The following is a 57,158-nucleotide window of genomic DNA, read 5'->3' as shown; positions in this document are numbered from 1 at the left end:
GGCCCGGCCCGACGCGTCGCTGTCGGGGAGCGGGTCGAGGGTGGCGGCGGCGAGCGGGACGCCGGGGTCGCCGGCGGGGTCGTCGGCCGCGTCACCGCCGCGCAGGGCGACCGCGCCGGCGCCGATGGCGAGCCCGGCCACCAGCGCGGCGGCCGCGGCCAGCAGCACCCGCGAGCGGCGGGGCCGCAGCGGCACGACGGGCGCGGGCGGGCGGGCGGAGACGGCGGGCGGCGCCACCGGGGCGGGTGCGGCCACCGGCACCAGGGGGCTGTCGGGCACCCCGGCGGGCGGGGCGGAGGCCGCGACGACGTGGGGCCGCGGGGCGACGGTGACCCCGGTGGCCGCGGCGATGCCCGCCCACAAGGTCGGCGGCGGTGCGACGGGCGGGCCGGGGTCGGCGAGCTCGGGGACGGCGAGCGCGGCGACGCTGCGGCGCAGCACGGCGACCTCGTCGCGGCACCGGGCGCAGCCGGCCAGGTGTGCGGCGTCGTCGGAGGCGAGGGGCTCACCCAGGGCCGCCAGGCCCAGGTCCTCAGGCGTGCAGTGCCGCACCGTCCACCTCCAACCGGTCGCGCAGGCGCTCCAGGGTGCGCCGGATGTGGCTCTTGACCGTCCCCAGCGGCAGCCCGGTGCGCTCGGCGATCTGGCTGTGGGTGAGGTCGGCGAAGAAGGCCAGCTCGATGATGCCGCGCTGGGGCTGGCCGAGGCGGTCCAGCTCGCCGAGCAGCAGCACGCGGTCGGCGACGGCGGCGTCGACCGGCGCCGGCCCGGTGGCCGGGGCGCGCCGGGCCTCGGCCGCGGCGGCCTCCGCGGCGCGGCGCTGGCGGTCCCGCCGCGCCCACGTGTCGGCGATCTTGTGCCGGGCGACGCCGGCCAGCCAGGCCGGCAGCGGGCCCTGCTCGGGGCGGAAGCCGCTGCGTCCCGTCCAGGCGGAGACGAAGGTCTGCTGCGTGACGTCCTCGGCGTCGGGGCCGGGGCCGAAGGCGCGCACCGCCATCCCGTGCACCCGGGCGGCCCAGCGCTCGTAGGCCCACGCCAGCGCCTGCTCGTCCCCCGCGGCGAAGCGCCGGCCGACCTCCTCGTCGTCCGGACCGGCGGCGTCCGGCGCGGCCGGCGTCGCCTCGGTGGTCACCCGGCCGACGATAGAGCCACTCCAGCCGGTGCGGGGCCCGGTCCCCCGGCCTTGCTGCAGGGTCCCGCCCCGAGCTCGCGAGGGGTGGGGGGCAGCGAGGTCCTGTCTCACGGGGCCGGCTCGGCGACGACGACCACGTTGTCGCGGTAGCCGCCGACGTCGGGGAGGAACGGTCCGCCGCAGGTGACCAGGGTCAGCCGCGGTGGCCCGTCCCGCCGGAACAGGGCGTCCACCGGCAGCGCCCGCTTGTCGAGCAGCTCCCGGCCGACCACGACCCAGCGGGTCACCGCTCCGGCGGCGTCGGTCACCCGCACCTCGTCGCCCGGCTCGGCCTCCCGCAGCGGCGCGAGCGCGCCGAGGCCCTGCTCGACGTCGTCCACGTGCCCGGCGACCACCGCCGAGCCGGGCGCCCCGGGGACCGGGCCGAACCGGTACCAGCCGGCCCGGTCGACGTCGCCGGGCAGCGCCATCTGGCCGTCGCCGGTGACCCCCGTGGCGTCGACCGGGGCGTCCACGCCGCGGGCGGGGACCTCCAGCCGCACCGGCGCCACGACCTCGGCCGGTGGCGCCGGTGCGGCGTCGCGGACGCCCACCTGCGGGGTCACCGGCGCCGGCGGGCCGGCCGGCGCGGGCGTGCCGAGGACCTCCTCGACGGGTGCGCCCGCCGCCGCGGCGGGCCGGGTCAGCTCCCACGCGGTGGGCACGCCCACGGCGAGGGCCAGGCCCACGGCCACGCCGGCGGCGGCGGGTCGCACCGTCGTCCTCCCGTCAGGCGCGGGTCGTGGCCAGCCGGCGGGCGGCCAGGCCGGCGCCGAGCAGGCCGAGGGCGGACAGGCCGACCAGCGGCAGCGGCAGGTCGTCGCCGGCAGCGCCGTCGACGAGGCCGGCGGTGCCGCCGGGGACGCCGGAGGGCGCCGAGCCCGGGCCGCCGATCGTCTGGACGGCGAGCTGGAAGCCGGCGGCCTGCGAGCCCCACGCGTAGACGACGGTGGTGGCGCCCTCGGTCACGGTCAGGTCGGCCGGGCCGAGCGCGACGGTGTCGGTGCCGGCGAGGACGACGTCCGCGCTCACCGTGCCGGCCGGGACGGTGAGGGCCGCCTCGTTCGGGTTGGTCAGGTCCGGGGCGACCACCTGGCCGCCGGCGCGGACGTCGACCGCCGGCGCGGCCGCGGTGTGCCGCACGACGACCCGGCCCTGGCCCGCGGGCACCGCCGACGTGTCGTTGACGAACGGCGTCAGCGCGGGCCGGCCCTCCGCGGTCAGGTGGGCGACCACGGTGGCGTTCGCACCGGCGGGCACCGCGACGCCGTCCGCGGACAGCAGCGGCGTGCCCGAGCCGTCGGCGGCGTCGGCGGGGAAGAGGGCCAGGTCGTAGTCGCCGGCCGGGAGCTGCAGCGGGTCGGTGAGCGTGCCGGGCTGGAAGTCGTCGATCAGCCGCTCGCCGTTGGCGTAGACGTCGACCGGGGTGTCCGGTACGGCGTGCAGCACGGAGACGGTGGCGGTGTCGGCCGCGGCGGCGGGTGCCACGCCGAGGGCGAGCAGCGCGCCGGCGCCGGCGACGGCGGGAAGGCCGAGGGTGCGGGTCCTGGTCACGGGGTCCTCCGGGTCTGGGGGGTGGCTGACACCTCCTCTTCCGCGGCACCCCCGCGGCCGGATGCAGGACCCGTCAGCCCGGACGGGACAGGGACACGCCGAAGTCGCCGTCGGGGTCGGTCCACCAGTGCGTCAGCCGCAGGCCGGCGTCGGCGAGCTCGGCCTCGACCCGCTCGCGGCGGAACTTCGCCGACACCTCCGTGCGCAGCTCCTCGCCCGCGGCGAAGGGGACCTCGAGGTCGAGCGCCGGCACCCGCACCACCTGGTCGGTGCGCGAGCGCAGCCGCATCTCGATCCACTCGTTCGCCGGGTCCCAGAGCGCGACGTGGTCGAAGGCGTCGGGGTCGACGTCGGCCCCCAGCTCGCGCCGGAGCACCCGCAGCACGTTGCGGTTGAACTCCGCGGTGACCCCGGCCGCGTCGTCGTAGGCCCGCACCAGCCGGCCGGGGTCCTTGACCAGGTCGGTGCCGAGCAGGAACGAGTCGCCGGGCCGCAGGCCGGCGGCCAGGTCGCGGAGGAACGCCGCCCGAGGCTCCGGCTCGAGGTTGCCGATCGTCGAGCCGAGGAACGCCACCAGCCGCCGTCCGGAACGGGGCAGCAGGCCCAGGTGCCGGGTGAAGTCGCCGACGACGGCGTCGACAGCGACCCCCGGGTACGCGGCGGTGATCGCCGCGCCGGCCGCCTCGAGCACCGACGGGTCGACGTCGACGGGCACGAACCGGCGCAGCGTGCCCGCGGCGCGCAGCGCGTCGAGCAGCAGCCGGGTCTTCTCCGAGGTGCCGCTGCCGAGCTCCACCAGCACGTCGGCGCCCGACGCCGCGGCCATCTCCCCGACGTGCGCCTCGAGCACCGCCCGCTCGGCGCGGGTGGGGTAGTACTCGGGCAGCCGGGTGATCCGGTCGAACAGCTCGCTGCCGCGGGCGTCGTAGAACCAGCGGGGCGGCAGCGACCTCGGCGTCGCGGTCAGCCCGGCGAGCACGTCGGCGCGCAGGTCGGCCGCGGCGTCGCCGGGGGCGAGGTGGCGGGTGAGCGAGTCGGTCACGGGGCTCCTCTGCCGGGAGTCGGGGTGCTCGGGGTCGGGGTGCTCGGGGTCGGGGCGAGTGCGGTGACGGTCAGCCCGTCGGGGGTCACCTCGACCAGGCAGCGGTCGGGGACGTCGGTCCAGGCGGGGTCGTCGTCCCAGGGCTCGCTGGCCAGCGCCGTGCCCTCGTCGGTGACCAGCGCCGAGAGCGTGTCGCCCCAGGTGGTGGCCAGCAGCCGGGCGCCGTCGGCGGCCAGCAGGTTGAGCCGGGCGGCGGGGTCGGCGGTGCCCACCTCGCGGACGACGTCGCCGAGCGCGTCGGGACCGCGGTCGAAGACCAGCGCCGCGAGCAGCGCGCTGTCGACGGTCGACTCGGCGTCGCGCACGGGGGGCAGCACCGCGCGGTCGACCCGGCCGTTGTGCGACAGCAGCCAACGGCCGTCGGTGAACGGGGCGACGGCGCTCTCCTCCAGCGGCATGCCCACGGTGGCCGAGCGGACGGCGGCGACCACGCAGCCCGAGGACAGCACCGACGCCACCGAGGCGAACGACGGGTCGCCCCACAGCGGCCGCGCCGACCGCCACCGGGCCGGCTGCGGGCGTCCGGGCGCGTAGAAGCCCACGCCCCAGCCGTCGGCGTTGACCGTGCCGTACCGCTGCCGCCGCGGTGCCCACGACTGCACCAGCAGCGACGACGGCGGCTCGAGGACCAGCTGCGCCAGCGTGCGCGGCCGGCCGAGCCAGGCGAGGTGGCGGCACATGCCTACGCGTCCCAGGCCAGCCGGAAGCCGCTGAACACCTGCCGGCGGACCGGGTGGTCCCAGTTGCGGAAGCTCGGCCGCAGGATCGACGACGCCACCGACCACGCGCCGCCGCGCAGCACCCGGTAGTCGCCGCCGAAGAAGGGCGCGGAGTAGTCGGCGTAGAGCATCGGCGTGAAGCCCGGCCACGGCGTGAAGCCCGACGACGTCCACTCCCAGACGTCGCCGACCAGCTGCTCGGCGCCGTACGCGGACGCGCCGGCCGGGTAGGCGCCCACGGGGGCCGGCCGCAGTGCGGAGCCGTCGAGGTTGGCCAGCGCCGGCGTCGGCTCGGGATCGCCCCACGGCCAGCGCCGTCGCCGTCCGGCAGCCGGGTCCCAGGCGGCGGCCTTCTCCCACTCGGCCTCGGTGGGCAGCCGGGCCCCGGCCCAGGCGGCGTAGGCCTCGGCCTCGAAGAACGTCACGTGCTGCACCGGCTCGTCGCCCGGGATCTCCTCGAGGACGCCGAAGCGGGTGCGCACCGTGCCGTCGGGGCTCCAGTACTGCGGCCGCTGCAGGCCGGCCTCCTGCCGGTGCGCCCAGCCCCGCCCGGACCACCAGCGCGGGGTGTCGTAGCCGCCGTCGGCGACGAAGGCGGCGTACTCGGCGTTGGTCACCGGGACCCGGCCGATGCGGAAGGCGGGCAGGTCGACGACGTGGGCCGGCCGCTCGTTGTCCAGGGAGAACGGCTCGTCGGCGGCGTCGACGCCGAGCACGAACGGCCCGCCGGGCACCGGCACCGACGTTCCGGCCACCCCCGGCCGGCCGGGCGGCAGCGGCGTGCCCGCGCCCAGCAGCGGCGGGCCGGTGCGGACGGCCAGCGCCTGCAGCATCGTCTCGTCGTGCTGCTGCTCGTGGCTGACGACCATCGCGACGTCGAACGGGTCGCCGTCGTCGTCGCGCCCGAGCCGCTCCAGCCGCTCGAGCACCCGCGCGCGGACCTCGCGGCCGTAGGCGCGCGCCTCCACCGGCGGCAGCAGCGGCAGCCGGGCCCGCACCGCCCGGGGCTGGGCGAAGGCGTCGTAGAGCGCCTCGACCGCCGGGGGCAGCAGCCCGGGACGGCGGGCGTCCCCGCGGCGCAGCAGCCAGAGGTCCTCCTGCTGCGCGACGTGCGCGAGGTCCCACACCAGCGGGCTGAGCAGCGGGGTGTGCTGGCGCAGCAGCTCGGGCTCGTCGTGGTCGGTGAGCAGCAGCGTGCGCGCCCGGGCGGCCTCGAGGTCGCGGGCGAGCTGCTCGGTCGCCGTCACGGGTGCACCTCCGTGGTCCCGGCCTCGGTGCCGGCCAGGAGGGCGGCGGCCGGGCCGCCGGTGCGCGCCGCGTCGAGCAGCGCGTCCCCCGGGCAGCGGCCGGCCGCGGCGAGGTCGGCGAGGGCCTGTGCCGCCGGCCGCAGGGATGGCGGGACGGCGGGCAGCGCGGCGGCCAGGGAGCGCACCGCCGCCGTCCGCAGCGCGGGGTCGGCCAGCCCGTCGCGGGCGGCGCGGTCCCAGGCGCCGGCCACCGGCGCGGTCGCCTCGGCCGCGGCGTCGGCGGCGGCGGGGTCGTCGAGCAGGGCGGCGGTGACCGCGGCCAGCGCCGGCCACCAGGGCTCGGGCGCGGCGTCGAGGTAGCGGATCTCCAGGTAGCCGCGCGGGCGCACCGGCGGGAACAGCGTGGACAGGTGGTAGTCGAGGTCGGCCGTCGTCGGCCGGCGCCCGCCCAGCGGGGCGGCGCCGGTGACCCAGTCGGCGAAGCGGGTGCGTCCCGGCACCGGCTCGGCGTCGCCGGTGGCGGGGTCGCGCACCAGCATCACCGGGGCGGCCAGGGCGTAGGCGGCCCACTCGCCAGCCGGGTCGGCCCCGCCGAGCAGCGGACCGCAGCGCGCCTGGTCCAGCGCGCCCCACACCTGCTGCCGGGACGACCGCCAGCCCGTGGCCCGCCCGCCCAGCAGCGGGGAGCACGCCGAGACGGCCACCAGCACCGGGCCGAGCTGGTGGGCCAGCGCCACCCGGCGGCTCCACCCCGCGGGCGGGCCGGCGTCCAGGTTGACCTGCAGCGACGCGGTGGCGGTCATCATCGCCGTCCCGGGGGTGCCGCAGCCGACGGCGGTGAAGTGCCGCTCCATGGCGCGGTAGCGGGGCGCCGGGCACACCCGGGCCGGCCGCCGCAGCGGGTCGGTGCCCACCGGCGCCAGGGCCAGCCGGCGGGCGGCCAGCACCCCGGCCAGCACGGTGCGGTCGGCCCGCAGCGCGGCCACCGCCGTCCCCGCGTCGGGCGCCGGCGGGCCGGAGAGCTCGACCTGCCCGCCCGGCTCGACGGTGACCCGGCTGCCGCCGGGCAGCGCCGGGACGGCGGCCAGCGCGGCGGTCACCCGGCCCCACGGCACGCGCGCGGCCGGGCGGTCGAGGTCGACGAGGTGCGCCTCGAGCTCCAGGCCCACGGCGCCGACCGGTCCCGGCCGCAGCGCGGCACCGGTGACGTGGGCGACGGCGGCGTCCAGGTCGAGCGCCGTGCGCTCCTCCACCGCAGGCGTCACGGGTCCACCCCCCTCCAGGTCCGGACCGGTCGGCGAGCGACCGCGGGTCGGTGCGGGGGCGGCCTCTCGCGGCCGTCCTCGACTCCCATCCAGGCACGCCACGGCGCCGGTGACAACCCCTCCGGGCGGCCGGTCCCCTGCCGTGTGACGGCGTTCGCGGGACGATGCCCGGGTGGATGTCCCCCGCGACCGGGACGCGGAGGGGCGGGCCCGCAACGCCCGTCCGCGCGACGCCCTGGGCCGCCCGCTGCCCCGCGGCGCGGCGGGGGAGGAGCGGGCGCCCGAGGGGGTGCCGCGGACGCCGGACGAGGCGCTGACCGAGGCGCAGCGGCTGCTCGACGCCGACCGCCCCTTCCACGCCCACGAGGTGCTCGAGGACGCCTGGAAGGCCGCGCCCGAGGTCGAGCGGCAGCTGTGGCGGGGCCTGGCGCAGCTGGCCGTGGGGCTCACCCACGCCGCCCGCGGCAACGCCCGCGGGGCCACGCGGCTGCTGGAGCGCGGCGCGGGCAACGTGGCCGCCTACGCCGGCGCGCCGCCCCACGGGGTCGACGTCGCCGGGCTGCTCGCCTGGGCCGCGGACCCGGCGCGGGCCGGGGTGGGCCGGCCGCCGCAGCTGCGGGGGCCTGGTCCGGGTCGCCGGGCCGGGGGAGACTGCGCCCACGGGCAGACGGGAGGGGAACGATGAGGAGCTACGAGGCGGTCACCCGCATCGACGCGGGCCCGGAGGAGGTCTGGCGGCACCTGGTCGACGTCGGCAGCTGGCGGGACTGGGACTCCGGCGTCGACCGCGTCGAGGGCCGGGTCGCCCTCGGCGAGCGGCTGACGCTGTACGCGACCATGATCCGCAGCCGCCCCTTCTCCGTCACCGTCACCGAGCTCCGGCCGCGGGAGGCCATGCGCTGGCGCGGCGGGCTGCCCCTCGGGCTGGCGGTCATCGAGCGCACCTACGGCCTGGACGCGCAGGACGACGGCTCCACGGTGCTCACCGTCCGCGAGGACCAGACCGGGCCGCTGGCCTGGGTCACCGAGCGCGCGACGCCGGACCTCAACCCCTCGTTCCGCCAGTTCTGCGCCGGCATCAAGGCCCGCGCCGAGGCGGCCACCCGCGCCTCGGGCTGACCGGCCCGGCCGGGGCGACCGGTCCGCCGTCAGGTGACCGTCGTGACCACTGTGACCGAAACCACCTCCCGCGGCCTCCGGGTGTCACGATGGGCAGCGCCATGAGCACCGACACCGCGAGCGCCCAGCCCGCCTCCACGCCCAGCGCCGACGACACCTCCCCCGGTGACCCCGCCGCCGTGCCCCGCGGGCCGGTGACCTCGGCGTCCTACTCGATCACCGTGCGCCTCACCGCCGACGGCGACCCGGCCAGCATCGGCCGCATCGCCACCGCGGTGGGCCAGGCCGGCGGCGCGGTGACCGCCATCGACGTCGTCGAGTCCCGGTCCGACGGGCTGACCGTGGACGTCACCTGCTCGGCGGCCGACGCCGCGCACTCGGAGGAGATGGTCGCCGCGCTGCGCGCCGTCCCCGGCGTCACCGTGCGCAAGGTGAGCGACCGCACCTTCCTCCTGCACCTGGGCGGCAAGCTCGAGATCGCCTCGCGGGTGCCGCTCAAGACCCGCGACGACCTCTCGATGGCCTACACGCCCGGGGTGGCGCGGGTGTGCCTGGCGCTCGCCGAGCACCCCGAGGACGTGCGCCGGCTGACCATCAAGGGCAACACGGTCGCCGTCGTCACCGACGGGTCGGCGGTGCTCGGGCTCGGCGACCTCGGCCCGGGCGCGGCGCTGCCGGTGATGGAGGGCAAGGCCGCGCTGTTCAAGCGGTTCGCCGACATCGACGCGTGGCCCATCTGCCTGGACACCCAGGACGTCGACGAGATCGTGCGCGCCGTCGAGCTCATCGCGCCCGGCTTCGGCGGCATCAACCTCGAGGACATCGCCGCCCCGCGGTGCTTCGAGATCGAGGCCCGGCTGCGCGCGAAGCTCGACATCCCGGTGTTCCACGACGACCAGCACGGGACGGCGATCGTCGCGCTGGCCGCGCTGCGCAACGCCCTGCGCGTGGTGGACAAGCGGCTGCCCGACGTCCGGATCGTCGTCGCCGGGGCCGGGGCCGCAGGGTCGGCGATCGTGCACCTGCTGCTGGAGGCCGGTGCCGGCCAGGTGCTGGTGTGGGACCGCGAGGGCATCCTCTCGCCCGACGACGACCGGCTCTCCCCGTCCAAGCGGGCGCTGGCCGAGCAGACCAACCCCGCGTGCACCCGTGGCGAGCTGCCCGACGCGCTGGTCGGCGCCGACGTCTTCATCGGCGTGAGCGCGGCCAACGTGCTGCCGGTCGAGGCGCTGGCCGCGATGGCCGAGCGGGCGGTCGTGTTCCCGATGGCCAACCCGACGCCGGAGGTCGACCCGGTGCGGGCCCGCCAGCACGCCGCCGTCGTCGCCTCGGGCCGGTCGGACCTGCCCAACCAGATCAACAACGTGCTGGCCTTCCCCGGCGTCTTCCGCGGCCTGCTCGACGCCCGCGCCACCGAGATCAGCGACGGGATGCTGCTGGCCGCGGCCGAGGCGCTCGCGGCGGTGGTGCGCGACGACCAGCTCAACGCGAACTACATCATCCCGAGCGTGTTCGACCCGGCGGTGACGCCGGCGGTCGCCGCCGCCGTCGCCGAGCAGGCCCGCGCCGAGCCCGGCGCGACCGCCCCCGTCACCGAGCGGATGAGCTCGTCCGGCTGACGTGTGCACTTCCGCGGAGATGCCCGGGGCATCTCCGCGGAAGTGCACACGATCGGGGACGACGGGAGGCGGCGACGACGGGGATCATGGCCGGGTGCCCGAGTTGCCCGAGGTGGAGGCGCTGGCCGCGTTCCTCCGCGGAAACGCCGTCGGCCGGGTCGTCGCGCGCGTCGACCTGTCCGCCGTCCAGGCCATCAAGACCTTCGACCCGCCGCTGAGCGCGCTGGCCGGGCTGGAGGTCACCGGCGCCGCGCGGCACGGCAAGTTCCTCGACCTCGACGTCTCCGGCCTGCACCTGGTCGTGCACCTGGCCCGCGCCGGGTGGCTGCACTGGCGCACCGGCCTGCCCGCGGCCCCGCCCAAGCCGGGCAAGGGGCCGCTCGCCCTGCGCGTCCACCTGGACCCCCTGGACACCGACCCGCCCGCCCCGGGCTTCGACCTCACCGAGCAGGGCACCCGCAAGGGCCTCGCGGTGTACGTCGTCCGGTCGGCCTCGGAGGTGCCCGGCGTCGCCCGGCTGGGCCCCGACGCCCTCGAGGTCGACCGCGACACCTTCGCCCGGCTGATGGCCGGCCGGTCGGGGCAGCTCAAGGGCGCGCTCACCGACCAGACGCTGCTCGCCGGCATCGGCAACGCCTACTCCGACGAGATCCTGCACGCCGCCCGCCTCTCGCCGTTCAAGATGGCCGACAAGCTCACCGACGACGAGGTGCTCCGCCTGCACGACGCCGTCCGGGCCACCCTCACCGACGCGCTGCGGCGCCAGGTCGGGCAGCGGGCGGCGACGCTCAAGGGCGAGAAGCGCTCCGGCCTGCAGGTGCACGCCCGCACCGGCCTGCCCTGCCCGGTGTGCGGCGACACGGTGCGCGAGGTGAGCTTCGCCGACACCTCGCTGCAGTACTGCCCGACCTGCCAGACCGGGGGCAAGCCCCTGGCCGACCGGCGGATGAGCAAGCTGCTGCGCTGACCGCCGTCAGGACGGGCGCGCCGCGCGCCAGGCCGCCAGGCGGGCGACCGCCGCGCTGCCCAGGCCGGCGTCCCCGGGCTCGTCGGGGCCGGCCGTGCCGACGGCGGACCACCAGTCCTCCAGCGGCGGGGGCGCGAGGACGTCGACCCGCTCCCCGGGGCGCGGGACGACGACCTGCACGTCCGAGCGGGCGGCGGCCGCGAGCAGGCGCTGCACCGGCTCGGCCCACCGGTGGAAGGCCAGGTTGAAGGTGGCCCAGTGCACCGGGAGCAGCACCCGGCCGCCGAGGTCGCCGTGCGCGCGCACCGCCTCCTCGGGGTCCATGTGGATGGTCCGCCACGCCTCGTTGTAGGCGCCGATCGGCAGCAGGGCGAGGTCGAAGGGGCCCAGCCGGGCGCCGATGCCGGCGAAGGCGGGGGTGTAGCCGGTGTCGCCCCCGAAGAAGACGCGGTGCCGGGGACCGGCGACCACCCACGACGACCACAGCGTGGTGTCGCGGGTGAGGTAGCGGCCGGAGAAGTGCCGGGCCTCGGTGCAGGTGAGCGTCAGGCCGCCGACGGTCGTCGCGCCGTCCCAGTCCAGCTCGACCACCCGGTCCTCGGGCACGCCCCAGTGCCGCAGGTGCACGCCCACCCCCAGCGGGACGACGAACGGCGCGTCCTGCTGCTCGACCAGCGCGCGCACGGTGGGCAGGTCGAGGTGGTCGTAGTGGTCGTGGCTGATCAGCACGGCGTCGACCCGGGGCAGGCTCTCCAGCGCGACCGGGGGCTCGTGCAGCCGCGTCGGGCCGAACACCGGCGAGGGCGAGACGCGGTGCCCCCACACCGGGTCGACCAGCACCCGGGCGCCGTTCACCTCGAGCAGCGCGCTGGAGTGCCCGAACCAGGTGACGGCGAGCTCGCCGGCCTCGGCCGGGATCTCCGGGCGGGCGAGCGGCACCGGCCGCGCGGGCAGGCCGACGTGCCGGTCGTCGTGCCACTGCCGGAGCAGGCCCCGCCGCGCGTTGGGCGGCGGCAGCGAGGGCGTGCTCAGCGTGTTGTGGAACCGGCCCTCCGACCACTGGGGCGACCCGGCCACCGTCGGGCGGATCTCGCGCCGCCCGGCACCGATGGCGGTCGGCAGCCCCCAGGCGGCGCGCGCGACGAACGCGGCGGGCAGGGCGAGGAGGGCGGCGGTCAGGGCGGTGCGGCGGCGGGCTCGGCTGCGGGGTGGCACGCCCTCCAGCATCCCAGCCGTTCCTGGAGGAGGCCGGGGCGGCGGGGTGTGCCGTACGGTTCCCGGGTCCGGATCTGCCGACCGTTGCCGTACGGCAACCCGGGAGGGCGCGTGGACGCCGAGGACGAGGTGCTCGTCGGTTTGGCCCGGACCGTCGTCGGGATCTCCACCCGTGCGGCCGCTGCGCTCGGCGGGGTGTCACTGGTGCAGCTGCGGGCGCTCACCGTGCTGTCCGAGCTGCCCGACGCGTCGCTCGCCGATCTGGCCCGCGGCGTCGGCGGCAGCGTGTCGACCACCAGCCGGCTGGTGGACCGGCTGGTCGTCGCGGGGCTGGTGGACCGCCGGCCCTCCACCGCCAGCCGGCGCGCGATCAGCCTGCGGCTCACGCCCCGGGGCGCCGACCTGCTCGACCGCTACGACCGGCTGCGCCTGGTCGAGCTGCGCGCCGGGCTGGCGGGGCTGGCCGAGGACCGCCGCGACGCCGTGCTCGGCGCGCTCGCGGAGTTCGCGGCGGCCACGCGCCGCGCCGCGTCTCCGGTCCGGCGTGACGAGGGCGGGCACGACGTGGGCGGGGAGTCCGCGTGCTTCCTGCACCTGGTGTGTCCCGAGTGCGGCCGGGTGGCCGACGAGGCCCCGCCCACGCGCTGTCCCGGGTGCGGCGCCGAGCTCACCGGCTACTGAGTCGGCGCTCCGCCGTCCTCCTTCACCGCAGCGCGTCCTACCGCACCGCAGCGCGTCCTACCGCACCGCAGCGCGTCCTACCGCGCCGCAGCGCGTCCGACCGCACCGCCCACCGTCGGGGAGGACACGCGACGATCAGGTCACCTGGTCCTCGCCGCCCCTCGCGAAGTCGGACAGCGCGCGGCGCAGCGCCACCCCGGGCCGGTCGGCGCGCACGTGCAGCTCGTCGCGCGGCCCCAGCGGCAGGCCGACGGCGGCGACCCGCGCCTGCAGCGCGAGGTCCTCGGCGAGCTCCTGCTCCGCAGCGGCGGCCTCCGCGGCCACGGCGTCCGGTGCGGGCAGCGGCTGCCCGGGCCCGGCCGACAGCAGCAGGCAGGTGTAGACCCGGGTCGAGTCGGCGTCCTCGGGCTGCAGCACGACCAGCCGGGTGCTCACCGCGCCGGACGCCGGCGACTCCAGCCGCAGCCGCAGCTGGAACGGCGCCCGGTGGGTCCAGGTGGCCACCCGGTGCGCGGCGGACCCCGCCGGCCCGTCGCGCCGGTGTTCCGACACGGCCGAGAAGCCGCCGGGCTCGGAGGTGACCTCGGGGACCGGCACCCCCGTCCCGCCCCACCGCCCGTGGACGAACGGGAGGTGCGCGACGTCGAGGAGGGTGTCGGCGAGCGGACCCGCGGCGCCGGCCGACCGCGACGGCGTCAGCCAGCGGGAGACGAAGCCCCGGTCGCCGTGCTCGGGCAGCTCGAGCGGGACGTCGCGCGGCTCGGCCGGCGCCAGCCACACCAGACCGAATCGCTCGCGCACGCCCCACGCGGGCGGGTCGGCCGACAGCCCGTCGGGGGTGCGCGACAGCGACCAGGTCCGGCCGAGCAGCCGCACCTGCAGCCAGCCGCCGGGGCGCAGCTCGCGGGCGAGCGCCACCGGGTGCCAGGCGTGCTCCAGCGAGGGGTGGAGGTTGCCGAACACCGGTCCGGACGGCGGCGCGGGCGCCGGCACCGGCTCCGGGCGCGGCTCGCCCACCGGGGCAGGCGGGGCGACCACCGCGGTGCGCTCGGGCGCCAGCCACACCCAGCCGTGCCGCTCCTCGACCGCCCAGGGCACCGGCAGGTCGGCCCGCGGCGGCGCCGTCCCCTGCGGACCCAGAGAGGGGAGGTCCACGCAGCGGCCCTCGGCGTCGAACCGCCAGCCGTGGTACGGGCACCGCAGCCGGCCGTCCACGACGGTGGCCGCCGCCAGCGGCACCAGGCGGTGCGGGCAGCGCGCCGGGAAGGCGCTCACCTCACCGCCCGGCCGCAGCCGGACGACGACCCAGGACCGGCCGCCGGCGCCCACCGGCAGCGGCGTCGTCCCGACCTCGGTGGCGCGCGCCACCGGGAACCAGCCCGTCGACCGTGCGGTCGGCGGCATCCCCGTCACTGTCATGCCCCATTGCAGCGCCGCAGCGCTACCGCGGCGTTACGGCCACCGGAAGCCCAGGTCACGTTCTCATCCCGTTGCGCACAACCGGACGGTGTCGACCGCTATGGTGAGCGCGCTCACAGCATGGCGACGTCCCGACCATGCCCCACGACGACGAGGGAGCGACCCGTGACCCCACCCGCCGAGCGGCGGTTGCTGACAGCGGAGGAGTACCGGCAGGCGCAGGACTCCCCGGAGTTCACCGAGCTCCGGCGGCGGTTCCGCCGCTTCGCCTTCCCGATGACGGTGGCCTTCCTGGCCTGGTACCTGCTCTACGTCCTGCTCTCCACCTACGCGCCCGACTTCATGGCGACGCCGGTCTTCGGCAACGTCAACGTCGGGATCCTGCTCGGGCTGGGGCAGTTCGTCTCGACCTTCGTGATCACGCACCTGTACGTGGCACACGCGAACCGGAAGACCGACCCGATCGCCGACGACATGCGCGAGCGGCTCGAGCACCACGACTACGCCTCCACCACCCGCGGCACCACTCGCGGCACCGGCGGCGCCGACCTGGGCAAGGGCGGTGCCACGCGTGGCTAGCGTCCTCGCCGCCGACGGGGCGACGGCCACCGTCGGCAACCCCGCGGTCAACATCTCCATCTTCGGCGTCTTCGTGCTGATCACCCTGGTGATCACCTTCCGGGCCAGCCGCAACAACAAGAGCGCGGCCGACTACTACGCGGCCGGCCGCAACATCAGCGGCACCCAGAACGGCCTGGCCATCGCCGGTGACTACCTCTCGGCGGCGTCGTTCCTCGGCATCGCCGGGGCCATCGCCGTCTACGGGTACGACGGCTTCCTGTACTCGATCGGCTTCCTCGTCGCCTGGCTCGTGGCGCTGCTGCTGGTCGCCGAGCTCATGCGCAACACGGCCCGGTACACGATGGCCGACGTCCTGGCCTTCCGGATGCGGCAGGGCCCGGTGCGCACGGCGGCGGCGATCTCGACGCTGGCGGTCTCGCTGTTCTACCTGCTGGCCCAGATGGCCGGCGCCGGCGGCCTGGTGACGCTGCTGCTGGGCGTCACCGGTGAGGCCGCGCAGGCGCTCGTCGTCGTCCTGGTCGGCGCCCTGATGATCATCTACGTGCTGGTCGGCGGCATGCGCGGCACCACGTACGTGCAGATCATCAAGGCCACGCTGCTGATCGCCGGTGCCCTGGTGATGACCTTGTGGGTCCTGGCGCTGTACGGCTTCAACCTCTCGTCGCTGCTCGGCGACTCGGTGGCCAACGCCGTCGAGGGCCGCGACGTCCTCGCCCCGGGCGCGCAGTACGGCGCCACCGGCACCTCGAAGCTGGACTTCGTCTCACTCGGCCTGGCCCTGGTGTTCGGGACGGCGGGGCTGCCGCACGTGCTCATGCGCTTCTACACCGTGCCGACGGCGAAGGACGCGCGTCGCTCGGTCGTCTGGGCGATCTGGCTGATCGGCATCTTCTACCTGTTCAGCCTGGTGATCGGTTACGGCGCCGGCGCGCTGGTCGGGCCGGAGACCGTCCTCGGCGCCCCGGGCGCGGTGAACTCCGCCGCTCCGCTGCTGGCCTTCGAGCTCGGCGGCACGGTGCTCCTCGGCATCATCGCCGGCGTCGCGTTCGCCACGATCCTCGCGGTGGTCGCCGGCCTGACGATCACCGCGTCGGCCTCCTTCGCGCACGACGTCTACGCGTCGGTGATCAAGAAGGGGCAGGTGTCCCCGAACGGGGAGGTGCGGGTCGCCCGGATCACCGCCGTGGTCATCGGGGCCGTCTCGATCGGCCTGGGCATCCTGGCGCTGCAGGCCGGGCTGAACATCGCCTTCCTGGTGGCGCTGGCCTTCGCCGTCGCCGCGTCGGCCAACCTGCCGACCATCCTCTACACGCTGTTCTGGAAGCGGTTTACCACCCAGGGCGCGCTGTGGTCGATGTACGGCGGGCTGATCGCCTGCATCGTGCTGATCATCTTCTCGCCGGTCGTGTCGGGTGCGCCGGTCAACCCGGCCACGGGCCTGTCCCCGTCGCTGTTCCAGGACGTGGACTTCCACTGGTTCCCGCTGAACAACCCCGGCATCGTGTCGATCCCGCTGTCGTTCTTCCTCGGCTGGCTGGGCACGATCCTGTCCAAGGAGAAGCCGGACCTCGACAAGAACGCCGAGCTCGAGGTGCGCTCGCTCACCGGGATCGGGGCGGAGAAGGCCGTCCAGCACTGAGGAAGGACCACCCTGCCCCCACGCCTCGCTCCACTCGGCGCGGGACCCTGCAGGGCGGCCGTTCCAGGACGTCACGAGGCGAGGCGCGCGTCCCCATCGGGGGGCGCGCGCCTCGCGCGTTCGGGCGGCCCGGACGGGTGGGGGGCCTCGTCCGGGGGCGTCCGACCGCACCGCAGCGCGTCCGACCGGACGGTGGGACGTCGGGTGGGACGCGCGACGTTCGAGGCGGCCTCCCTGCAGGGGCCCGTCGCGAGCCTGCGAGCGGTGGGGGGCGGGGAGGTCCTCTCTCTGATCGTCGCCGCGCGGTCTCAGGCGGCCCGGACGGCCGGGGCGGGATCGACGGCCAGGGGCTCGGCCGGGAGGGCGGCGTCGACCGCGCGGACGGCGGCGGCGGTGCCGGGCGCGCTGCGGCGGGAGCGGCGCAGCGTCCAGCGGGCCGCCAGCGCGGTGAGCAGGACCAGCCCGGCGAGGGCCGCGCGGGCCGAGCCGGTGGCGGCGGCGGCGACCGCGACGGCCAGCGCCGCGGCGTAGACGGCGGTCAGCAGGACGGCGGGGGTGGGCAGGTGCACGGGGGACCTCCGGGAGGAGGCGCCCGCCGGGCCGGCGGCCGGGCGGAGAGGAGCCCGGACGCCGGCGCGGCGACGGCGCGGTGGGTCGAGGTCAGTGCCTCACTTGAGCAGGTCCTTGGCCTTCTGCAGCATCGTGTGGGCCTCGGTCTGCGGGGTGCTGTAGAGACGCGGGTCGCCCGGCGGCAGCGTCGGGGCATCGGCGGTGGCCTCGATCGCCGCGGCGCGGAAGGTGCCCTTGCCGTCGATCGAGGGACCGGACGCCCAGCGGCCGTTGGCGGCCTCGGGGCCGTCGGAGGCCTGGATGAAGGTGTAGCCCAGGTCGCCGACCTCCTCGTCGAGCGGGAACGCCTCCGGCACCGGCAGCCCCTCGAGGCCGTCCTCCTTGAGCTGCTCGACCGCCGCCAGCCACTGCTGCTGGTGCATGTGGTCGCGGGTGATCAGGAAGCGGAGCATGTCCTTGACGCCCGGGTCGTCGGTCATGTTGTAGATGCGGGCCACCTGCAGTCGGCCCTGCATCTCGGCCGTGGCGTTGTAGTAGAAGTCGGCCATCAGGTTGCCGCTGGCGGTCACGTACGCGCCGGTCCACGGGTTGCCCATGCTGTCCATGTAGGACGCCGCCTGGCCGTTCTGGATCAGGTGCTGCGGGTTGTGCTGCCCGTAGCCGGCTGCCGCCTCCTTGGTGCGGTCGGCCGAGTCGGGCTTGAGCGGCGCGTGGTCGAGCAGCCGGTCGATCATCGTGATGATCATCTCGACGTGCGCCAGCTCCTCGGTGCCGATCGAGAGCAGCATGTCCTTGTACTTGCCGGGCAGCCGGCAGTTCCAGCCCTGGAGCAGGTACTGGGTGGCGACGGTCATCTCGCCCCACTGACCGCCGAGGATCTCCTGCATCTTGCGGGCGAAGTCCGGGTCGGGGCCGTCGGGCTTGGCCTCGTACTGCAGGGCGTGGGTGTGCGTGAACACGGGCTCTCCTCGGTGCGTCGTCGCGTCGCCGCCGCTGCGGTGACACCCCGGATCTGCCCGCGCCCCGTGGCCCACCCGTGCCGTCCCCTGGCCCCCCGGTGCCATTTCCTCTGTCGGCCTACCGTCCTCCGACCGCGACCAGGTGCCGTCCCCTTGTCGGGCCGAGCCCTCCCGGCACTCGGTCGCGGGACCCTCCGGGCCCCACTCCTCGCGCCGCCTCGCGAGGCGGCTCACGTCCGGAGTGCGGCCACGTGCCAGGAAGGGCCTCGGTGCCCTCCCGGCGCACGCGGCCGGGGCCTCAGCGGTCGGGGAGGGCGACGGTGAGCGTCAGGCCGGCGTCGGTCACCGCCCAGACGACGTGGCCGCCGAGGTCCTGGGTGTGCCGCTGCACCGACCACAGGCCCAGGCCGGTCAGGTCCACCGGCGGGGCGCCGCGGCGCAGGTACTGCACCACCCGCTCCGGGTGGGCGACGTCCTGGGTGAGCGCCAGGCGCACCCAGCCGGCGCGGCAGGTCACGGTCAGCAGCACCGGTGCGCCGTCGCCGTGCCGGTGGGCGTTCTCCAGCAGGTTGGTGAGGATCCGCTGCACCCGCGCGTCGCCCACCGTCACGTCGGAGGCGCAGTCCTGCACCGCCAGGGTGAGCCGGACGGCCGGCAGTCCGGCCGCGGCGGTCGAGGCGCGGACGACGTCGCCGAGCAGCCGCCGCACCGGCCCCCGCCGCTCGGCACCCCCGGTGGCGTCCGCGGTGCGCAGCATCGAGGACAGGTGCGCGGTCTGCGCGCGGGCCAGGTCGAGGAGCTCCCCGCGGTCCGGGCCGGCCTCCGGAACCGGCCGGTCGAGGGTGCGCAGCAGCGCCTCGAGGGAGGCCAGCGGGCTGCGCATGTCGTGGCACATGGCCCGCAGCAGGGCGGACTCGGGCGTGGGCGGGGCCTCCTGCTCCGGGCGGGGGACGGGCACGGTGCGCCGCAGGTGGGCGCGCAGCACGTGGGCCAGGTCGGTGAGCAGCCCGCCGGGTCGGTCGGTCCGCGGTGTGTCGGGGGCCAGGGTCACGGGCACCTCCGGGGTGTGCGTTCGGCCAGCACCGCCGGGTGTGACGGGATGGACGAGGAGGGTCGTGTCGACCGACGCCGCTGCTGAGCGTCAGAGTCACGTGGACGTGGTCGTCGTCGACGACCACCCGCTGTTCAGCCGGGGACTGTCCCTGCTGCTGCCGGGGGTGAGCGAGGGCCGGGTGCGCGTCGTCGCCACCACCGACGACGCCTCGGCCGCCGCCGCGCTGGTGCGCCGGCACCACGCCGACGTCGCCGTCGTCGACCTGCACATGCCGCCGCCGGGTGGGGTGCGGGCGATCGCGGCGATCCGCCGGGCCGACCCGGTGGTCCGCGTCGTGGCCCTGTCCGGGCTGGCCGAGGCGGACGCCGCGCTGGAGGCGCTGCGCGCGGGCGCGGCCGGCTTCCTGCCCAAGACCGCCGACCCGGAGTCGCTGGTGCGGCCGCTGCTGGCCGTCCTCGACGGCTGGTCGGTGGTGCCCGAGGCGCTGCTGCGCCAGCTGCTCGAGGAGGCCGCACCCACCGGCGAGCAGACCGTCGCCGACCGGCTGACCAGCGACGAGCGGCGGCTGTGGCGGCTGGTGGCCGACGGCACGAGCACCGTCGACATCGCCACGACGCTGCACGTCTCCGAGCGCACCGCCAAGCGCCTGGTCGCCTCCCTGCTGCGCAGCCTCGGCGTGGCCACCCGGGTGGAGGCCGCAGCGCTGGCCGGCCGGGTCGGCCTGGGGAAGGGAGCCGGCGGACTGCGCTGAGCGGCCGACGAGCCGCGGAGCGGGCGTCATCCCCGGCTCGGCTACCCGGGCCGGAGATCGACACGCTCCCGTTCCGCGGACCTGGCCCCGACGGGCCAGCCGGTCAGTCGCCGGCGCCGCGTGCGGTGGCCCAGCTCCCGGAGGCGGCCTCGGTGAACGGCCCGACGTCGGCCGCGGCCACGTCGATCGCCGCGTAGCCCCCGGTGCCCGCGCCGACGCAGGCGACCACCGTGGCCAGGCCCGCGCGGCGCTGGAACACGCTCTGCCGCACCTGCCAGCCGACGACGGCGCGCTGCTGCAGCACCGTCTGCTCGCGCACCAGCAGCCCGCTGCGGACGGCGAACGACCGCGGTCCGGCGACGTGCCCGAGCGCGGCGTAGCGGCCCAGCCCGAGCGGCACGCCGAGCACCGTGAGCACGACGCCGGCGGCCAGCAGTCCCCACCAGCCGGTGCCCGCCGTCAGCAGCCCGCCGGCCGCCGTCACGGCCAGGCCGGAGCCGATGGCGCGGGCCAGCCGCCGTCGCCGCGCGGCCGGTGGGTGGGCCACCAGCGGCCCGGGGTCGTCGACCAGCAGGCCGAGCAGCCGGACCGCCTCCGCGCGCGGCCCGAGCGGCAGCACCTGGCCGCGCCGGTGGGCCGCGCCGAGACCGGTGACGAGCGCGCCGACCCGCGCGGCCCGGACCAGGCGCATGCCCAGCCCCTCCGAGAGGGTGCCGCCGCGCACCCGGTCGACCTCGAGCTCGGTGTGCCGCCGCGTCACCAGCCCGCGGACGGCGACCAGCGACCCGCCGCGGCGGACCAGCCGGAACCCCCAGTTGACGACCGCGGCGCCCAGCACCGCGCCGAGCGCCAGCAGCAGCAGGGCGAGGACCACGCCCACGACCAGCACGCGGGTGTCGGTGAGGTCGGGGCCGGTGAGGTGGGGGCGCAGGCCCGCCGGGAGCTCCTGCAGCAGCCGCGACAGCGCACCCACCGCGGCCAGCGGCACGGCCAGGTAGCTGGCGACCAGCGGCGCGTAGAGCAGCCAGCGGGGGTCGAAGCGGGCGAGCTCCTCCTCGGCCGGCTCCTCCTCGGGCAGGGACGGTGCGGACGGGTCCGTCACCACGGCGGCCCGGCGGTGGGTGAGCACCGAGGTGCGCAGCCGGTCGCCCTCGGCGCGGGTCAGCCCGTCGACGACGACCTCCTCGTCGCCGCCGGTCACCGCGCCGGCCGCGGCGTCGACGCGCACCCGCACCAGGCCGAACAGCCGGTGCAGCGCGGGGGCCTCGACCTCCACGCCGCGGATGCGGTCGTTGGGCACGGTGCGCACCGAGCGGGCCAGCAGGCCGCGGGTCACCACCACCGCGCCGGGGGTGTCGGCGTAGGTGGTGCGCCACCAGGTGAGCGCGGCGAACAGCAGCGACAGCGCCGTCACCGCCACCACGAGCCCGACGACGACGCCGGGGCCGTCGATCCCCACCGCGGCCACGACCGGGATCGCGGCGGGCACCACCTGGCGGGCCTGCCGGAAGGTGATCGTGTGCACGAGGACGACCAGCGGGGAGCTGCGGCGCGGGGCGGTGACCTCGGGCGCCGTCTGCCAGGGAGCCGTCGTCACGTCGCCTCGTCGCGGACCTGCTCGGCCCGCCGGGCGAGGTCGTCGGCGACCCGGTGGGCGACGGCGACCTCCAGGTGCGGCACCCGCACGGTGCCCTGCGAGGAGGCGGTGAGCACCGCGACGCTGGCCAGGCCGTAGAGCTGCTGCAGCACGCCGCGGGTGACGTCGACGGTCTGGATGCGCGCGACCGGCACCAGCGTCCAGGTGCGGGTCAGCCAGCCGGTGAGGGCGTGCACCGTCTCCTCGGTGACCTCCCACCGGTGCACGCGGTACCGGATCCACGGCCGCACCGCGATGGCGAGCACCGCGTAGACGGCCAGCAGCACCGGCAGCAGCCAGCGCAGCACCGGGAGCGGGCCGCCGGCCGACTCGGGGACGCCGAGCACCACCACGGCCACCAGGACGCCGTAGACCAGGGTGCCGATCACCCCCTGGGTGACCCACAGCCAGATCGCCGAGCGGGACAGCGACCAGGCCGGCACGCGGACCGGCGGCGCGGGGGGAGCGGACATCGCCGTCCATCCTCCCAGCCCGGGCCGCGGTCCGGCCGGTGCCCGCGCCACCTGGGAGAGTGGGGTCGTGATGCCACAGCAGGTCCCGACCGTGCCCGCCGACGAGGTGCCCGAGGACGCCGTGCTGCTCGACGTCCGGGAGGACGGCGAGTGGGTGGCCGGCCACGCGGAGGGCGCCACCCACATCCCGATGGGCGACGTCCCCGCGCGACTGGACGACGTGCCCGAGGGCGACCCCGTCTACGTCGTCTGCCGCAGCGGCGGGCGCTCGGCGCGGGTGGCCGCCTGGCTCAACCAGAACGGCTACGACGCGGTCAACGTCGGCGGCGGGATGGGCGCGTGGGAGGCGGCCGGCCGGCCCATGGTGAGCGAGACCGGCCAGCCGCCCTTCGTGCGTTAGCCCTCCTGCAGGGGCCCGCCGCGAGCGTGCGAGCGGTGGGGGGCAGGGGACCTCTCCTCAGCTGGAGGACACGCGGTCGGCGAACCGGCTGCGCAGGTCCTTCTTGGAGAACTTGCCGACGCTGGTCTTGGGCACCTCGTCGATGAACTCCACCGCGTCGGGCATCCACCACTTGGCCACCTGCGGCCGGAGGTGGTCGAGGACCTCCGCCTCGGTCATGTCCTCGCCCTCCTTGAGGACGACGCAGGCCAGCGGCCGCTCGTCCCACTTCGGGTGCGGGATGCCGACGACCGCGGCCTCCTTGACCTTCGGGTGGCTCATGATCGCGTTCTCCAGGTCCACCGAGCTGATCCACTCGCCGCCGGACTTGATCAGGTCCTTGGTGCGGTCGGCGATGCGGATCGAGCCGAAGGAGTCCATGGCCGCGACGTCGCCGGTGCGCATCCAGCCGTCCTCGGTGGTCAGCTCCACGCCGGCGTCGGGGTTGTAGTAGTCCTGCGCGCACCACGGGCCGCGGACCTGCAGCTCGCCGGTGGCCTTGTCGTCCCAGGGCTGCGGCTCGAGGGTGTCGGCGTCGACGATGCGCGCCTCGACACCGAGGAACGGGATGCCGGCCCGGGCGCGCTGGGCGGCCTTGCTCTCGTCGTCGAGGTCGTCGAAGCGCGGCGGCAGGATGCCCGAGGAGGCGACCGGGTGGGTCTCGGTCATGCCCCACGCCTGCAGGATCGGCAGCCCGACCTGCTCGCGGTAGGCCTCGCTCAGCGCCTTGGGCACCGCCGACCCGCCGCAGCCGATGTCGCGCAGCTTGTGCGGCTTGCCGGCCAGGTGCGGCAGCACGCCCTGCCAGATGGTCGGCACGCCCGCGGTGAAGGTGACGCCCTCCTCGACGATCAGCCTGGCCAGGGCCTCGGGCTGCATCATCGGGCCGGGCATGACCAGCGAGGCGCCGGCGGCGGGGGCGGCCTGCGCGATGCCCCACGCGTTGGCGTGGAACATCGGCACGACCGGCATGGCGACGTCGCGGATGCTCAGCCCGAAGGCGTTGGGCATGAGCACGCCCATGGTGTGCAGCCACGTCGAGCGGTGCGAGTAGACGACGCCCTTGGGGTTGCCGGTGGTGCCCGAGGTGTAGCACATCGAGGCGGCGCTGTACTCGTCGGTGACGTGGAAGTCGACGGGGGAGGCCTCGGCCAGCAGCGCCTCGTAGTCGGAGACGCGCGGGTCGTCGGGGATCTCGTTGTCGCCGCCGTCGTCCATGACCACGACGTGCCGGACGGTCTTCATCGTGTCGACCAGCGGCCAGAACAGCGGCAGGACGGTGCGGTCGACGAAGACCACCTCGTCCTCGGCGTGGTTGGCGATGTAGGTCAGCTGCTCGGGGAAGAGCCGGATGTTGAGGGTGTGCAGCACCCGGCCGGTGGACGGCGCGGCGAAGTAGAGCTCGAGGTGGCGCTGGCTGTTCCAGCCGAAGGTGCCCACCCGGCCGTCGGCGCTGATGCCCAGGGTGTCGAGCACGCCGCCGAGCCGCCGGGTGCGGTCGGCCCACTCGGCGTAGGTGCTGCGCACCGGCCCGGTGGGGCTGCCGGTGACGATCGTCCCGTCGCCGTAGTGCTGCTCGACGTGCCGGAAGATCGCGTCGATGGTGAGAGGGAAGTCCTGCATGAGCCCGCGCATGGGCGCATCGTGCCAGTGACCGGGCTCACGCTCCACCGCTGGTCGGACCGTCCCGTCCGGTACCTCGGGTCGGCAGCTCGTACTCCGCGAACCGGGTGCGCAGGTCCTTCTTGCTGAACTTGCCGACGCTGGTCTTGGGCACCTCGTCGATGAACTCCACCGCGTCGGGCAGCCACCACCTCGCCACCAGCGGCCGCAGGTGCTCGACGAGCTCCTCGGGGGTGAGCGTCGCACCCGGCCGCAGCACGACGCAGGCCAGCGGCCGCTCGTCCCACTTGGGGTGCGGGACGCCGACGACGGCGGCCTCGGCCACCGCCGGGTGGCTCATGATCGCGTTCTCCAGGTCCACCGAGCTGATCCACTCGCCGCCGGACTTGATCAGGTCCTTGGTGCGGTCGGCGATGCGGATCGAGCCGAAGGAGTCCATGGCCGCGACGTCGCCGGTGCGCATCCACCCGTCCTCGGTGGAGAGCACCACGCCCGGGTCGGGGTCGTGGTAGTCGGCGGCGCACCACGGGCCGCGGACCTGCAGCTCGCCGGTGGCCTCGTCGTCCCACGGCAGCGCGTCGGTGGTGCCCGGCTCCACGATCCGCGCCTCGACGCCGAACACCGGGACGCCGGCCCGGGCCCGCTGCGCCGCCTTCGTGTCCTCGTCGGCGCCGGCGAGCCGGTGCGGCACCACCGCCAGCGAGGCCACCGGCGAGGTCTCGGTCATCCCCCAGCCCTGCAGCAGCGGCAGGCCGACCTGCTCCCGGTAGGCCTCCGACAGCGCCCGCGGCACCGCGGAGCCGCCGCAGGTGATCAGCCGCAGCCGGTGGTCGCGGCCGGCCAGGTGCGGCAGCACGCCCTGCCAGATGGTCGGCACGCCGGCGGTGAACGTCACGCCTTCGGCCACCAGCAGGTCGACCAGCGCCTCCGGCTGCATCATCGGCCCGGGGAAGACCAGCCCCGCGCCCGCCGCCGGGGCCGCGTAGGGCAGCCCCCAGGCGTTGGCGTGGAACATCGGCACGATCGCCATCGCGACGTCGTCGACGTTGAGGGCCAGCGCGTTGCCGCTGAGCACGGCCATCGTGTGCAGGTAGGTCGAGCGGTGCGAGTAGACGACGCCCTTGGGGTTGCCGGTGGTGCCCGACGTGTAGCACATCGAGGCGGCCCGCCACTCGTCGCGGACGCCGAACCCCGCGGGGGAGGCGTCGGCCAGCAGCGCCTCGTAGTCGTGCACGCGCGGGTCGTCGGGGACCTCGGCGTCACCGCCGTCGTCCATCACCACCACGTGCCGGACGGTCTTCATGGTGTCGACCAGCGGCCACAGCAGCGGCAGCAGCGTCCGGTCGACGAAGACCACCTCGTCCTCGGCGTGGTTGGCGGTGTAGGTCAGCTGCTCGGGGAACAGCCGGATGTTCAGCGTGTGCAGCACCCGGCCGGTGCAGGGGGCGGCGAAGTAGAGCTCCATGTGCCGGGTGGAGTTCCACGCGAAGGTGCCCACCCGGCCGTCGTCGGTGACGCCGAGGGTGTCCAGCACGCCGCCGAGCCGCCGGGTCCGCTCCGCCCACTCGGCGTACGTGCTGCGCTGGACGCCGCCGGGGCCGTTGCTGACCAGCTCCCGGTCACCGTGGTGCTCCTCGGCGTACCGGAAGACCGCGTCGATGGTGAGCGGGGTGTCCTGCATGAGGCCGCGCATGGCCGCATCCTGGCAGTGGCCCAGGTCACCACGGTAGGTCCCGTCCGCGCGCTCAGGGCGTGAGGACGACGGGCAGCTCGGCCAGTCCGCGGATGACGAACTCGGGACGGCGGCGCGCCGGGCGGGCCAGCTGCAGGTCGCGGGTGCGGGTGAGCAGCGCGCCGAAGGAGGCCTGCAACTCCACCCGCGCCAGCGGCGCGCCGATGCAGAAGTGCACGCCGGCGCCGAAGGAGACGTGCGGGTTGTCGGTGCGGCCGACGTCGAGGGTGTCGGGGGCGGCGAACACCGCCGGGTCGCGGTTGGCGGCGCCGAGCAGCGCGGCCACCTTCTGGCCCGCCCGCACGGCTTCCCCGCCGAGCTCGACGGCGGCGGTGGCGGTGCGCTCGAACAGCTGCAGCGGCGAGTCGAAGCGCATGAGCTCCTCGACCGCCGTGGGCAGGAGCGCGGGGTCCGCGCGCAGCCGCCGCAGCTGGTCGGGGTGCTCGAGCAGCGCGAGCAGGCCGTTGCCGCTGACGTTGACCGTCGCCTCGTGGCCGGCGTTGAGCAGCAGGATGCAGGTGGTGACCAGCTCGTCCTCGATGAGCCGGTCGCCCTCGGCGTCGCGGACGGTCACCAGGTGGGTGAGCAGGTCCTCGCCCGGGGTCCGGCGCCGCTCGGCGGCGAGCGCCCGCAGGTAGCCGACGAACTCCGCGGCCGCCCGCTCGGCGGCGTCCTCCGTGTCCGTCGTCCGGCCGTACTCGTACATCTTCACGATCGCGTTCGACCACGGCCGCAGCAGCGGCCGGTCGGCCTCCGGGACGCCGAGCAGCTCGGCGATGACCCCCACCGGGAGCTGCTCGGCCATCCCGGACAGGACGTCGACCGGCTCGCTGCCCCCGGAGCGCTCGACCAGGCCGTCGGCGAGCTCCCCCGCGTACCGCTCCACCCACGGCCGCAGCCGCTCGACGTGACCGCGGGCGAACGCGGCGCTGACCAGCCGGCGCAGCCGGGTGTGGTCGGGCGGCTCCATCTCCAGCAGCGCGTTGCGGTGGATGAGGTTGAAGGCGCCGAACCGGTCGCCGGGCTCGCGGTCCCGCCAGATGCGGCCCAGCCGCCGGTCGCGCAGCACGGCGTTGCTCTCCGCGTGGGTGAACGCCAGCCACAGCCCCAGGCCCTCGTGCCACTGCACCGGCGCGACCGCCCTGGCGGCGGCGAAGGCGGGGTAGGGGTCGGCGACGACGGCCGGGTCGGTGAGGTCGAGCGGTGCCACGGCGGGCACCCTAGGCGGCGCGGAGCGCCGCCGGCCCCCACCTACCCTGGCCGCATGGCCCGATCCGCGACCCGCCGCCGTCCCGCGTCCACCCCCGTCGAGGGTGGGGTCAACCCCAAGGCCCCCTGCCCGTGCGGGTCCGGCCGCCGGTACAAGCACTGCCACGGCTCGGGCTACGCGCCGCCGGTGACCCGCCCCTTCGAGGGCCTGCCCGGTGAGCCGGACTGGGTGGCGCTGCGCGAGCTGGTGCCGGCCGCCACCGCGCCGCTGAAGACCACCGAGGGCCGCGACGTCACCCTCGCCAGCGTGCTGCCCGGAGGCGCCCCGGCGCTGGTCCGCAGCAACGGCGAGATCCTGCTCGGCGTCCAGCTGCAGGCCGCCTCCGACGACGTCAGCCGCGACATCGGCACCGCGCTCGCCGCCGCGCTGGAGGCCCCGGCCGGCGCCCCGGTGGACCCCGGCCCCGTCGGCGCGGCCGGCTCCGCCGGTCCGCGGCTGCAGGAGCTGCTCGACCTCTCCGCGCCGCTGGAGGTGACCGTGCACGAGGACTTCGGCTTCTGGCTCGAGGGAACCGACGCCGGTGCCGCGGCCCGGGCCGGGCTGGAGCGGGCCAACGAGGCGGTGCTGCCCACCGAGCGGCTCGAGGGCCTCGGCGCCGCGTACTGGGTGCGGCCCGGCACCGAGCGGGCCCACCTGCGCTGGGTGCGGCCGGAGGCCGAGGAGTCGCTGCTCGACGCGCTGGCCCGGCTCTCGGCGTCCGAGCAGCTGCTCCTCGGCGAGGGCACCCGGTACGCCGGGGCCTTCCGCGCGCACGGCCTGGTCGTGCCGGTGTGGGACCTGCCCGCCGACACCCCGGCCGCCGAGTGGACCGGCCCGGCCACCGAGTTCGGCGCCCGCCTCGAGCAGGCGCTGGCGGTGACCGACCCGCTCACCGCCGACGAGCGCCGCGCCCGCGCCGGCCTGCTCTCCCGCCAGGTCACGCTGCGCTGAGGGACCGGTCCTCCTCCCGCGCCCGGTCGTGCTCTGCCCCGCCAGACGGGGCAGAGCACGACTGCGCGCCGGACACCCCCGGGCCCGGACGTCGTGCTCTGGTCCGCATCGGGGGCAGAGCACGACCGGCGGCCGGGGTGACCTGACCGGGGCTACGGCAGCGGGTCGCGCGCCACGGGGCAGGACATGCACCGCGGTCCGCCGCGGCCGCTGCCGAGCTCCGAGCCGGCGATCCGCACCACCTCGATGCCGGCCGCCTCGAGCGCGGCGTTGGTGACCGTGTTCCGCTCGTAGGCCACCGCCAGCCGCGGGGCCAACGCCAGCGTGTTGTTGCCGTCGTCCCACTGCTCGCGCTCGGCGGTCACCGGGTCCAGGCCGGTGTCGATCACCCGCAGCCGGTCGATGCCCATCGCCGCGGCCGCGGCGGCCAGGAACGGCTCCGGCCCGCGGACCACCAGGTCGGTGGTGTCGTCGTCGTCCGGCGGGGTGTCGGCGGTGACGGTCCAGGCGACCAGCGAGTCGGCGACCGCGGGGTACATGACCATCGCGTCGACGTCGACCATCGTGGCGATGGTGTCCAGGTGCATGGTCGCCCGCTGCTGGGTGATCGGGACGACGAGCACCGTGCGCGCCAGCCCGCGGGCGAACACCCGCCGGGCCAGCCGCTCCGCGCCGCCGGGCGTCGTCCGCTCGCCGACGCCCACGGCCAGCACCCCGGGCGCCAGCAGCAGCACGTCGCCGCCCTCGAGGTGCTCGAGCGAGGCGTCGTAGAGCTGCTCGACGCCGGTGAAGCGCGGGTGGTGGGTGACCACGGCCCGCGTGATCGTGCTCTCCCGGTGCCGCGCCGGCATGGCCAGCGAGGCCACCGCGACCTGGCCGCCCACCCACACCGCCGAGTCGCGGGTGAACAGCAGGTTGGGCAGCGGCGGGACGACGAAGTCCCCGCGGTCCATCAGCCGGTAGGCCAGCCCGCTGCCGCCGCGCAGCTCGTCGTGGGCCAGGCCGGCGATGAGCGTGGCGGCCAGGTCGGCCGGCGCCAGCCCCGACAGGTGCGCCACCGCGGCCCGCCGGAGGGTGGCGCCCAGCCGCGGGTCGTCGACGGCGGCGGCGATCAGCTCCTCACGCGCCTCCGAGCCGTCGAGGACGTCGGTGAGCAGCCGGTCGAGGTGCAGCACCTCGACGCCGCGGTCGGCCAGCGCGGCGGCGAACGCGTCGTGCTCCTCCTGCGCCCGGGCCACCCAGGGCACGCCGTCGAACAGCAGCTGGTCGCTGTTGCGCGGGGTCAGCCGACGCAGCTCGGCGCCCGGCCGGTGCAGCACGACGGTGCGCAGCCGCCCCACCTCGCTGGTCGCGCCGGGCGGAGGGGGCTCCATGGCGCCCGAGGCTGGCACAGCCGGGGTCCCCCTGCCGGACGGCGCCACCCGATCGGGCAGGGTGGGACGCCGGGGCCGCCGCCGTCCCCCCGACGCCCAGGAGGCCGCACGTGCACCTGTTCGACCTCACCGGGAAGGTCGCCGTCGTCACCGGCGGCACCCGCGGCATCGGCCTGATGATGGCCCGCGGGCTGCTGCAGGCCGGCGCCTCGGTCTACGTCTCCTCGCGCAAGCCCGAGGCGGGGGAGCAGGCCGTCGCCGAGCTGTCGCAGCACGGGCGGGTCGAGTCGATCCCCGCCGACGTCAGCACCGAGGCCGAGTGCGTGCGGCTGGCCGAGGAGGTGGGCCGGCGCGAGGAGCGGGTGCACGTGCTGGTGAACAACGCCGGCGCGACCTGGGGCGAGCCGTTCGAGACCTTCCCCGCCTCGGCGTGGGACAAGGTGCTCGACCTCAACGTCAAGGCGCCGTTCTTCCTCACCCGGGCGATGGTCCCGCTGCTCGAGGCCGCCGCCACCGACGACGACCCGGCGCGGGTGGTCAACGTCGGCAGCATCGACGGCCTGCACGTGCCCCAGCTGCCCACCTACTCGTACTCCTCGAGCAAGGCCGCGGTGCACCAGCTGACCCGGCACCTGGCCAAGGAGCTGGGGCCGCGGCGGATCACCGTCAACGCCGTCGCCCCGGGCCCGTTCGAGTCGAAGATGATGGCCGCGACGCTGGCCGCCCGCGGCGACGAGATCGCCGCCAGCTCGCCGCTGGGCCGCATCGGCCGCCCCGACGACATGGCCGGCGTCGTCGTCTACCTGGCCAGCCGCGCCGGCGCCTACGTCACCGGCGCGGTCATCCCGGTCGACGGCGGCCGGGCCACCACGCTGTAGGCGGTCCGCCTCAGGCGGAGCGGGGCGCGGGCCGCCGGCGGGGTGGGCGGTGCGCGGTCTCGGCAGGCACCCGCGCCAGGTGCGCCTCGGCCAGCGCCACCTGCTGCGGGGCACCGACCCGGCGGCCCTGCTCGCGGGCGCCGGTCCACCAGTCGCGGGCGGCCACGGTGTCGCCGGTGCGCTCGGCGATGCGGCCGAGCAGCTCGTCGTAGGCGCCGAGGCTGAACGCCGTCGTCCCGAGGACCGCCTGCCGGCCGCGGAAGGGCAGCAGCTGCACGGTCGCCACGGTCACCTCGGCCTCGTCGCCCAGGTGCAGGGCGGTCTCGGCCCGCAGCAGCACCGCGACGTCGCTGGCCCAGTCGCGGATCACCGTGCGGCCCCACCGTGCCCGCAGCCGTCGCGCCTCGGCGAGGTCGCCGGACTCTGCCGCGGCCAGCACCGCCATGAGCTGCAGCAGCGGGTTGCCCTCGTCGCCGGTGGACACCAGCAGGTCCACCGCCTCGGGCAACCGGCCGTCGGCGCGGCGCAGCGCGAACACCTGCGCGGCGTAGGCGTGCCGGGCGTGCGGGGTGACCCGGCGGTGGAGCTCGTGCGCCTCGGTGGTCAGCTCCTCGGCGCGGGCGGCGTCACCGGCCAGCCAGGCAGCGCCGGCCTGCTGCCACAGCACGTGCGGCCGCACCTCGGGCCCCGACAGCGCGGACGCCAGCCGCCGTCCGGCCTCCAGGTCGGCCTCGTAGCCGGCCCGGTCGGTCAGGTGCAGCCGGATCGCCGCGCGGTGCAGCCGGGCGTAGAACTCGGTGCGCCGCGGCAGCCCCCGGCCGGCCAGCGCCAGCGCCTCGTCGGTGGCGGCCAGCCGGCGCTCGGCGGCGTCGGGGCGGCCCCAGACGGCCAGCGCGTAGTTGTTGAGCACCCGCCCGAGCAGCTCCGGGTCACCGGCGCCCCGGGCCAGCGCCACCGCGCGCTCGGCGTACCGGACGCCCCGCTGCAGGTCCTCGCTGAAGGCCAGCTCGACCCCGAGGGTGCCCAGCAGCCGCGCGGTGAGCCGGTCGCGCTCCGCGTCGTCCGCTGTGCTCGCTCCCCACCCCCCCATCTCGTCGCGGTGCTCCAGCAGGTCCTCCAGCAGCGCGACCATCTCGGGGTCGACGACGCCGTGCGGCCGCCAGTTCTCCAGCGTGGGGGAGCCCCACACGGCGGCCGACTCCAGCAGGCAGCGCCGGTCGCCGAGCTCGCGGGCGACGGCGATCGCCTCGGCCACCACCTCACGGGCCTCGGTGCGCTGCCCGCTGCGCAGCAGGTCGTTGCCGAGCGCGGTGAGCAGGTCGTGCCGGGTGCGGGCGGCGCCGGGCGCCGCGGGGTCGACCAGCCGGAGCGCCCGGCGGGTGTGCGCGGCGGCCTCGTCGTCGGCCAGCCGCGCGCGGGCCACCGCGGCGGCGGCCGTCGACCACCGCAGCCCCGGCTCCGGTCCGGCCACCGGCGCGGCCGCGACCGCGTGGTGCGCCAGCCGCTCGACGAGGGCGTCGTCGGCCCGGCCGGCGGGTGCCCGGCGCTCGAGCGCGGCGGCCAGCCGGGCGTGCAGCTGCGCGCGCCGCAGCGCCGGCAGGTCGTCGGCGAGCACCTCCTGCACGAGGGCGTGGCAGAACCGCCAGCTCCACGGCGCGGTGCCCGCGACCAGCAGCCCGGCGGCGACGGCGGCGTCCAGGGCGCCCAGCGCGGTCTCGGCGGTCTCCCCGGCGGCCCCGAGCAGGTCGAGGGTCACCTCCCGCCCCGCGACGGCGGCCAGCTCCAGCACCGGCCGGGCGCCGGCGGGCAGCCGGGCCAGGCGGCCGCGCAGCACCTCGGCCACCGACGGCGGCACCGGCGTCCGGTGCAGGCCCTCGGCGCCGCGCAGCCAGCGCGTGAGCTCGAGGACGAAGAACGGGTTGCCGGCGGTGCGGTCGTGCACCGCGGGCGCCAGCGCGGCGTCCCCGCCCTGCGCGGCCAGCAGCCGGCCGACGTCCCCGGGCGGCAGGCCGGTCAGCGGCAGCGTGGTGACGGCGGCCTCGCGGGAGAGCCGGGCCAGGCCGTCGGCCACCGCCGGCGTCAGCTCCTCGCCGGCGGTGCGCACGGTGACCAGCACCAGCAGCGGCACCTTCGGCAGGTGGCGGGCGAGCAGGCCGAGCAGCTGCACCGAGGTGGCGTCGGCGCCCTGCAGGTCCTCGAGCACCACCAGCAGCGGGCGGTCGGCGGTGGCCGCGACCAGCCGGGCGCGCAGGTCCTGGAAGAGCCGGAAGCGGGCGGCGTCGGCGTCGCCGGCGGTGTCGCCGTCGGCCGCGGTGACCGGGTCCTGGCCGAGCTGGTCGAGCACCTGCGTCCACGGCCACAGCGGCGGGGCGCCGCCGTCGTCGGCGCAGCGGCCCTCAGCCACCGCCCAGCCCGCCGACCGGCTCATCGCGGCCACCGCCTCGGCCAGCCGGGTCTTGCCGATGCCGGCCTCGCCGCCGAGGACGACCACGCCGGCCCGCCCCGTGGCGGCCCGCTCGGCGACCTCGCGCAGCCGGGACAGCTCGCCGTCGCGGCCGACCAGCGTGGCGTCGTCCGGCATGGTCAGCGGCGCCGCGGCCGACGGCGGGGCGACCACCGGCCGCGGTGCCCGGCGGGCCAGGCCCAGGTCCTGCCGCAGCACCGCCCGCTCGAGCTCCCGCAGCTCCGGGCCGGGGTCGATGCCCAGCTCGTCGCGCAGCAGCGTGGTGCAGCGGCGCAGCGCGTCGAGGGCGTCGGCCTGCCGGTCGGCGGCGTAGAGCGCGGTGACCAGCCGGGCCCACAGTCGCTCCCGCAGCGGGTGCTCGGCCACCAGCGGCTGCAGCTCCCCGATCGCGGCGTCGGCGCGGCCCACGCCCAGCAGCGCCTCGCCGCGGCGCTCGCGGGCGTGCACGTGCAGCTCGGCCAGCCGCATCCGCTCGGCGGCGCCGGGGCCCTCGCCCAGCTCGGGCAGCGGGTCGCCGCGCCACAGCTCCAGCGCCCGGTCGAGGACGGCCAGGGCGCGGGCGGGGTCGCCGGCGTCCAGGGCGCGGTCGCCGTCCTCCACCAGCGCGGCGAAGCGCAGGCTGTCGAGGTCGGCGGCGTCGACCTGCACGAGGTAGCCCGGCGCGCGGGTGAGCAGCACCCGGGCCGCCTGCCGCGGGCCGCGCTCGGGCTCGAGCACCCGCCGCAGGTGGGAGACGTAGGCCTGCAGGGTGCCGGTGACCGTGGGCGGCGGGTCGTCGTCCCACAGGGCGGTGACGATCCGCTCGACCGGCACCACCCGGCCGGCCTCGGCGAGCAGCAGGGCCAGCAGGGCGCGGGGCTTGGCGCCGCCCACGTCGAGGGGCCGGCCGTCGGGGCCCGTGACCTCGAGTGGTCCGAGGACGCGGTACCGCACGGGCCGGATCCTGGCACCCCCGGGCGGACAGCGGGAGGGGGAGGGGCCTGCCCGGGGCCGCGCGATGATCAGGTCACCTGATCGTGGAGCGTCCCACCCGACGTCCCACCGTCAGGTAGGACGCTCGATGACCAGGTCACCTGATCGTCGCGGACCCCTCACCCGCGCCGGCATGCCCGCGGACGGGGGATGCCTCCTACGCCTCGGCGGGCGCGACAGCGGTGGTGAAGCCGGTGCGGGGCATCGCCGTCCACACCGGGTCGCGGCGGGTGAGGGCGGCGAGCAGCCCGCGCAGCCGGAACCAGGCGTGCAGCTGCCGGTAGCCGACGTTCTCGACCGCGCCGGCCAGCAGCAGCGCCCGCAGGTCGGCCCCGCTGCGGTAGCGGTGGAAGGTGAACTCCTCGACGGCGACCACGGCGGTCGAGACCAGCACGCCCAGCGCCAGCGCCACCGCCACCATCAGCGCGGCCGTGCCCGGGTCGAGCAGCCCGAGGACCGCCGCGACCACCACCGACACCAGCCCCAGCACCTCCACCACCGGCCCGAGCAGCTCGAAGAGCAGGAAGAACGGCAGCGCCAGCAGTCCGACCGGGCCGAACCGCGGGTTGCCGACCATCCGCCGGTGCTTCCACAGCAGCTGCGCCAGCCCGTGCGACCAGCGCTGCCGCTGCCGGCCGAGCACCGACCACGTCTCGGGCACCTCCGTCCAGCACACGGTCTCGGGCACGAAGACCATCCGCGAGGGCCGGCCCGCGCGGCGCAGGTGCTCCTGCAGGGTGACGACGAGCTCGGCGTCCTCGGCCAGCGACCGCGGGTCCAGTCCGCCGACCTCGACGACGGCGTCGCGGCGGAACAGCCCGAAGGCGCCGGAGATGATCAGCAGCGCGTCGGCGTCGGCCCAGGTGGTGCGGCCGAGCAGGAACGAGCGCAGGTACTCCACGGCCTGGATGCGCACCAGCCAGCGCCTCGACAGCCGCGGCTCGAGCACCGCGCCGCGGTCGGTGAGCGCCGCGTTGGCCGTGCGGATGACCCCGCCGGAGCCCACGACGTGCTCGGGGTCCTCGATGAAGGGCCGGGCCACCTTGAGCAGCGCGTCGGGCTCGAGCAGCGAGTCGGCGTCGACCATGCACACCAGCGGGTGGCGGGCCAGGTTGAGCGCCACGTTGAGCGCGTCGGAGCGGCGCTTGACGCTGGTCTTGCGGACGACGGTCAGCGGGTCGCCGGTGGTGGCCCGGTGCACCGAGAGCACCCGGCCCTCGACGACGGTGTCGGCGGTCCAGCGCGGGGTGACCGGGGTGAGCCCGTAGCGCTCGGCGACCAGCGCGAACGTGCGGTCGGTGGACCCGTCGTCGACCAACACCACCTCCAGCAGCGGGTAGCGCTGCGAGAGCACGGCGGCGAGGGTGTCGAGGACGCCGGCCTCCTCGTCGTGCGCGGGCACGAGCACCGAGACGCCGGGCGTGAGCGGGCTGGCGAAGACCCGGTCGAGGCCCTCGGCGCCGCTCCAGCGCAGGTTGGTGACCACCCGGCGGGCGCCGAAGAGCACCAGCAGCAGCATCGAGGTGTCGAGCACCAGGACGTAGCCGAGCACGGTCCAGTTGAGCGTGGTGACGAAGCCGGTGAGCGCCTCGCGCATCAGGCGGCCCTCCGCACCCGGGCGTCGCGGGGGCGGGGCCGGTTGGACAGGGCGGCGCGGGCGGCCTCGCCCACGCGGCCGGAGTGCCAGGCGTGCGCGGCCAGCCGGGCGCGGCCCTCCTCGCCCGCACCGGCCAGCGCGTCGGCGCACGCGGCCCGGACGGCGTCGTCGCCGCCGGCCACGGTCGCGGCCAGCAGGTCGATCGCGTCGTCGTCGCCGATGCGGCCGAGGGCCTCGGCGGCGGCGTGGCGCAGCGCCGGCACGGCGGTCTGGGCCAGCGCCGCGCCCAGCGCGGGGGTGGCGGTGGGGACGCCGACGCGGCCCAGCGCGGTGGCCGCGCTGCAGCGGACGGCGGCCGGGCGGCGGGCGTCGGCGACCAGGCCGAGCAGCAGGGGCAGCGCCTCGACGTCGCCGTGCAGGCCGAGCAGGTCGGCGGCCAGCGCCTGGGCGGCGGGGGAGGGCGGGTCGGTGACGGCGGCGCGCAGGTCGGGCAGCACCGGCGTGCCGAGGTCGAGCAGGGCCATGCCCACCACGCCGGCGGGCACCCGGCGCGAGCGGGCCAGCGCCCGCAGCAGCGGGCCGGCGGCGCGGACGTCACCGGCCTTGCCCAGGGCCCGGGCGGCGGCGCAGCGGACGTCGGGGGCGCGGTCGGCGAGCAGCGCGGTGAGGGCGTCGGTCTGCCCGGGGTCGGCGGCGTTGCCCAGCAGCGCGGCCGCCCGGCCCCGCCGCCACGGTGCGCGGGCCGCCAGGTCGGCGGCGGCGCGGGTGACCACGCCGCGGCGGGCCAGCAGCCGGCCCAGCGCGGCCCGGTCGGCGCCGCGCAGCTGGGGCAGCAGGTCGAGCACCAGGTCGTCGAGCGACGCGGGGGCGGCCTCCAGACGAGCGAGCGCCGCGGCGCCGTCCTCGTCGTCGTCGAGGGCGGCGTAGACCAGCGGGGTGAGCTCCGCCCGGCGCCGCTCCTCGCGGGCCAGCCGCCGGCCGCGGCGGGCGTGCTCGACGGCGACGGCGGCCAGCAGGAGCAGCACCGCGCCGGTGAGCACCAGCGTCGCCACCAGCGCCGCCGTCGTCAGGGTCGTCACGGGGTGAGCGCACCCGCCGGCAGGGCGGCGGTGACCCGGCTGACCAGCTCCCGGGGGCTGAAGGGCTTGACCACGTAGTCGGTGGCGCCGGCGACGAAGCCGCGCTCGACGTCGCTCTCCTGGGCCTTGGCGGTGAGCAGGATGACCGGCACGCCGGCGACGGCGGGGTCGGCGTCGGCGCGCAGGGCCGCGCAGACCTCCAGGCCGTTCATCCGCGGCATCATCCAGTCGAGGACGACCAGGTCGGGGCGCAGCTGGCGGGCCGCGGCCAGCCCGGCCTCCCCGTCGGACTCGACCGAGACGCGGGCGCCCAGTCGGCCGATCTTGAAGGCGACCAGGCTGGCGATGGCGGGGTCGTCGTCGACGACCAGGACGTGGGTCACGCGGGGCTCCCGGCGAGGTGGGTGGGGGTGGGGACCGCCGGCAGGCGGACGGTGAAGACGGCTCCGTCGGGGCCGGACTCGGCCGACACCGTGCCGCGGTGCGCGGCGACGGTGTGCGCGACCAGCGACAGGCCGAGGCCGGTGCCCGGCAGGGCCTGCTCGCCGGCGTGGGCGGTGCGGTAGAAGCGGTCGAACACGTGCGGCAGCTCGGTCTCGGCGATCCCGGGTCCGCAGTCGGCGACGGCGACGAGCACCGCACCGTCGTCCGGGCCGCAGGAGAGCCGGACGACGCCGCCCTCGGGGCTGACCTTGGCCGCGTTGGACAGCAGCTCGGCGATGACGCCGTGCAGCCCGCCGGCGTCGCCGCGCACCCACGCCGGGCCGGCCAGGTCGGGCACCAGCCGCTGGCCGCGCCGGGTCAGCTGGCCGGCGACCTCCTGCGCGGCGGCGGCGGCGACGGCGGCCAGGTCGACGTCGGTGTCGTCGAGCACCACGAGCCCGCCGGAGTCGAGGTGCGCGGTGGTCAGCAGGTCCTCGATCAGCCGGCGCAGCCGCTGCGCCTCCCGCTCGACGGTGGCCAGCATGAGCGCCTGCATCGGGTTGAGCGCCCCGGCGTCGCCGTCGAGCAGCACCTCGAGGTTGCCGAGGATGCCGGTCATCGGCGTACGCAGCTCGTGCGACACGGCCGCGACGAAGTCGCCGCGCAGGGTCTCCAGCCGGCGCTGGTGCTCGGCGGCCCGCCGCTCACCGGCCAGCGCCTCGGTGAGTGCCCGGTGGGTGGCCAGCTCGGAGGTGGTGTCGCGCAGCAGCAGCACCAGCTCGGTGCGCTCGGTGCCGTCGGGGGCGGTGGCCGGCACCGGCGGGGAGCTGGCCGCCGACACCGGCACGAGGGTGCCGTCGGCGTGCTGCAGCCAGGTGTCGACGGCGAGGTCGGTCTCACCACGGAGCGCCCGCTCCACCAGGCCGGCCAGCCCGCCGCCGGCCAGGCCGTCGGCGACGGCGGCGCGGGCGAGGTCCCACTCCAGCCGGGTGTCCGGCGTCCGGCCGACCAGGCGGGCCAACGCGGCGTTGACCCGGCTCACGGCGGCCGGAGCGGGTCCGGCGGCGGTGGCCAGCAGCGCCATGGGCGTGGGCGCGGTGTCGAACGCCGTCCGGAACCGCCGCTCGCTGGTGGACCGGGCGGCGTCGATGGCGCGGACGCGGACGACGTCGCGGCAGGTGAGCAGCGCGAGGGGTGCACCGTCGGGTGCGGTGGCCGGGGCGGCCGAGATCTCCCAGACGGCGCCGGGCGCGCCGGTGACGGCGGCGTAGTCGACGGCGAACTCGGCCGTGGCCGTCCGGCCCTCCAGCGCGGCGGTGACCAGGGCGTCCACGTCCCGGGCGAACGAGGAGAGTGCGACCTCCCCGACCGGGCGGCCCAGCACGTCGGCCTCGGTGAGCCCGCGCCGGGACAGCCAGGGGCCGCGGCAGAGGAGGAACCGGTGCCCGGCGTCGAACAGGCACACGGTCAGGTCGGGCACCTGCCGGGTGAGGGCGTCCAGCAGCGCCGACCACCCCGGCAGGGCAGGGGCGGTCACGACGCCCGCCGCAGGGGGGTCGCCGCGGCCAGCTCGGTCAGCCCGGGTGCGAGGGCGGCGGCCGCGGCGGCCAGCCGGTCGGCCAGGGGGACGAGGTCGGCGCCGCCGGGCGCCTCGGCCCGCTCCTCGAGGGCGGCGGCGAGGGCGGCCAGCGAGCCGGCGCCGATGCTGCCGGCGCTGCCGCGCAGGGCGTGCGCGGCGGCGGCGACGGCGGGCCGGTCACCGGTGGCCGCGGCAGCCGAGAGGTCCCCGACCAGCGTCGCCGTGCGGTCGCGGAAGGTGGTCAGCAGCGAGGCGCGCACGGGCGCGACCTCCTCGGGGTCGTCGTCCTCGAACAGCTCGTCGAGACGGGCGCGGACGGTGGTCAGGTCGTCGTCGACCGGGGGGAGGGCGCCGGCCGGCCGGGGGGCGGGGGCCGCGGCGCCGACCAGCTCGAGCACCGCCTGCAGCTCCTGAGGAGTCCAGGGCTTGGGCAGGAAGCCGTCCATCCCGGCCTCCCGGTAGCGGGCGCGGTCGTCGGTCAGCGCGCTCGCGGTCAGCGCGACGACGGGGGTCCGGGGACGGCCCTCGGCCACCTCGGCCGCGCGGATGCGGCGGGTGGCCTCCAGGCCGTCGACGCCGGGCATGTGGCAGTCCATGAACACCGCGGCGTAGCCGCCGGCGCGCACGGCCTCGACCGCCCGGGCGCCGTCGGGGACGACGTCGACGGCCAGGCCGCGGGCCTCCAGGGTCATGCGGGCGACCAGCCGGTTGACCTCGTCGTCGTCGGCCACCAGCACCCGCAGCCCGTGGACGGCCGCCGGCGCCGGGACGGGGGCGGCACCGTCGGCCGGTCCGGCCTCGGGCAGCGGCAGCTCGACGCGGAAGGTGGTGCCCGCACCGGGTGCGCTGCAGGCGGTGATCCGCCCGCCCATCCGCGCCACCAGCCCGGCGGCGATGCTCAGCCCCAGGCCGGTGCCGCCGAAGCGGCGGGTGGTCGAGGCCTCGGCCTGGGTGAACGGGGTGAACAGGCGGGCGAGCTGGTCGCCGGTCATGCCGATGCCGGTGTCGGTGACGTGCAGGACCACGGTCGCGGCGTCGCCGGCCACGGTGAGGGTGACCGAGCCGGACTCGGTGAACTTGACGGCGTTGGACAGCAGGTTGCCCACGACCTGGCGCAGCCGGCCGGGGTCGCCGGTGCGGTGCGGGGCCAGCCCGGGCGCGGCGGTGACGGCCAGGACCAGCCCGCGGTCGGCCGCCGGGGCGCGCACCGGCAGCGCCGCCTCGTCGAGCACCTCGAGCAGGTCGAGCGGGACCTCCTCGAGCTCCACGGCCCCGGCCTCGACCTTGGCGGAGTCCAGGACGTCGTTGACGATCCGCAGCAGCGTCCGGCCCGACCGGTCGGCGGCGGCGGCCCACTCGCGCTGGCGCTCGTCGAGGTCGGTGCCCAGCAGCAGCGAGGTCAGCCCCAGGACGCCGTTGAGCGGGGTCCGGATCTCGTGGCTCATCACCGCCAGGAAGGCCGACGTGTGCGCCATGGCCTGCCCGGCCAGGCGGGCCTGCTCGTCGGCGTCGGCGCGGGCCTGCTCGAGCCCGGCGATGAGGCGCTGCCGCTCGTCGTGGTGCAGCGCGACGACCAGCGCCACGACGCCGGCGACCACGACGTAGGCCTGGGCGAGGCCGGCGCGCAGCCACAGGTCGGCGACGGCGAACGGACCCCAGCCGCCCAGCGTGGTGACGACGACGAAGACGCCGGCCAGCGTGACGTGGACCGCCGCCACGGTCGGGTCGAACCGCAGCGCCAGCCACATGCCGAAGGGCAGCAGCGCGAAGGCCACCGGCACGGGCGTGGCGATGCCCATCACCAGCCCGTAGGCGGTGGAGGTCAGCAGGGTGACCCCGGCCAGCTCGGCGAACCGGGCGCGGCCGAGCTCGGTGCGGGCGGCCCCGGGGTCGACCAGCAGCAGCGCCAGCGGGGCGAAGACGAGGACGCTGGCGGCGTTGCGCACCGTCCAGGTGCCCATGGCGGCCACCAGGTGCCCGTCGTCGAGCAGCCACAGGCCCACCGGCCCGAGCGCGCTGGTGACCAGCGAGGAGCCGACGGCGGCCGCGGCGAGCGCGCCGAGGTCGGTGGGGCGCCGCAGCCGCCACACGTCGGGGGTGCCCCACCGGCGCTGCAGCCGGGAGAACAGGGCGCACGCCACGACCGCCTGGACGGCGTTGGCCACGCCGAGCACCGCCGCCTCGGCCGGCCCGAACCCGGTCAGCCCGTTGACCGTCCCGGCGACGACGGCCAGCACGACGGCGTCCACCACCAGGCGGCGCGGGTGCACCCAGGAGGCGGCCAGCCACAGCACGCCCACGGCCGCGGCCGGCCACACCAGCGCCAGCTGGGAGCCCTCGAGCCGGGTGGCGCGGCCGAGCACGCTCGCGGCCGCGTACACGGCGGCGGCGCCGACTGTGACGACCGGCCAGGGCAGCCGGGCGGCGGCGCTCGCGAGGCCCCCGGGGCCGCTGGGGCTGCTGTGACTCACGGGACGGTCATCGGCGCCCGCTTGCCCCGGCTGAAGCGTTGTGTCCGACTGGAGAACCGACCGGCGGGTCAGCGTCCCCGGGGGTCGACTTGTGCCGCTCCCCGGGGCGTTCCTCCCGCTGCGGGGGTGCTGCAGGACCCGCAGAGCACGAGGAACGCCCCGGGAGCGACCGCGGTCAGGCGCCCTGGCGGGCGGCGTTCGCCTGGACGGCGGTGCTCACCCACTGCGCCAGGCCGGCCGCCCGCCGCTCGTAGTGCGCGGTGAACCGCTCGTCCTCGACGTACAGCCGGCCCAGTCCGGCGTGCACCTCGGGCGAGCAGTCGTAGAAGTTGCGGCTGATCTGCTGCCGCGCCTCCTCGGCGAGGTCCATGGCCTCCGGCGAGTCCGGTGCCACGCCCGCCTGCAGCGCCGCGGCCATCCGCGCCTCGACGTCCTCGCCCTCCGCCGTGACCCGCACCCAGTCGTCCTTGGTGTAGGCCGCGGCTCGCCGGGAGGACTCCCGGTAGGCGTCGGTGTCGCCCCAGCGCTCCTGCACCTCGGCCTCGTACTGCTCGGGGTCGTGGTCGCCGAAGACCTCGAACCGCTCTCGCGGGGTCAGTGAGATCCCCATCTGTCGTGCCTCCATCTCCTTCTCCACGGCCGCGACCATGGCCGCCGTCCGGTCCAGCCGGTCCCGCAGCAGCCGGTGCTGCCGGCGCAGGTGCTCCACGGGGTCGGCGGACGGGTCGTCGAGCAGCGTCGCGACCTCCTCGAGGGGGAACCCGAGCTCGCGGTAGAGCAGCACCTGGTGCAGCCGGTCGAGATCGGCCGCCGAGTAGCGGCGGTAGCCGGCCGCGGTGCGGCCCGACGGCGACAGCAGGCCGATGCGGTCGTAGTGGTGCAGCGTGCGCACCGTGACGCCGGCCAGCGCCGCGACCTCTCCCACGTTCATCCCCGGGTCCCTCCTCCCTTGACGGCGACGAGTGCACAGCCTGACGTCGCGTCAGGGTCAAGCGCAGTCCTCGGACGGCGGAGCGGCGGTGCCTGGGCGAGGATCCCGGCATGGCCGACCAGCACGACGTCGTCTCGCCCCTCGACTCCTTCCCGCGGCACCGGGTGACCGTGCGGGGCACCGAGATGGCCTTCGTCGACGTCGGCGAGAGCGGGGCGGGTGGGAACACCATCGTCTTCCTGCACGGCAACCCGACGTCGTCCTACCTGTGGCGCAACGTCATCCCGCACGTGCAGCACCTGGGCCGCTGCATCGCGCCGGACCTGGTCGGCATGGGGGAGTCGGGCAAGCTGCCCGCGCCGGGGCGGGGCACCTACTCCTACGCCACCCACGCCGCGCACCTCGACGACTTCCTGGAGGCGGTCGGCGTGCGGCGCCGGGTGACGTTCGTGCTGCACGACTGGGGGTCGGCGCTGGGCTTCGACTGGGCCAGCCGGCACCCCGAGGCGGTGCGCGGCGTGGCCTTCACCGAGGCGATCGTGGGCCCGTTCACCTGGGCCGACTGGCCGGCCGACGCGCGCCGCATCTTCCGCACCATGCGCGGTGACGACGGCGAGGCGGTGGTGCTCGACAAGAACGTGTTCGTCGAGCGCATCCTGCCCGCCTCGGTGCTGCGCGGGCTCGACCCGGAGGCGCACGAGCGCTACCGGGAGCCCTTCCGCGAGCGCGAGGACCGCTGGCCCACCCTGGAGTGGCCGCGGCAGCTGCCCATCGAGAACGTGCCGCCGCGGGTGCGCGACGTCGTCTCCCGGTACGGGCACTGGCTGCGCACCAGCGCCGTGCCCAAGCTGTTCCTCGACGCCGACCCCGGCTCGATCCTGGTCGGCCGGCAGCGGGCGCTGGTCCGCAAGTGGCCCTCGCTCACCGAGGTCACCGTGCCCGGCTCGCACTTCGTGCCCGAGGACAGCCCGCACGAGATCGGCCGGGCGCTGGCCGACTGGATCCCGACGCTGCCCTGAGGCGGCGGCTGTCGGGTTCCTGCAAGACACCCCGGACGGGGACGGCCAGGCTGGCCGCATGGCGATCACGCACGGCCGGCCCGACGGCTACACGTCCCTCACCCCGTTCCTCGTCTGCTCCCCGGCGGCGGAGGCGATCCGCTGGTACGGCGAGGTCTTCGGCGCCACCGTGGTCAGCCGGATGGACGGCCCGGACGGCTCGGTCCCGCACGCGGAGCTGCAGTTCGAGTCCGGCCGGCTGCAGCTCGGCGACCCCGACGAGCGCTTCGGGCTGGCCGCGCCCCGGCGCGAGGGCGACCTGGTGAGCAGCTCCACCTGCGTCTACGTGCCCGACGTCGACGCCGTCGTCGCGCGGGCGGTCGAGCGCGGCGCCACCGTCCGCGAGGAGCCGGCCACCTTCGTCACCGGCGACCGGTTCGCCTCGCTCTACGACCCCTTCGGCCACCGCTGGGCGGTGCTGACCCGGGTCGAGGACGTCTCCCCCGAGGAGGCCGAGCGCCGCCTCGCCGACTGGGCGTCGTCAGGAGGCCTGTGAGCCGTCAGTCGAGGGCGCGGCGGCGGAAGCCGGCCAGGCCCAGCGTGCCGAACACGACGAGGAAGCCGGTCAGCGCCAGGGCGCACACCGCGAGCGGCAAGTGCGGCACGTCGGGCGCCATCTCCGCCCGCAGTGCCTCGCTGACGTAGGTGAGCGGGTTGACCGCGCACACCACCTGGAACCAGCGCAGCGACTCCAGCGCCGGCCACGGGAACTGGGTGGAGCCGGTGAACAGCAGCGGCGTCAGGACGACGGCGAACACGACGTTGATCCGGTTGGGCTTGACCACGGTGCCCAGCACCATGCCCATCGCCGCGCCGACCAGCGAGCCGAGCACCAGGAAGACGGCCAGCAGCGGGACGTCGGACCAGGTGACCGGCAACGACCCGAGCACCCACCGGCTGATCGGGAACATGACCAGCGCGGCGACCAGCGCGCGGAGCGTCGCGAACACGATCTTCTCGACGGCGACCAGCGCGGTGGGCAGCGGCGCGAGCAGCCGGTCCTCGATCTCCTTGGTGAACGAGAAGTCGATGACCAGCGGGAAGGCGGTGTTCTGCAGCGCGGTGAGGAACGCGGCCAGCGCCACCACACCGGGCAGCAGCACGTCGGCGTAGGTGTTCGACGTGAAACCGAGCTCGGTGAGCACCTTGCCGAAGACGAAGAGCAGGAACACCGGCTGCAGCACCACCTGCAGCAGGAACGTCACGAACTCGCGGCCGGTGACGAACACGTCGCGCCACAGCAGCGCGGCGAACGCCCGGCCGACGCCCGGCCGGGTGGTCGGGGTGCTCGTCGTGCGCGGCGTCCCGACGGCGGTCATCGCAGCTCCCGTCCGGTCAGCTTGAGGAAGACGTCCTCGAGGCTGGGCTCGCCGAGCCGGACCCCGGTCAGCCGGGCACCGCGCGCGGTGAGCACCTCCGACACCGGGCCGACCGTCGTCGCGGCGTCGGCCGAGAGGTACAGCCGGGCGCGCAGCCCCGCCGCGTCGGCCACCGGCTCCACCCGCTCGGCCTGCGGCAGGGCGCCCAGCGCGGCGAGCACCGCCTGGTCGGTGTCGCCGACGGCCCGCTCGACGTCGACGTCGAGGGTGGCGCTGCCGGGCAGCGACCGGGTGAGCGCGGCGGGGGTGTCCAGGGCCAGCAGCCGGCCGTGGTCCATGATCCCCACCCGGTCGGCCAGCGCGGCCGCCTCCTCCATGTCGTGCGTGGTGAGCACCACGGTGATGCCGTCGGCGCGCAGCTCGCGCACCTTCTCCCACACGAACAGCCGGGCCTGCGGGTCCAGGCCGGTGCTCGGCTCGTCGAGGAAGACCACCTGCGGGGCGTGCATGAGGGCGCGGGCGATGAGCAGCCGCTGGGCCATGCCGCCGGAGTAGGCGTCGACCTTGTCCCCGCCCCGGTCGCCCAGGCCCAGCCGCTCGAGCAGCTCGTCGGCCCGGCGGTTGCGCTCGGCGCGCCGGACGCCGTGGTAGGCGGCGTGGAAGACCAGGTTCTGCCGGGCGGTCAGCGAGCGGTCGAGGTTGGACCGCTGCGGCACCACCGACAGCCGGCTGCGCGCGGTCACCGGGTCGGCCGCGACGTCGACGCCGGCCACCCGCGCCGTCCCGCCGGTGGGCAGCACCCGGGTGGTGAGCACGCCGATCGTCGTCGTCTTGCCCGCGCCGTTGGGGCCGAGCAGGCCGAAGACCTCACCGCGGTCGACGGTGAAGGAGACCCCGGAGACGGCGTCGACCGGCCGCCCCGGGTAGCGCTTGACGAGCTCGGTGACCTCCACGGCGGCGTCCATCGACGGCGATGGTCCCACCGCGGGCGCACGGCCGGTGCCGGTCAGACCAGCGCGCGCACCGTCTCGACCGCGGCGAGGACGGCGAACACGACGAACAGCACCGCGGCCACCCGGCGGATGAGCGCCACCGGCAGCCGGTCGGCCAGCGCCTTGCCGAGGAACACCGCCAGGGCGGACACGGTGAGCAGCGCGGCCCAGGCGCCGACGAAGACCGACACCGGGGCGTCGAAGCGGGCGGCCAGGCCGGCGGTGGCCAGCTGGGAGAGGTCACCCCACTCGGCGGCGAACAGCACGCCGAAGGAGACGGCCGCCGCTCGCAGGAACGACGTCTGCTCCCGCGCGTCGGCGGCCTCCCCGCCGTCCTCGGGCCCCTCGGACGCGCTGCGCCAGAGCAGCACGGCGCCGACCAGGAACAGCACCGCCACCACCCCGGTGACCAGCGCCTGCGGCAGCAGGGACAGCAGGGAGCCGGCGGTCACCGCGATGGCCACCTGCAGGCCGAAGGCGGTGCCGACACCGACGAACACCGGCAGCGGCGGGAACCGGGTGGCCAGGACGAGGCTGGCGAACAGCGTCTTGTCCGGCAGCTCCACGGGGAGCACGAGGAGGAACGCCGTCGCGACGACGGACAGGACGATCACGGGTGGGTCTCTCTTCCGCTCGGCACGGCCGGGCGGGGGCGCACGCCTCCGACCGGCAGTGCGACGACTGCTCCGGTCGAAGGTCTCGCCCACCCGCGCGGGGCGCGGGCCCGCTGACCGGGCACCCGGGGGTGCCAGCGTGTCGACCAGCGGACGGGGGGCTACTCCCCTTCTCGACCGCCCACCCTAGCCGACCGGCGCCGGGAACCCGGGTGCGCCGTGGTGTGGTCCCGGTTACCGTGCGGCCGTGCCGTTCCGTTGACGCCCGGCGTCCGACCCCCTCCCGCCGGCGGCCCGACCGCTGGCCCGCCTCGCCGTGGCCTGGACGGCGCTGTCGGGCCTGGTCCCGGTCTACCCGCTGTACGCGCTGCTGTTCCTCGACACCGGGCTGTCCGCGGCGCAGGTGTCGGGCCTGTTCGCGCTGTGGTCGCTGACCGGCCTGCTCGCCGAGGTGCCCACCGGCGTGCTCGCCGACCGGTGGTCGCGCCGCGGCGCGCTGGTGCTCGCCGGCGTCCTGGAGGCGGCCGGCTTCGCGGTGTGGACGGCGGCCCCCGGTCCGGTGGGCTTCGCGGCCGGCTTCGTGCTGTGGGGGGTCGGCGGGGCGCTGGTGTCGGGCACGGCCGAGGCGCTGGTCTACGACGGGCTGGCCGCGGCCGGCGCGGAGGACGCCTACCTGCGGGTGCACGGCGCGACGACCGCCACCGAGCTGCTGGTCCAGGTGCCCACGGCGCTGCTGGCGGGGGTGCTGGTGGCCGCCGGCGGGTACCCGCTCGTCGGGTGGGCGAGCGTGGCGGTGTGCCTGGCCGCGGCGGGGCTGGCCACCGGGTTCCCCGAGCTGCCGCGCGCGGACGACGGCGAGCCGGAGGTGCCGCTGCGGACGGCGGCCGCGACGGCCCTGCGCCGGCCGGGGCTGTGGCCGGTGCTGGCCGCGGTCGCGCTGCTCGGCGGGCTGGACGCGATCGAGGAGTACTTCCCGGTGCTCGCCCGCGACCTGGGCGTGCCGACCGCGCTCGTGCCGGCCGCCGTCCTCGTCGTCGCGCTGGCCGGGGCGGCGGGGGCCGCGCTGGCCGGCCGGGTCGGGCGGCTGCCCGCCCGCGCCCTGCCGGTGCTGCTGGCCTCCTCCGCGGTGCTGCTCGCCGTGGGGGCGCTGGTGGCGCACCCGGTCGCGCTGGCCGCGGTCGCGGTGTCCTACGGGCTCTATCTCGCGGTGCTGGTGGTGGGGGAGGCGCGGCTGCAGGAGCAGGTGCCCGGGGCGGTGCGCGCCACGGTGACCTCGGTGGCGGGCCTGGGCATCGAGCTCGCGTCGCTGCTGGTCTTCGCCGCCTGGGCGCTCGGCGGCGCGCCGGCGGTGGCGGTGCTCCTCGCCGCCGCCGTGCCCATCACGTGGTCGGCCTTCCGGCCGACACCGCGGCCAGGAGCCGTCCCCGACCGGCGCTGAGCCCTGCCACGCCGTCCCGGCCGGGAGCCTCCGGCCCCGCGACCGGTCCGCCGTCCTCCGCGGGGCGGCTCGCCAGAGGACGTGGCGGGTGCGGGGACGTCTGGACCGCTACCTCGCGGTGCGGCGGGCGATGCGGGCGGCGAAGACGCCGGCGGCGTGGCCGTTGTCGATCGTGCTCACCACGACGCCCGGTGAGGCCGCGTTGAGCATGGTCAGCAGCGCGCCGAACCCGCCGAAGGACCCCGGCTGCCCGGTGGAGGTGGGCACCGCGACGATCGGGACGTCGGTCATGGCGGCCACGGTGGCGGCCAGCGACGCGTCGAGCCCGGCGACGACGACCAGGCAGTCGGTGTCGTCGAGCAGCGTGCGGTCGGTGAGCAGCGGGCGCAGCCGGCTGCCGCCGACGTCGTCGACGCGCACGACCTCGGTGCCGGTGACCCGCGCGACGAAGGCGGCCTCGGCGGCCACCGACGCGTCGGCGGTGCCGGCGCACAGCACGCCGACCCGGCCGCGCGGCTCGGGGATCGGCCCCACCGCCGCCGACATCGCCACGGCGTCGACGGTGGTGGACCCGTCGTGCGCGGCGGCCAGCGCGACGAGGGTGTCGGCGGTCGCGCGCACCACCAGCGCGGGCCGGTCGGGGTGCTCGGCGCGTGCCTCGCGGACCAGCGCCAGCACCTGCTCGGTGCTGCGGTTGACCCCCCAGATGACGTCGGGCTCGGCCGGCTCCGGGCGGCCGGGCGGGCCGGGCGCCGGCTGCGGCGCGAGCGAGGGCTCCGCCGGGCTGCCGGTCGACAGCGGCGGGTCGGGCGACCGGTCGGCCAGCAGCGCGGCGAACCCGCCGACCGGGTCCAGCGGCGAGGTCCGCACGGTGACCCTCGGGGACGGCCCCGCGGTGGGGGCGGGGGTGTCGGGCGGGGCGGCGTCCGGGGCGCGGGTCTGGGTCAGCGCCGAGAGCCGGACGACGCGGTCGCGGCCGCTGCGCTTGGCGTCGTAGAGCACGCCGTCGGCCGCGGCGAAGAGGGTGCGGCGGTCGTCCCCGCGGGTGGCCGAGGCGATGCCGACGCTGATGGTCACCGGCACGGTCACGCCGTCGGCGGCCCAGTCGTGCGCGGCGACGGCGCGGCGGATCCGCTCGAGCGCGTGCTCGGCCTGCTCGGCGGTGGTGTCGGGCAGCAGCACGACGAACTCGTCGCCGGCCCACCGGCACACCTCGTCGGTGTCGCGGCAGCCGGCCAGCAGCAGCTCGGCGACCGTCCGCAGCACCGCGTCGCCGCCGGGGTGGCCGACCGCGTCGTTGATCGACTTGAACCGGTCGACGTCGACGACGGCCAGCGCGGGCGTGGTGCCGGCGCTGAGCAGCCCGTCGAGCCGTGCCTCGGCGTAGCGCCGGTTCGGCAGGTGGGTGAGCGGGTCCTCGTAGGCCTGCCGGCGCAGCTGGCCGGCGGCCCGCTCGTTCTCCAGCAGGCTCTTGCGCCGCCCGAACAGCTCCACCCAGCGGGTGCGCCGCTCGTCGACCCGTTCCAGCTCGTCGGCGAGGTAGGCCTGCAGGTAGGGCAGCGCGCGGCCGGCGTCGTCGAGCTCCGCGTGCAGCGTGCACAGCTCGCGCAGCGCGGCCCGCCGCAGCCGGGGCAGGCCGTGCTCGGTGGCCAGCGCCAGCGCCTTGGCCAGCTGCTCGTCGGCACCGCGCCCGTCGCCCTGGCGGCGCAGCGCCCGGCCGAGCGCGAGCTCCGCCGAGGCCAGCAGCGCCCGGTCGCCGGTGGCGCTGCTGACGCGGACGGCGGCCCGCAGCGGCCCGCTGGCGGCCGCGTGCTCGCCGAGTCCGACCAGCGCCCAGCCGTGCACCACCTGCGCGGCGACGATCCCCTCGGCGTCCGGGGGCAGCTGGGCCAGCGCCTGCTCGGCCAGCCGGCGGGCCTCGGCGAAGTGCGGGGCGGCGGAGGCGGGGTCGCCGTCGTCGAGCAGGGCCTCGCCGAGCTCGGCGCACAGCTCGGCCAGGCAGGTGGCCGCGCGGGCGGCGAGCACCTCGGGGTGCTCGTCGTCGTCGAGCAGGCCCTGCTCGGCGGCCGCGGTGGCCGCCTCCAGCGCGCGGCGCTGGTAGTCCAGCGCCAGCGGCATGAGCTCGAGGTCGGCCAGGACGCCGGCCAGCGTGCCGAGGGTGTCGACCAGCAGCGCCCCGGGCGGCAGGTCGGAGTCGAGCAGGCTCGCGGCCTCGACCGCCTCGTCCATCGCCGCGTCGACCCGGCGGGACAGCAGCTCGATGCGCGCGTGCCGGGCCAGGCCCGCGGCGCGCTGCAGGTCGTCGTCGGAGGCGTCGAAGGCGGCCTTGGCCGAGCGCACCAGCGCGATGGCCAGCGCGGCGTGCGAGGCCGACGCGGAGCGCGGGTCCCCGTCGGGGCGCTCCCCGGGGTGGTCGAGCAGCCCCGCGACGCCGGCGTGCAGGTCGAGGGACTCCGTCGCGGGCGCGTCGATCGGCTCCCCGACCACGCTGAAGCCGGCCACCCGCAGCCGGCGGACGAGCAGCTCGGCGCGCAGGGTGTCGGCCCACGCCCGGCCGAGGGACGGCGGGTCGTCGCGTCCGGCCCGCCCCTCGCGGTCGTCGGGCTCGTAGGGCGAGGAGAGGTCGACGACCGACAGCAGGTGCTCGGCGTCGTCGAGCTGCCAGTTGGCGAGGGCAGCGCTCACCCGTTGGTGCAGGGCTCCGGGTGGCACCAGCGCACTGTGCACGCCGTCCGCGGGGGAGTCGAGCACCGGACCGGGGGCACGCCGGGACGCGGGCGGCCCGTCGTCCGTCGTGTCACGGGAGTCCCAGGCGGGGCCGCGCGTCACGCCGTCGTCCCCTCGGCCGCGACGTCCGCGGCGTCGCTGACCAGGCCGGGTGCGCGCACCCGGTTGCGCCCGCCGCGCTTGGCGGAGAACAGGTGCAGGTCGGCGGTGTCGAACAGCGAGCGCCAGCCGGGCGGGTCGCCGGCGCCGTCGGCCGGCGCGGTGGCCACCCCGATGCTCACCGTGATCGGCGCGGTCAGCGGCAGGTCGCGCCAGTCGGCCTCGGCGACGGCGGCGCGCAGCCGCTCGACGGCGGCCAGCGCCTGGCTCTGGGTGGCGGTGGGCAGCACGACGAGGAACTCGTCCCCGGCCCAGCGGTAGACCTCGTCGTCGAGGCGGCTGTGCTCGCGCAGCAGGGCGGCCACCCGGCGCAGCACCTCGTCGCCGTGCGAGTGCGAGGTGTCGTCGTTGACCTCCTTGAAGCGGTCGACGTCGACGACGGCCAGCGACAGCGGCTCGGCGCCCAGCCGGAGTCCGGCCAGTCGGCGCTCGGCGCTGCGCCGGTTGCCCAGCCCGGTCAGCGGGTCCTCCAGCGCGTGCCGGCGCAGCTCCGCCGCCTGCCGCTCGACCTCGCGCAGTCGGCTGCGCCGGACGAACATCTCCGCCCACAGCTCGCGGCTGCGCGCGTGCGCCCGCCCGGTGTCGGTGCGGTAGGCGTCGAGCCAGTACAGCGCCTCGGCGGGCCGGCCCCTCGCGGCGGTGGCCTGGCCGAGCTCGAGCAGGCACTGGCGGTAGCGGCGGCGGTCGGCGGTCGCGGCGAAGGCGCCGGCGGCGTCGACGAGCAGGTCGGTGGCCTCCTCGGCGTGCCCGCCGCCGCTGTGCAGCTGGGAGAGCCGGCCGAGCAGCCGGGCCAGCGCCAGGTCGGTGTAGCCGCGCAGCCAGGTGCTCCCCGTCCGGTGCACCCGCCGGTGCGCCGAGCGCAGCGGGCCGACGGCGTCGTCGAGGTCGTCGTGGCAGGCCAGCGCCCAGGCCTGGACGACGTCGAGCAGGTCGAGGTCGTCGGGGTCGGGCTCGACGTCGAGGGCGCGGGCGCCGGTGGCGTGGGCCAGCGCGCTCCCGGCGAGCTCCACGCTGCGGTCCACCTGGCCGCGGCGGCGCAGCGTCTGGGCCAGCTCGGTGGACTGCTGCGCGCACAGCCGCATCAGCAGCCAGCGGTCGGCGAGCCCGGGCAGCGCGGAGGCCACCCGGCAGCCCTGCTCGGCCTGGGCCAGCGCCAGCTCCTCGAGGTCGAGCGCGGTGAGGGTCAGCGACAGCCACAGGTGCGCCTGGTGCAGGTCGCGCGTGGGCTCACCGGTGCCGAGCTGCTCGGTGAGCAGGCTGGCGTCGATCGCCAGCAGCATCGCCGCGTCGGGGTGGTCGCCGGCCGCCTCGACGTGCGCCAGGTAGGCCAGCGCCAGCGCGGTCGACGGCGCGGGCGGGCAGGCGGCCAGCGCCTCGCGGGCGGTGGCGAGGTCGTGGGCCGCGGCGTCCGGGTGTCCGTCGACCAGGGCGCGGCGGGCGCCGAGGGCCGCGCGCCAGGCCGCCCAGCGCGGCTCGCTCGCGGCGGCGAGGGCGCCCTCGACGGCGTCGAGCTCGGTGCGGAAGGCGTCGGCGTCGTCCCGCCCGCTGGCGGCCAGGACGCGCCACAGCGCAGCGTCCAGGTCACCGTGGGTGACGGAAACGGGCCCGGGAGTCACGCGTTCCCTTCCGTTCGACGGGTGTCCGGCCGCTCGGCCGGTGGCGGCAGGCCCCCGTGCCGACCTGCGGCTCCGCCCGGTCGCACTACCCTCGTCGGGTGCCCGAGACGCCTCCGACGCGGTTCGCCTACCTCGGCCCCGAGGGTACCTTCGCCGAGGCGGCGCTGAGCACCGCAGTCGGCCCGGACGAGGGCCTCCGGCAGCCGGCCGCCAGCGTCGCGGCCGCCCTGGTGGCGGTGCGCACCGGCGAGGCCGACGCCGCGCTGGTGCCGCTGGAGAACTCCGTCGAGGGCTCGGTGCCGGCCACGATGGACGGCCTGGCCGACGGCGACCCGCTGGTCATCACCCGCGAGGTGTTCCTCCCCGTCTCCTTCGTCCTCGCCGTCCGCCCCGGCACGCGGGCCGCCGACGTGCGCACCGTGGTCAGCCACCCGCACGCACTGGCCCAGACGACCCGCACCGTGGCCACCTGGCTGCCCGGCGTCCCGAGCCTGCCGGCCTCCTCCACCGCCGCCGCGGCGCGCGCGGTCGCCGAGGGCGAGCACGACGCCGCCGTGTGCGCGCCGATCGCCGCCGAGCGCTACGGGCTGGTGCCGCTGGCCGAGGACGTCGCCGACCACCCCGGCGCGGTCACCCGCTTCGTGCTCGTGTCCCGCCCCGGGACGCTGCCGGAGCCGACCGGTGACGACAAGACCTCGCTGGTCGCCGTCGTCGCCGACCGCACCGGCGCGCTGCTCGACGTCCTGCGCGAGTTCGCCGTCCGCGGGATCAGCCTCACCCGCATCGAGTCCCGGCCCACCCGCGACCGGCTGTGGGTCTACTCGTTCTCGCTGGACTGCGAGGGGCACGTCGCCGAGGCGCGGGTGGGGGAGGCGCTGGCCGCCCTGCACCGGGTCTGCGAGGACGTGCGCTTCCTCGGCTCCTACCCGCGCGCCGACGGCCGCACCAACCGCCCGGTGCCCGACGTCGCCGCCGACGCCGCCTTCGCCGACGCGCACGCCTGGCTGGCCCGCCTCCGCGCCGGCGAGGTGTGACCGGGCACTTCCGCGGAACTGCCCGCTCAGACCGGCTCGAGCGCGCGCTCGGGCTCGGGGTGCGGCCGGCGGGCCAGCCGGCTGGGCCACCAGGTGCGGTCGCCGAGCAGCGCGACCGCCGCGGGCACCACCAGCGACCGGACGACGAAGGTGTCGAGCAGCACGCCGAAGCCCACGAGGAACGACAGCTGGGTGAGGAACAGCAGCGGCAGCACCGACAGTGCGCCGAAGGTCGCCGCCAGCACCAGCCCGGCGCTGGTGATCACCCCGCCGGTCACCGCCAGCGCCCGCAGGACGCCGTCGCGGGTGCCGTGCCGCGCCGACTCCTCGCGGGCGCGGGTCATCAGGAAGATGTTGTAGTCGATCCCCAGGGCGACGAGGAACACGAACCCGATGAGCAGGATGCCCGGGTCGCTGCCGGGGAAGCCGAAGACGTCGTCGAACAGCAGCGCGGCCACCCCGACCGTCGCACCGACGCTGAGCACCACCGTGGCCACCAGCAGCAGCGGCGCCACCAGCGCCCGCAGCAGCAGCGCCAGCACGACGGTGATCACCACCAGCACGCTGGGCACGATCACCCGCAGGTCGCGGCCGGCGGTCTCGCGGGCGTCGAGGTTGCTCGCGGTGTCCCCGCCCACGAGGGCCTGCGGGTCGGCGTCGTCGAGCTGCCCGCGCAGGTCCTGGACGACGTCGATCGCCTCGGTGCTGTCGGCGGCCACGGCGAGGGTGACGTCGAGCCGGACCAGCCCATCGACCACCACCGGGTCGCCCCCGGGCGGCCCGCCGGTGAACGGCACCACCGACGCGACGCCCTCGGTGGCCGCGGCCGCCTCGGCGACCTCCGGCCAGGAGCCCTCCGGCGTGACGACGACGGTCGGGCTGCCCGAGCCGGCATCGAAGTGGCGGGCCAGCGCCTCCTGCCCGTCGACGCCGTTGGACTCGCCGCGGATGGCGTCGCTGAAGGTGATGCCCGAGGCGTCGTAGGTGGGCGCGAACACCGCGGCGGCCACCAGCGCGAGGGTGCTGAGGGCCAGCACGCGGCGGGGACGCCGGCCGACGAGGGCGGCGACCCGCTGCCAGCCCCGGCCCCGCGGGGGCTCGCTGCCGTACTTCGGCCGGAACGGCCAGAACGCGGCCCGGCCGAGCAGCACGAGCGCGGCGGGCAGGAAGGTGAGCGCGGCGACGACCGCGAGCGAGACGCTCACCGCCGAGATCGGCCCGAGGCCGCGGTTGGACGACAGGTCGGAGAACAGCAGGCAGAGCACGCCGAGGACGACGGTGGCGCCCGAGGCGACGATCGGCTCCCACGACCGGCGCAGCGCGGTCCGCATGGCGGTGAACCGGGACTGCTCCCGGCGCAGCTCCTCGCGGAAGCGGGAGACCAGCAGCAGGCCGTAGTCGGTGGCCGCGCCCACGACCAGGATCGAGGCGATGCCCTGGCTCTGGCCGTTGACCGTGATGAGGCCGTTGGCGGCGAGCAGGTAGGCGACCGCGTTGCCGGCGGTCAGGGCGAGACCCGCCGTCCCGATGACCAGGAACGGCAGCAGCGGGCTGCGGTAGACCACCAGCAGGATCAGCAGGACGACGCCGAAGGCGGCCAGCAGCAGCAACCCGTCGATGCCGGCGAACCCGTTGGCGAAGTCGGCGAAGATCCCGCCGGGCCCGGTGACGAACGACGACGTCCCGTCGACGGCGATCGCCGCCCGGACGTCCTCGACGACGGGCACGATCTCGTCGCCGATCTCGGGCGTCAGCGGCAGGAGGACCTGCACGGCCTCGCCGTCCTCGGAGGGGATCGGCGGGGTGGGCTCCCCGGCCAGGAAGCCGGCCTCCTCGGCGACGGCGGTCGCGTCCTGCACGCGCTGCGCGATCTCCCCGAGCGTGGCCTGGTCGAGGGGGCCGTCGCCCTCCCACAGCAGGATCGCCGGGATCGACTGGGTCGGCGAGAAGCCCTGCTGCAGCTCGGCCACGCGGGTGGACTCCGCGCTGTCGGGGAGGAAGGCGGCGGTGTCGTTCTCCTGCAGGCCGGTCAGCTTCCCGCTGAGCGCGCCGAGCGGCCCGGCCGCCCCGAGCCACAGCAGGAGGACGACCAGGGGGAGCAGCCAGCGGGCCCGGCGCGCCATGATGTGGTCCTCTCGACGGCCTATCATCTCGATCGTCGAGAGATTAGAGGGGAGGCGGCGTGGCGCGCAACGCGGGCGAGCGGGCCGAGGCGGCCCTGCTGCTGCGCCGGCTCAGCGTCGAGCTCGACGCCGTGGGCCAGCGCTTCGCCGACCTGCACGGACTCGGGCGCACCGACGTGCGGGCCATCGTCGCGGTCATGGACGCCGCGCGGGCGGGGGAGCCCCTCACCGCCGGCGGGCTCGGCACGGCGGTGTCGCTCAGCTCCGCGTCGGTCACCGCGCTGGTCGACCGGCTCGAGCGCTCGGGGCACCTGCAGCGGGTGCGCGACCCGGCCGACCGGCGGCGCGTCGTCCTGCAGATGACCGAGCGGTCGATGGCCGCCGGGGCGGCGTTCTTCGGCGGGCTGCAGCGCGATCTCGTGGCGGCGATGGAGGGGTTCTCCGACGCCGACCTCGCCGTCGTCATCCGCTTCCTCACCGCGATGACCGAGGTGATCGAGCGCCACGCCCAGGCATAGGAGGCTCTCCCCACGTCGGACGGGCCCAGGACGTGGGGAGAGCTCCCTGTGCCTCGCAGCGCCCCTAGAGGTAGAGGCCGGTGGACTCCTCGATCCGCTCCGCGGCGACGGCGTGCACGTCGCGCTCGCGCAGGATGATCAGCTCCTCGCCGTGCACCTCGACCTCGTGCTGGTCCTCGGGGGAGAAGAGCACCTGGTCGCCGACCTTCACCTGGCGCACGCCCGCCCCCACGCCGCGGGCCTCGCCCCACACCAGCCGCTTGGCCACCTGCGCCGTCGCCGGGATGAGGATGCCGCCGGTGGACCGCCGTTCGCCGTCCTCCCGGCGCAGCGCGACCAGGACGCGGTCGTGCAGCATCTTGATCGGGAGCTTGCCCGCGGTCTCTGCCACGCCCGTCACGGTACGCGGAGGTGAGGTGCTGGAACGGCCCCGTCCGCAGGCTCGCCCCGAGCCTGCGAGGGGTGAGGAGGACGGGGTCCTTCACCCCCAGCCGAGCTCGTGGAGGCGCTCGTCGTCGATGCCGAAGTGGTGCGCGATCTCGTGGACGACGGTCACCGTCACCTCCTCGACCACCTCCTCGGCGGTCGAGCAGACGTCGCAGATGGCCTCGCGGTAGACCATGATCCGGTCGGGCAGCGCCCCGCCGTACTGCCAGCCGCGCTCGGTGAGCGCGTACCCCTCGTAGAGGCCCAGCAGCTCGGGCTCCTCCTCGTTGCGGTCCTCGACGAGCACGACGACGTTGTCCAGCAGCGCCATCAGCTCGGTCGGGACGGCGTCGAGGGCGTCGGCGACCAGCGACTCGAAGACCTCCCGCGGGAGGGGCCTCACCAGCTGGTCGGCAGCGGCCGGCCCTCCTCGTAGCCGGCCGCGCTCTGCACCCCCAGGACGGCGCGCTCGTGCAGCTCGTCGACGGTGCGGGCGCCGGCGTAGGTGCACGACGAGCGCACCCCGGCGACGATGCCGTCGATCAGGTCCTCCACGCCGGGGCGGGCCGGGTCGAGGTACATCCGCGAGGAGCTGATGCCCTCCTCGAACAGACCGGCGCGGGCCCGCTCGAAGCCGCTCTGCGCCGCCGTCCGGGCCTTGACCGCGCGGGCCGAGGCCATGCCGAAGGACTCCTTGTAGAGCCGGCCGCCGCCGTCGTCGTGGATGTCGCCGGCGGACTCGTAGGTGCCGGCGAACCAGGAGCCGACCATGACGTTCGCCGCGCCCGCGGCCAGCGCCAGCGCGACGTCGCGCGGGTGGCGCACGCCGCCGTCGGCCCACACGTGCCGGCCCAGCCGGCGCGCCTCGGCCGCGCACTCCTCGACGGCGGAGAACTGCGGCCGCCCGACGCCGGTCATCATCCGCGTGGTGCACATGGCACCCGGCCCCACGCCGACCTTGACCACGTCGGCGCCGGCCTCGACGAGGTCGCGGGTGCCCTCGGCGGTGACCACGTTGCCGGCGACCACGGGCGTCGACCCGGCCACCGCGCGGACCGCGCGCACCGCCTCGACCGCCTTCTCCTGGTGGCCGTGCGCGGTGTCGACGACGAGCACGTCGACGCCGGCGGCCAGCAGCGCCGAGGCCTTGCCCGCGACGTCGCCGTTGATGCCGACGGCGGCGGCGGTGAGCAGCTGGCCCTCGGCGTTGACCGCGGGCGTGTACAGCGTCGAGCGCAGCGCGCCCTTGCGGGTGACGACGCCGACCAGCCGCTCGCCCTCGACCACCGGCGCGGCGCTGACCCGCTCCTCGGCGAGCACGTCGAAGACCTTCGGCAGCTCGGTGCCCGCGGGGATGGTCAGCGGGTGCGCGGCCATGACCTGCGCGAGCTGGGTGAAGCGGTCCACGTGCTGGCAGGCGCCGTCGGTCACCACGCCGACCGGCACGTCGTCCTCGACCACCACGACGATGCCGTGGGCGCGCTTGGTCAGCAGCGACAGCGCCTCGGCCACGGTCGAGGTGGGGCTCAGGGTGATCGCGGTGTCGTAGACCGGGTGCCGGGCGTGCACCCACGCGACGGCCTCGCCGACGACGTCGACCGGGATGTCCTGCGGGAGCACGGCCAGCCCGC

At 76.8% G+C, this 57,158-nt stretch carries 51 protein-coding genes (2 of these 51 cut by a window edge); 16 read left to right on the top strand and 35 right to left on the bottom strand.

Annotated features, from left to right (window positions below; all coding sequences use genetic code 11):
* The 8 genes from LY71_RS18720 to egtA form a co-directional block, all read right to left on the bottom strand.
* A protein-coding gene (locus LY71_RS18720) for an anti-sigma factor (RefSeq protein ID WP_106280492.1) crosses the window boundary here: on the bottom strand, positions 1-552 show its 5' portion. It extends 273 nt beyond the left edge of the window; the window shows 552 of its 825 coding nt (coding positions 1-552); it begins with the start codon at positions 550-552; the stop codon falls past the left edge of the window.
* Complete coding sequence (locus LY71_RS18715) at positions 533-1,132, bottom strand: RNA polymerase sigma factor (protein WP_245888075.1); 600 nt, start codon at positions 1,130-1,132, stop codon at positions 533-535. Before LY71_RS18715 ends, LY71_RS18720 begins: the two co-directional genes overlap by 20 nt.
* 107 nt (positions 1,133-1,239) lie before the next feature.
* Positions 1,240-1,887 carry a class F sortase gene (locus tag LY71_RS18710; RefSeq protein WP_106280489.1) on the bottom strand — a complete coding sequence of 216 codons (648 nt, stop codon included), beginning with the start codon at positions 1,885-1,887 and terminating at the stop codon, positions 1,240-1,242.
* 13 nt (positions 1,888-1,900) lie between these two features.
* Positions 1,901-2,725: a DUF4397 domain-containing protein gene (locus LY71_RS18705; RefSeq protein ID WP_106280486.1), complete on the bottom strand. Its 825-nt coding sequence runs from the start codon at positions 2,723-2,725 to the stop codon at positions 1,901-1,903.
* A gap of 73 nt (positions 2,726-2,798) precedes the next feature.
* Entirely contained in the window at positions 2,799-3,767 is a 969-nt protein-coding gene (gene egtD / locus LY71_RS18700; RefSeq protein WP_106280484.1) for an L-histidine N(alpha)-methyltransferase, read from the bottom strand.
* Complete coding sequence (gene egtC, locus LY71_RS18695) at positions 3,764-4,507, bottom strand: ergothioneine biosynthesis protein EgtC (protein WP_106280481.1); 744 nt, start codon at positions 4,505-4,507, stop codon at positions 3,764-3,766. The genes egtD and egtC overlap by 4 nt, the downstream gene beginning before the upstream one ends.
* 2 nt (positions 4,508-4,509) lie before the next feature.
* Entirely contained in the window at positions 4,510-5,793 is a 1,284-nt protein-coding gene (egtB, locus tag LY71_RS18690) for an ergothioneine biosynthesis protein EgtB (RefSeq protein ID WP_106280478.1), read from the bottom strand.
* The gene (egtA, locus tag LY71_RS18685) at positions 5,790-7,058 is read right to left on the bottom strand and encodes an ergothioneine biosynthesis glutamate--cysteine ligase EgtA (protein ID WP_106280476.1); all 1,269 of its coding nucleotides are present in this window, start codon (positions 7,056-7,058) and stop codon (positions 5,790-5,792) included. Before egtA ends, egtB begins: the two co-directional genes overlap by 4 nt.
* Positions 7,059-7,230: 172 nt before the next feature.
* Between egtA and LY71_RS18680 the strand changes: the two genes are divergently transcribed.
* The 4 genes from LY71_RS18680 (at position 7,231) to LY71_RS18665 (ending at position 10,763) form a co-directional block, all read left to right on the top strand.
* Positions 7,231-7,743, top strand: a complete 513-nt coding sequence (locus tag LY71_RS18680; protein WP_106280473.1) for a DUF309 domain-containing protein — start codon at positions 7,231-7,233, stop codon at positions 7,741-7,743.
* Entirely contained in the window at positions 7,740-8,177 is a 438-nt protein-coding gene (locus tag LY71_RS18675) for an SRPBCC domain-containing protein (RefSeq protein ID WP_106280471.1), read from the top strand. The genes LY71_RS18680 and LY71_RS18675 overlap by 4 nt, the downstream gene beginning before the upstream one ends.
* Before the next feature lie 101 nt (positions 8,178-8,278).
* Complete coding sequence (locus LY71_RS18670) at positions 8,279-9,796, top strand: NAD-dependent malic enzyme (protein WP_106280543.1); 1,518 nt, start codon at positions 8,279-8,281, stop codon at positions 9,794-9,796.
* A gap of 94 nt (positions 9,797-9,890) precedes the next feature.
* Positions 9,891-10,763 carry an Fpg/Nei family DNA glycosylase gene (locus LY71_RS18665; RefSeq protein ID WP_106280469.1) on the top strand — a complete coding sequence of 291 codons (873 nt, stop codon included), beginning with the start codon at positions 9,891-9,893 and terminating at the stop codon, positions 10,761-10,763.
* Between the two features lie 6 nt (positions 10,764-10,769).
* On the opposite strand, the gene LY71_RS18660 is transcribed toward LY71_RS18665, so the two are convergent.
* Positions 10,770-11,978, bottom strand: coding sequence for an MBL fold metallo-hydrolase (locus tag LY71_RS18660; RefSeq protein WP_245888073.1), 1,209 nt, complete (start codon positions 11,976-11,978; stop codon positions 10,770-10,772).
* Between the two features lie 111 nt (positions 11,979-12,089).
* On the opposite strand from LY71_RS18660, the gene LY71_RS18655 reads away from it, so the two are divergent.
* Positions 12,090-12,659, top strand: a complete 570-nt coding sequence (locus LY71_RS18655; RefSeq protein WP_170121411.1) for a MarR family transcriptional regulator — start codon at positions 12,090-12,092, stop codon at positions 12,657-12,659.
* 135 nt (positions 12,660-12,794) lie between these two features.
* On the opposite strand, the gene LY71_RS18650 is transcribed toward LY71_RS18655, so the two are convergent.
* Positions 12,795-14,063 (bottom strand): Rieske 2Fe-2S domain-containing protein, encoded by a 1,269-nt coding sequence (locus tag LY71_RS18650; RefSeq protein ID WP_106280462.1) that lies wholly within the window; start codon positions 14,061-14,063, stop codon positions 12,795-12,797.
* A 180-nt stretch (positions 14,064-14,243) separates the two neighbouring features.
* On the opposite strand from LY71_RS18650, the gene LY71_RS18645 reads away from it, so the two are divergent.
* Together LY71_RS18645 and LY71_RS18640 are read left to right on the top strand one after the other, a co-directional pair.
* Positions 14,244-14,657, top strand: a complete 414-nt coding sequence (locus LY71_RS18645) for a DUF485 domain-containing protein (RefSeq protein WP_211297419.1) — start codon at positions 14,244-14,246, stop codon at positions 14,655-14,657.
* Entirely contained in the window at positions 14,650-16,299 is a 1,650-nt protein-coding gene (locus LY71_RS18640) for a solute symporter family protein (RefSeq protein WP_106280459.1), read from the top strand. The genes LY71_RS18645 and LY71_RS18640 overlap by 8 nt, the downstream gene beginning before the upstream one ends.
* Before the next feature lie 308 nt (positions 16,300-16,607).
* Here LY71_RS18640 and LY71_RS24545 read toward each other — a convergent pair whose 3' ends face one another.
* From LY71_RS24545 to LY71_RS18625, 3 genes are all read right to left on the bottom strand, one after another.
* A complete protein-coding gene (locus LY71_RS24545) occupies positions 16,608-16,868 on the bottom strand; it encodes a hypothetical protein (protein ID WP_106280457.1) in 261 nt (86 codons plus the stop codon).
* A gap of 99 nt (positions 16,869-16,967) precedes the next feature.
* Positions 16,968-17,828 carry a manganese catalase gene (locus LY71_RS18630; RefSeq protein WP_106280455.1) on the bottom strand — a complete coding sequence of 287 codons (861 nt, stop codon included), beginning with the start codon at positions 17,826-17,828 and terminating at the stop codon, positions 16,968-16,970.
* Between the two features lie 298 nt (positions 17,829-18,126).
* Positions 18,127-18,879 carry a sensor histidine kinase gene (locus LY71_RS18625; RefSeq protein ID WP_106280453.1) on the bottom strand — a complete coding sequence of 251 codons (753 nt, stop codon included), beginning with the start codon at positions 18,877-18,879 and terminating at the stop codon, positions 18,127-18,129.
* Between the two features lie 100 nt (positions 18,880-18,979).
* On the opposite strand from LY71_RS18625, the gene LY71_RS18620 reads away from it, so the two are divergent.
* Positions 18,980-19,633: a response regulator gene (locus LY71_RS18620; RefSeq protein ID WP_106280450.1), complete on the top strand. Its 654-nt coding sequence runs from the start codon at positions 18,980-18,982 to the stop codon at positions 19,631-19,633.
* A 103-nt stretch (positions 19,634-19,736) separates the two neighbouring features.
* On the opposite strand, the gene LY71_RS18615 is transcribed toward LY71_RS18620, so the two are convergent.
* Positions 19,737-21,230 (bottom strand): PH domain-containing protein, encoded by a 1,494-nt coding sequence (locus tag LY71_RS18615; protein WP_106280448.1) that lies wholly within the window; start codon positions 21,228-21,230, stop codon positions 19,737-19,739.
* Positions 21,227-21,742 carry a PH domain-containing protein gene (locus LY71_RS18610; protein ID WP_106280446.1) on the bottom strand — a complete coding sequence of 172 codons (516 nt, stop codon included), beginning with the start codon at positions 21,740-21,742 and terminating at the stop codon, positions 21,227-21,229. The genes LY71_RS18615 and LY71_RS18610 overlap by 4 nt, the downstream gene beginning before the upstream one ends.
* Before the next feature lie 70 nt (positions 21,743-21,812).
* Between LY71_RS18610 and LY71_RS18605 the strand changes: the two genes are divergently transcribed.
* Positions 21,813-22,142 (top strand): rhodanese-like domain-containing protein, encoded by a 330-nt coding sequence (locus tag LY71_RS18605; protein WP_106280444.1) that lies wholly within the window; start codon positions 21,813-21,815, stop codon positions 22,140-22,142.
* Positions 22,143-22,199: 57 nt separating this feature from the next.
* Here LY71_RS18605 and LY71_RS18600 read toward each other — a convergent pair whose 3' ends face one another.
* From LY71_RS18600 to LY71_RS18590, 3 genes are read right to left on the bottom strand one after another with little or no spacing between them, the layout of a single operon-like run.
* A complete protein-coding gene (locus tag LY71_RS18600; RefSeq protein WP_106280441.1) occupies positions 22,200-23,816 on the bottom strand; it encodes a long-chain fatty acid--CoA ligase in 1,617 nt (538 codons plus the stop codon).
* A gap of 25 nt (positions 23,817-23,841) precedes the next feature.
* A complete protein-coding gene (locus tag LY71_RS18595) occupies positions 23,842-25,497 on the bottom strand; it encodes a long-chain fatty acid--CoA ligase (protein WP_106280439.1) in 1,656 nt (551 codons plus the stop codon).
* A gap of 52 nt (positions 25,498-25,549) precedes the next feature.
* Positions 25,550-26,746, bottom strand: coding sequence for a cytochrome P450 (locus tag LY71_RS18590; RefSeq protein WP_245888072.1), 1,197 nt, complete (start codon positions 26,744-26,746; stop codon positions 25,550-25,552).
* A gap of 54 nt (positions 26,747-26,800) precedes the next feature.
* Here LY71_RS18590 and LY71_RS18585 point away from each other — a divergent pair, with 54 nt between their 5' ends.
* Positions 26,801-27,736: a DUF5926 family protein gene (locus LY71_RS18585; RefSeq protein ID WP_106280434.1), complete on the top strand. Its 936-nt coding sequence runs from the start codon at positions 26,801-26,803 to the stop codon at positions 27,734-27,736.
* A gap of 152 nt (positions 27,737-27,888) precedes the next feature.
* Here LY71_RS18585 and LY71_RS18580 read toward each other — a convergent pair whose 3' ends face one another.
* The gene (locus LY71_RS18580; RefSeq protein ID WP_106280432.1) at positions 27,889-29,109 is read right to left on the bottom strand and encodes an arginine deiminase; all 1,221 of its coding nucleotides are present in this window, start codon (positions 29,107-29,109) and stop codon (positions 27,889-27,891) included.
* A gap of 110 nt (positions 29,110-29,219) precedes the next feature.
* On the opposite strand from LY71_RS18580, the gene LY71_RS18575 reads away from it, so the two are divergent.
* On the top strand, positions 29,220-29,987 hold the full coding sequence (locus LY71_RS18575) for a glucose 1-dehydrogenase (protein WP_106280430.1): 768 nt from the start codon (positions 29,220-29,222) through the stop codon (positions 29,985-29,987).
* 10 nt (positions 29,988-29,997) lie between these two features.
* On the opposite strand, the gene LY71_RS18570 is transcribed toward LY71_RS18575, so the two are convergent.
* The 7 genes from LY71_RS18570 to LY71_RS18540 form a co-directional block, all read right to left on the bottom strand.
* Entirely contained in the window at positions 29,998-33,384 is a 3,387-nt protein-coding gene (locus LY71_RS18570; RefSeq protein WP_106280428.1) for an ATP-binding protein, read from the bottom strand.
* Between the two features lie 196 nt (positions 33,385-33,580).
* Positions 33,581-35,020 (bottom strand): glycosyltransferase family 2 protein, encoded by a 1,440-nt coding sequence (locus tag LY71_RS18565; RefSeq protein ID WP_106280426.1) that lies wholly within the window; start codon positions 35,018-35,020, stop codon positions 33,581-33,583.
* Positions 35,020-36,099: a HEAT repeat domain-containing protein gene (locus tag LY71_RS18560; protein ID WP_106280424.1), complete on the bottom strand. Its 1,080-nt coding sequence runs from the start codon at positions 36,097-36,099 to the stop codon at positions 35,020-35,022. Before LY71_RS18560 ends, LY71_RS18565 begins: the two co-directional genes overlap by 1 nt.
* Positions 36,096-36,482 (bottom strand): response regulator transcription factor, encoded by a 387-nt coding sequence (locus LY71_RS18555; RefSeq protein ID WP_106280422.1) that lies wholly within the window; start codon positions 36,480-36,482, stop codon positions 36,096-36,098. The genes LY71_RS18560 and LY71_RS18555 overlap by 4 nt, the downstream gene beginning before the upstream one ends.
* Positions 36,479-38,059 carry a PAS domain-containing sensor histidine kinase gene (locus tag LY71_RS18550; protein WP_106280420.1) on the bottom strand — a complete coding sequence of 527 codons (1,581 nt, stop codon included), beginning with the start codon at positions 38,057-38,059 and terminating at the stop codon, positions 36,479-36,481. Before LY71_RS18550 ends, LY71_RS18555 begins: the two co-directional genes overlap by 4 nt.
* The gene (locus tag LY71_RS18545; RefSeq protein ID WP_106280418.1) at positions 38,056-40,572 is read right to left on the bottom strand and encodes a hybrid sensor histidine kinase/response regulator; all 2,517 of its coding nucleotides are present in this window, start codon (positions 40,570-40,572) and stop codon (positions 38,056-38,058) included. The genes LY71_RS18550 and LY71_RS18545 overlap by 4 nt, the downstream gene beginning before the upstream one ends.
* A 175-nt stretch (positions 40,573-40,747) precedes the next feature.
* On the bottom strand, positions 40,748-41,503 hold the full coding sequence (locus LY71_RS18540; protein ID WP_106280416.1) for a MerR family transcriptional regulator: 756 nt from the start codon (positions 41,501-41,503) through the stop codon (positions 40,748-40,750).
* Between the two features lie 110 nt (positions 41,504-41,613).
* On the opposite strand from LY71_RS18540, the gene LY71_RS18535 reads away from it, so the two are divergent.
* Both LY71_RS18535 and LY71_RS18530 read left to right on the top strand, forming a co-directional pair.
* Positions 41,614-42,522 (top strand): haloalkane dehalogenase, encoded by a 909-nt coding sequence (locus LY71_RS18535; protein WP_106280414.1) that lies wholly within the window; start codon positions 41,614-41,616, stop codon positions 42,520-42,522.
* A 58-nt stretch (positions 42,523-42,580) separates the two neighbouring features.
* Positions 42,581-43,057: a VOC family protein gene (locus LY71_RS18530; RefSeq protein WP_106280412.1), complete on the top strand. Its 477-nt coding sequence runs from the start codon at positions 42,581-42,583 to the stop codon at positions 43,055-43,057.
* A 4-nt stretch (positions 43,058-43,061) separates the two neighbouring features.
* Here LY71_RS18530 and LY71_RS18525 read toward each other — a convergent pair whose 3' ends face one another.
* Genes LY71_RS18525 through LY71_RS18515 form a run of 3 tightly spaced genes read right to left on the bottom strand, consistent with a single transcriptional unit; the run spans position 43,062 to position 45,486 of the window.
* Positions 43,062-43,880, bottom strand: a complete 819-nt coding sequence (locus tag LY71_RS18525) for an ABC transporter permease (RefSeq protein WP_106280410.1) — start codon at positions 43,878-43,880, stop codon at positions 43,062-43,064.
* On the bottom strand, positions 43,877-44,845 hold the full coding sequence (locus LY71_RS18520; RefSeq protein ID WP_106280408.1) for an ABC transporter ATP-binding protein: 969 nt from the start codon (positions 44,843-44,845) through the stop codon (positions 43,877-43,879). Before LY71_RS18520 ends, LY71_RS18525 begins: the two co-directional genes overlap by 4 nt.
* 41 nt (positions 44,846-44,886) lie before the next feature.
* On the bottom strand, positions 44,887-45,486 hold the full coding sequence (locus tag LY71_RS18515) for a TMEM165/GDT1 family protein (RefSeq protein WP_245888070.1): 600 nt from the start codon (positions 45,484-45,486) through the stop codon (positions 44,887-44,889).
* Between the two features lie 316 nt (positions 45,487-45,802).
* Here LY71_RS18515 and LY71_RS18510 point away from each other — a divergent pair, with 316 nt between their 5' ends.
* Entirely contained in the window at positions 45,803-46,924 is a 1,122-nt protein-coding gene (locus LY71_RS18510; protein ID WP_106280406.1) for an MFS transporter, read from the top strand.
* Positions 46,925-47,032: 108 nt separating this feature from the next.
* On the opposite strand, the gene LY71_RS18505 is transcribed toward LY71_RS18510, so the two are convergent.
* Positions 47,033-49,636, bottom strand: a complete 2,604-nt coding sequence (locus tag LY71_RS18505; RefSeq protein WP_245888069.1) for a diguanylate cyclase domain-containing protein — start codon at positions 49,634-49,636, stop codon at positions 47,033-47,035.
* Positions 49,637-49,749: 113 nt separating this feature from the next.
* The gene (locus LY71_RS18500; protein ID WP_106280402.1) at positions 49,750-51,426 is read right to left on the bottom strand and encodes a GGDEF domain-containing protein; all 1,677 of its coding nucleotides are present in this window, start codon (positions 51,424-51,426) and stop codon (positions 49,750-49,752) included.
* 98 nt (positions 51,427-51,524) lie between these two features.
* On the opposite strand from LY71_RS18500, the gene pheA reads away from it, so the two are divergent.
* On the top strand, positions 51,525-52,460 hold the full coding sequence (pheA, locus tag LY71_RS18495; RefSeq protein ID WP_106280400.1) for a prephenate dehydratase: 936 nt from the start codon (positions 51,525-51,527) through the stop codon (positions 52,458-52,460).
* 26 nt (positions 52,461-52,486) lie between these two features.
* On the opposite strand, the gene LY71_RS18490 is transcribed toward pheA, so the two are convergent.
* The gene (locus tag LY71_RS18490; protein WP_106280397.1) at positions 52,487-54,583 is read right to left on the bottom strand and encodes an MMPL family transporter; all 2,097 of its coding nucleotides are present in this window, start codon (positions 54,581-54,583) and stop codon (positions 52,487-52,489) included.
* Positions 54,584-54,642: 59 nt separating this feature from the next.
* Here LY71_RS18490 and LY71_RS18485 point away from each other — a divergent pair, with 59 nt between their 5' ends.
* On the top strand, positions 54,643-55,101 hold the full coding sequence (locus LY71_RS18485) for a MarR family winged helix-turn-helix transcriptional regulator (RefSeq protein WP_106280395.1): 459 nt from the start codon (positions 54,643-54,645) through the stop codon (positions 55,099-55,101).
* Between the two features lie 64 nt (positions 55,102-55,165).
* On the opposite strand, the gene LY71_RS18480 is transcribed toward LY71_RS18485, so the two are convergent.
* From LY71_RS18480 to LY71_RS18470, 3 genes are all read right to left on the bottom strand, one after another.
* Positions 55,166-55,492 carry a GroES family chaperonin gene (locus LY71_RS18480; RefSeq protein WP_425433032.1) on the bottom strand — a complete coding sequence of 109 codons (327 nt, stop codon included), beginning with the start codon at positions 55,490-55,492 and terminating at the stop codon, positions 55,166-55,168.
* A 90-nt stretch (positions 55,493-55,582) separates the two neighbouring features.
* Positions 55,583-55,930 carry a metallopeptidase family protein gene (locus LY71_RS18475; RefSeq protein WP_106280393.1) on the bottom strand — a complete coding sequence of 116 codons (348 nt, stop codon included), beginning with the start codon at positions 55,928-55,930 and terminating at the stop codon, positions 55,583-55,585.
* Positions 55,927-57,158 carry the 3' portion of a GuaB1 family IMP dehydrogenase-related protein gene (locus LY71_RS18470; RefSeq protein ID WP_106280391.1) on the bottom strand. The gene runs 202 nt beyond the window's last position, so the window shows 1,232 of its 1,434 coding nt (coding positions 203-1,434); its start codon lies off the right edge, out of view; it ends in the stop codon at positions 55,927-55,929. The genes LY71_RS18475 and LY71_RS18470 overlap by 4 nt, the downstream gene beginning before the upstream one ends.

This window comes from Geodermatophilus tzadiensis, from assembly GCF_003002915.1.
GTDB lineage: Bacteria > Actinomycetota > Actinomycetes > Mycobacteriales > Geodermatophilaceae > Geodermatophilus > Geodermatophilus tzadiensis.
This window is presented reverse-complemented; position numbering and strand designations above follow the sequence as displayed.

Bases quoted from the DNA above. Each gene is read 5' to 3' on its own strand.
- LY71_RS18610 (WP_106280446.1), bottom strand. From the start codon at position 21,742: ATGTCCGCTCCCCCCGCGCCGCCGGTCCGCGTGCCGGCCTGGTCGCTG.
- LY71_RS18525 (WP_106280410.1), bottom strand. From the start codon at position 43,880: ATGACCGCCGTCGGGACGCCGCGCACGACGAGCACCCCGACCACCCGG.
- LY71_RS18580 (WP_106280432.1), bottom strand. From the start codon at position 29,109: ATGGAGCCCCCTCCGCCCGGCGCGACCAGCGAGGTGGGGCGGCTGCGC.
- LY71_RS18650 (WP_106280462.1), bottom strand. From the start codon at position 14,063: ATGCCGCCGACCGCACGGTCGACGGGCTGGTTCCCGGTGGCGCGCGCC.
- LY71_RS18535 (WP_106280414.1), top strand. From the start codon at position 41,614: ATGGCCGACCAGCACGACGTCGTCTCGCCCCTCGACTCCTTCCCGCGG.
- LY71_RS18670 (WP_106280543.1), top strand. From the start codon at position 8,279: ATGAGCACCGACACCGCGAGCGCCCAGCCCGCCTCCACGCCCAGCGCC.
- LY71_RS18605 (WP_106280444.1), top strand. From the start codon at position 21,813: ATGCCACAGCAGGTCCCGACCGTGCCCGCCGACGAGGTGCCCGAGGAC.
- LY71_RS18600 (WP_106280441.1), bottom strand. From the start codon at position 23,816: ATGCGCGGGCTCATGCAGGACTTCCCTCTCACCATCGACGCGATCTTC.
- egtC (WP_106280481.1), bottom strand. From the start codon at position 4,507: ATGTGCCGCCACCTCGCCTGGCTCGGCCGGCCGCGCACGCTGGCGCAG.
- LY71_RS18520 (WP_106280408.1), bottom strand. From the start codon at position 44,845: ATGGACGCCGCCGTGGAGGTCACCGAGCTCGTCAAGCGCTACCCGGGG.
- LY71_RS18530 (WP_106280412.1), top strand. From the start codon at position 42,581: ATGGCGATCACGCACGGCCGGCCCGACGGCTACACGTCCCTCACCCCG.
- LY71_RS18585 (WP_106280434.1), top strand. From the start codon at position 26,801: ATGGCCCGATCCGCGACCCGCCGCCGTCCCGCGTCCACCCCCGTCGAG.
- LY71_RS18565 (WP_106280426.1), bottom strand. From the start codon at position 35,020: ATGCGCGAGGCGCTCACCGGCTTCGTCACCACGCTCAACTGGACCGTG.
- LY71_RS18675 (WP_106280471.1), top strand. From the start codon at position 7,740: ATGAGGAGCTACGAGGCGGTCACCCGCATCGACGCGGGCCCGGAGGAG.
- LY71_RS18490 (WP_106280397.1), bottom strand. From the start codon at position 54,583: ATGGCGCGCCGGGCCCGCTGGCTGCTCCCCCTGGTCGTCCTCCTGCTG.
- LY71_RS18595 (WP_106280439.1), bottom strand. From the start codon at position 25,497: ATGCGCGGCCTCATGCAGGACACCCCGCTCACCATCGACGCGGTCTTC.
- LY71_RS18540 (WP_106280416.1), bottom strand. From the start codon at position 41,503: ATGAACGTGGGAGAGGTCGCGGCGCTGGCCGGCGTCACGGTGCGCACG.